This window comes from Kitasatospora arboriphila, assembly GCF_039528095.1.
Lineage (GTDB): Bacteria > Actinomycetota > Actinomycetes > Streptomycetales > Streptomycetaceae > Kitasatospora > Kitasatospora arboriphila.
Window position 1 is genome coordinate 1 of sequence record NZ_BAAALD010000059.1, and the last position, 49,292, is coordinate 49,292.

The following is a 49,292-nucleotide window of genomic DNA, read 5'->3' on the forward strand; positions in this document are numbered from 1 at the left end:
GCGGGCCGTCCAGGCGGCCGCGGTCTCGGCGGCCACCGGGGTGATCAACATCGGCGGGGGGGGGGGGGGGGGGGGCCGGGGCGCGGCCGGGGGAACCCGACGGCGGCGGCGGGCAGGCCGGTGCCGGCGGTCGGCTCGGCGGGGTCGGGCTCCGGCTGGTCGAGCTGGACGAGGGAGGAGGGCAGCAGGCCGGCGGCGGCGGGGTCGAGGACCTGGGCCGCCAGCACCTCCAGCGCGCGGGCGATGCCGGGGACGGGGACGCCCGCGGCGTCGTCCCAGACGGCATCGACGCCGGACGGCATTCCGGTGGCGAACAGGCGACGCGCGGGTGTCGACCCGGCGTCGGTACCGGCGGTGACCTGGGCGTTTCCGGGTGCGGCGGATGAGAGCGCTTTCACGACCCGCGTCAGGAAGACCCGGTCGACGCGACCGCTTCTGAACGCGCGGCCGCCGGCCGCGACGCGCTCGACCCGGAACTCCCCGGTCGCCTCGACCGCGAGGTCGATCCGGCCGCCCGCCGGGCCCTCGGCGGGCGCGGTGAGCCGCAGCAGCTCCGAACCTCCCCCGGGTGCCGTCTCCGTGGACGGCGAAACAGCTCCCCCCGACATCAGGGTCCCCTCCTTCTCGACGGGCCAGCCCGTCCTCGTGCGTGCCATGCGGAACACCCCCGTGTGCCTGACGGTACGTCAGAAAGATGTCAGCACAGGTCCTCGGGTGTGAGCGTCGCGTGTACGGCGTCGTGCAGCGCCTGCGTCCGCGAACTGCGGAACAGTCCGGGCCGGAATCCGGCGCGGCGGAATCCGATGTAGGCACCAACCACCTGAACAGGCATGTTATCTGCCGCAGCGTACGCGTCAATCCGGCCCAGTCCGAGCTGCTCGAAGCCGAACCGGCAGAGCAGGCGCAGCGCTGAGGTGGCCGTCCTGAGGCTCCGTGCCTCGGGCAACAGCCAGACCGCCGCCTCCGCGGCACCCTCTTCGGGGCGCAGATCGACGAGTTCGGCCCACCCCACGGCGCGGCCCTCCGTGACGGATGCCACAGTGAAGTACGCCGCCCGGTCCAGCGCCCAGAGGCGCGCCGGGATGTCGGCGAGCCAGCGCGCGGCCGCGTCGATGTCCTGATGGGGGATCACCCCCTGCATGAACTCGCGGACCAGCGGGTCGCGGGTGCCGGCGAGGACGGTCGCGGCGTCCGCGGCCTCGGGCCGGCGGAGCACCACCGTGCCGTCCGCCAGCTCGGGTACGGGCAAGGAGCTCAGGCGACGCACCGTCAGACCTCCTTGCCGCTCTGCCCGATCATACGATCATTCTGTCGAATCCTCGGGCATCCGCCGATCGGCCGAAACGCCACCCGCCGACCGGCGGGCCGCCCCTCCCGCCGAACGGAGGGGTGACCCCCGCCGAACGGCCTGGGTGGTGCACGACCGGTTCGCAGCCGCACAGAGAGCCCCCGGACCGGCCCCGGACCGGGGCCGCGCGCGACGGGCCGCCGCACACGGGCCGGGGACGGCCGTGGCCGGACCCGCTCCTGCAGGTCCGGCCACGGCAACGCCCGCGCAGCGCCGTCCGGCGGCGCCGTCGACCAGCGATCGATCGGCGAAGCCGGGCGGCGCCGTCGGTCAGCGAAGTCCGGCGAAGAGGTCGTTCTCGGGCACGGCCGCACCCGTGGTGTCCTGCACCCGTACGAAGGTCTCCGTGCCCATGAGCTCGGTGAACCGCTCCTTGCCCATCTTCAGGAAGAAGATGTTCTCGCCCTGACTGGCGTGCGCGGCCAGCGCGTCGAACTTCCGGTCGCCGAACGCGGTGGTGTCCACCCAGGTGGTGATCTCCTCGTCGGGCAGGCCGATCTCGGCCAGGGCGGCGGCCTCCGCCGGGTCCGGCTCCTCCCAGTCGCCGCCGAACTCCCGCATGACCTCGCCGAACCGCTGCATCTGCGAGCGCGGAGCCGTCGTCCAGTACACCTTGGGCGTCATCCCGGTCATCTCCAGCGCCGCCATCGTGATGCGGTTCGCCTGGATGTGGTCGGGGTGGCCGTAGAACCCGTTCTCGTCGTAGGTCACGACCACGTCGGGCTTGTACTGCTTCAGCAGTTCGGCGAGGCGGGCGGCGCCCTCCTCCACCGGCGTCCGCCAGAACGAGCCGGGCGCGTCGTTGGCCGCCCAGCCCATCATCCCGGAGTCCGCGTACTCCAACAGCTCCAGGTGGCCGATCCCCAGGACCTCGCAACTCACCCGGAGCTCCTCGCGGCGCATCGCTGCCACGGCGGCCGGATCGTGCCCGGGATCGCCCGGCTTGACGCCACCCGGCCCGTCACCGCAACCGCCGTCCGTACACGTGACGAGCACCGTGCGGATGCCCTCCGCCGCGTACCGCGCGAGCACACCGCCCGTCCCGGTGGCCTCGTCGTCGGGATGTGCGTGCACCGCCATCAGCGTCAACGGCCGTTCAACCATGATCGTCCTCCAGTTCGGGATCTGCTCCGGCCCCAGTCTGCGGCAGGCGGGCGGGCGACCGCGCACAATATCCGGCGACCGCCCGCGCCGGGGGCCGGCCGCGTCCTCGGGGGAGCGCCGGTGGCGTGAACCCGACAGATCCTCAGGCTGTAGTTCCCCACACGTTCTCAGTCGGCGTCGTGCCGCCGGGCGGTCGATCCGGCAGGCCGACCCACGGCTGCCCGCAGCCTCGTTGCACGGCGCACGGCGCACGGTGCCGCAGGCCGGGTGGGCCCCGCCGCTCCGGCTTCCGCCGTGCCCGTCTTCGTGAGAGGCCCCCATCGGCGGTCGATCGCCGTTCCAGCATCCTGTCCGAGGGCTTCGCCGCAGCTCCCCACCTGTACTTCGGCTGGCTGCGGGACCGCGCGCCGGTGTACCACGAGCCCGCCGTGGACGGCTACTTCCTCTCCCGCCACCAGGACGTCCGACGGGTGCTGAGCGACCACGAGACGTTCAGCACCGAGACGTTCCAGGTGCGCGCCGAGCCCGTGATGCGCGGCCGGGTGCCCGCCCGGACGGCCGGGGCGGAGCACACCGCCAAGTGCGGAATCGTCGTCCGCGCGTTCACGGGGCGCGCCCTGCAGGAGCAGATCCGCGCGGTCCGCCCAACGCGGCCGAGCTGGTCGCACCCTTCCTCCCAGGGGGCGGATCGACCGCGTCGACGACTTCGGCAAGCCGTTCGCCGTCCGCGTGACGCCGGACGTCCTGGGCCTCGATCAGGAGGACCGGCAGCAGGTCGCCCACTGGCCGGGCGGAGTGACCGAGTTCGTCACCGGCCCGGTCCTCACCCCCGAGCGTCGCCGCCACTGCCTCGACTGCGCCGAGCAGTTGGAGGCCCACCTCGCCCCCGTCGTGGAACGCCGCCGCCACCCCGGCGACGACCTGGTGTCGATGCTGCGCACCGCCGTCGACGACCTCGCCCGCGACCCGCGCAGGGCCCGCGCCCGGGAGGCGCTGACCGCCGGGTACTTCTCCGGCGCACCCAGGAGGCCGCCGCCCGCCGCCTCGGCCTCCCGTACGGCACCTACCGGCGCCACCTGCGGCACGGCCCGGACCTGCTCTGCGAGGCGCCGTGGCAGCAGGAGCTGCACGGCCCGGCGGCGGAGCCCTCGTGACCGACGCCGCCGGCGGCAGGGGGCAGTGACCGCGGCCGGGCCGGTGCGGGAAAGCTCCGCCGCGACTGCGTGTCGCACACGGCCGGCTCCGGTCGGTGACGACAGGGTGACGGGAGAGAGTCCCCGTTCGAAGGAGCGAGCATGCCCGACGTCACCACCCCGTACCCGACCGGCACCCCGTGCTGGGTCGACCTGATGGCCAAGGACCAGCAGGCCGCGCTGGACTTCTACCGCGACCTGTTCGGCTGGCAGGGCACGCCCGGACCGGCCGAGTTCGGCGGATACGCGGTCTGCGAGCTGAACGGCCGGGCCGCGGCCGGCATCGGCCCGGCGATGGCACCCGAGGGCATGCCGGAACCGCCGATCGTGTGGACGAGCTACCTGGCCAGCACCGACGCGCAGGCCACCCAGGACGCGATCGTCGCCGCGGGCGGCACCCTGCTCGTCCCGGCGATGGACGTCGGCAACCTCGGCCGGATGCTGGTCGCCGCGGACCCGCAGGGTGCGGTGTTCGGCGTCTGGCAGCCCGGCGAGTTCTCCGGCGCCCAGGTCGCCAACGAGGCCGGTGCGCTGACCTGGAACGAGCTGCACACCACCGACGTCCCGGCGGCCACGGCCTTCTACGGCGAGGCGTTCGGCATCGAGATCGAGCCGCTGGACGGCGCCGACTCCTACTGGGAGCTGCGGGTCGGCGGCCGCACCGTCGGCGGCGTCACCCTGCTCGCCAACGACCCGCCCGGCACCCCCGCGCACTGGCTGACCTACTTCGCGGTCGACGACGTCGACTCCACCGTGGACGCCCTGGTCAAGCGGGGCGGCACCGTGCTGGCCCCGCCGTTCGACATGATGGCCGGCCGGATGGCGGTGGTCGCCGACCCGCAGGGCGCGCCCTTCGCCATGATCAAACCGCAGCCGCTGTAGGCCCCGGCGCGCACCGGCGCGCACCGACGCCACCGCCGGCCCGCCCGCTCCCCGGGCGGCCCGCCCCGCGTGGCCGCCCGCCGGCGCGGGTCAGGCCGGCGGGTTCGGCCGGGTCAGCCCCATGTCGTACGCGAAGATGACGGCCTGGACGCGGTCCCGGGCGCCGATCTTCGCCAGCACCCGGCCGACGTGCGTCTTCACCGTCGACTCCGACAGCACCAGGCGCTGTGCGATCTCCCCGTTCGTCCAGCCCCGCCCGACCGCCACCAGGATCTCCCGCTCCCGGTCCGTCAGCGCCGCCAGCCGCGGCTCCTGCTCGGCCGCGTCCGGCGGCCGGCCCGGCAGCCGGTGGGCGTAGGCGTCGAGCAGACGCCGCGTCACCGCCGGCGCCACGACGGCATCCCCCTCGGCCACCGCCCGGATCCCCGCCAGCAGCTCCTCCGGGCGGGCGTCCTTCAGCAGGAAACCGCTCGCTCCCGCACGCAGCGCCGCGTGCGCGTACTCGTCGAGGTCGAAGGTCGTCAGCACGAGCACCCGTGACCGCCCGCCCGCGGCGACGATCAGCCGCGTCGCCTCGATGCCGTCCATCCCCGGCATCCGGACGTCCATCAGCACCACGTCCGGCCGCAGCTCCGCGGCGAGCCGTACCGCCTCCGCCCCGTGCCCGGCCTCGCCGACCACCGCGGTGTCCGGCCGGCTCTCCAACAGCATCCGGAAGCCGTACCGCTGCAACGGCTGGTCGTCCACGATCAGCACCGTCGTCACGCCGGACCACCCGCACCGCCGGGGAGCCCCGCACCGTTCGAGAGCCCCGCTGCATCCGGGAGCCCCGCAGCGTCCGGGACCGGCGACAGGTCGAGATCGGCCACCACCGACCACCCACCTCCCGCAGGACCCGCCACGACCGTGCCACCGTACAGCGCGGCCCGCTCCCGCATCCCCGCGATCCCGTGGCCCTCGCCACCCGGCCGCGGCCCGGCCGCACGGCCCGGCGGGCCGCTGTCGTCGACCCGCACCCGCAGCCGGTCCCCGTCGACCGCCACCGTCACCCGCGCCCGCGTCTCGCGCCCCGCGTGCTTGAGCGAATTCGTCAGCGCCTCCTGGACGATCCGGTACGCCATCAACTGCACCCCGCGGTCCAGCCCGTCCAGCTCACCCTCGGAACGGTAGGCGATCCGCGGCCCGGCCGCCCGCATCCGCGCACACAACCCGTCGATGTCGGTGATGCCCGGCTGCGGAGCCAGCTCCGGGCCGCCGCCGCCCCGCTCGCGCAGCACCCCGAGCATCCGCCGCAGCTCGCCCAGCGCCTGCCGGCCGGCGTCCCCGATCAGCACCAGGGCCTCCCGGCCGCGCTCCGGCGACGCCTCGGCCGCGTACGCGCCGCCGTCCGCCAGCGTGATGATCACCGACAGGTTGTGGCCGACGATGTCGTGCATCTCCCGCGCCACCCGGGTGCGCTCGGTCGCCGCCGCCAGCCGGCTGCGCTGGTCCCGCTCCACCTCCAACCGGGCCGCCCGCTCCCGCAGACCGGCCAGCTGCGCCCGCCGGACCCGCACCGCGATGCCCAGCGCGACCGCCGCGGTCACCGCGGCGAACAGGAAGAACAGACCGTCCCACACCGACACCGCGGACGACACCCGCACCGCGACCACCGCCATGCCGAGCGCCACCGCGGCGCACGCCCACGCCAGGTCCCGCAGCCGCCCGTGCAGCGCCAGCGAGTACAGCGCCACCAGCAGCGCCACGTCCGCACGCAACGCTGCGCCGATCGACCACTGCAGCACGAACACCGCCATCACCACGGCGAACGCGGCCGTCGGCCGACGCCGGCGCCACAGCAACGGCAGCACCAGCCCCGCCTGCAGCGCGAGCATCGCCGGCACCGGCAGCTCGGTGAAGACGATCCGGTGCTCGCGCGGACCCCGGTCGCCGTCGCCGTGCACCAGGTCCGGGAGGCAGAACACCAGGAACACGACGGCCACCACCGCGGTGTCCAGGATCCACGGGTGGCGGCGGTCCACCTCCCGCAGGCGCTGCCCGGCCCGGGCGAGGCGGACGAAGAACGGGTGCCCGGACAGCGGGTCGCCGCCCACGGCCTCCGGCACGGCCGGGCCGGGAGCGGCGCTCTCCTGGTGGTTCACGGATCTCACCTGTCCATGATGGGCGGGACGGCCGCCGCGGTGCCCGGACACCGCCGGGCACCGCGACGGGCGCAGGGTCTCAGGCGTCGCTGCGCACCAGGCGGACGGCCGCGCCGGCCAGTGCCGCGACCGTCCACACGACGAAGACCACCAGGCCGGCCGTCGGCGACAGCGTCGAAGCATCGTGGTGCAGGGTGAACATCGCCTCGCCGGCGTGGCTCGGCAGGTAGGGCGCGATGTCGTCCTGCCACGAACTCGGCAGCAGCGACACCAGGCCCGGGACGAGCATCAGCGACGCCACCAGCACCGAGATGCCGCCCGCCACCGACCGCAGCAGCACACCCAGGGCGACACCGATCACCCCGACCAGCCCGAGGTAGAGACCCGCACCGAACAGGCCGCGCACCACGCCGGCGTCCGACAGGACCATCGCGGCACGGGTGCCCGAGACGATGCGGCTGTCGACGACGAAGGCGGCGAACACCCCGGCGGTACCGACGAGCAACGCGACCGCACCGAACACCACGGCCTTCGACCACAGGACGGGCAGGCGGCGCGGCACCGCGGCCAGGGTGGAGCGGATCATGCCGGTCGAGTACTCGCCGGCGGCGACCAGGACACCGAGGACGCCGAGGGCCAGCTGTGCGAAGTTCGTGCCGAACAGCGACAGGCTGAGCGCGGAGGCGGAGGCGAAGTCCCGGTCCATCGGCCGGCCCGAGGTGATCCGCGACTTGAACTGGTACGCGGCGATCAGGCCGAACGCCACCAGGAAGAACAGGCCGAGGCCCAGGGTGATCCAGGTCGAGCGCAGCGACCACATCTTCGCCCACTCCGAGCGCAGGACACGCGCTCCGGTCACCCTGTAGCCCGGACGGGCCGGCCGCTCGGCGGTGGCCGCCGGGGCCCGGTTCGGTGCGACGGTGCTCATGCGGCACGCTCCTCGGATTCGATGCCGGTGGTGGAGCCGTGGTACTCCACGGCGTCCCGGGTCAGGTCCATGAAGGCCTCCTCCAGGGAGACGGTCCGGGTGGCCAGCTCGAACAGGGCGATGCCGTGCTCGGCGGCCTTCAGGCCGATGGCGCGCGCCGTCGCCCCGGAGACCAGCAGCTCCTCGGAGCCGGCCTGCCCGGTGATCTCGACACCGGGCCCGGCGAGGACCTCCCGCAGCCGGGCCGGGTCGGCGGTGGCGACCTTCACCACGTCCCCGCCGGCCTGCCGGACGAGCTCCTGCACGGTGGTGTCGGCGAGCAGCCGGCCGCGCCCGACGACGATCAGGTGGTCGGCGACCAGCGCGACCTCGCTCATCAGGTGCGAGGACACGAAGACGGTGCGGCCCTCGGCGGCGAGGCCGGACAGGAGGTTGCGGATCCACAGCACGCCCTCCGGGTCGAGACCGTTCACCGGCTCGTCCAGCATCACGGTCGCCGGATCGCCCAGCAGCGCCGCCGCGATGCCCAGCCGCTGGCCCATGCCGAGGGAGAACGCCCCCGCGCGCCGCTTGGCGACCGACTGCAGACCGGTGAGGCCGATGACCTCGTCGACCCGGCTGCGCGGAATGCCGTGGGTGTGCGCCAGCGCCATCAGGTGGTTGAACGCCGACCGGCCCGGATGGATCGACTTCGCCTCCAGCAGCGCGCCGACCTCCTGCAACGGGGCGGCGTGCTGCGCGTAGTGGCGGCCGTTGACCCGGACCGACCCGCTGGTGGGGGCGTCCAGACCGACGATCATCCGCATCGTGGTGGACTTGCCCGCGCCGTTCGGCCCGAGGAAACCGGTGACCGTACCCGGCCGGACGGTGAAGTCCAGCCCGTCGACCGCCGTCTTCTCCCCGTACCGCTTCGTCAGCCGGTGCGCCTCGATCATCGGTCACCCCTACGTCGTCGCGGGCCGGAACGTCCCGACCGCCTCACCCGCAACGCTAGGTTCGACGGCGCCGCGAACCGTGGTACCCGGGGGTGATCATCGGCCGCGGCGTAGTACCGCGGTACCACGCGGGCCCGGGCCCGCGGCCCGGACGACCGGGTGGCCCGCCGGGTCAGACGACGGTGTGGCCCGCCGCCCGGAGGACGGTCCGGGCCGCGGCCACGGAGCCCGCCGGCACCAGCACGACATCGGCGTGGAAGGTCGACGCCACGAACACCGGGACGCCGGCGGCGGCCAGCGGCGCCAGCAGCGCGGCGAGCATGCCCGGCACGTCGACCGCGTGGGCGGTGTCACCGCCGTACAGCGCGGACCAGCGTTCCGCGCCCGGGCCCTCCCCGGGCCGCGACGGGCGGACGACGGTCAGGCCCTCCGGCGCCCGGACCAGGGAGAGCCACCCACCGTCGGGCGGCGGGGCACCCTCGCCCAGGTGCTCGACGACGAACTCTCCGGGCAGGACACGCAACTGCTGGGACACGGCGGACTCCATCCGAGCAGGATGCCAGAGCTCAGACGCTGCCCGGCGTGCCGTCGGCGGTGGGGGAGTCCTGGATGTCCAGGACGGTGTCGGCCTCGGTGATGCGCAGCAGCCGGCGCAGCTGGTCGGTGACACCGGTCAGACGCAGCACGGTGCCCTGGCGCAGGGCGAGGCGCCGGGCCTTGAGGACGGCGTTCAGGCCGGTCGAGGTGCAGAAGGTGAGTCCGCGGCAGTCGACGAGCAGCACGTGGGGCGCGGGCAGGCTCCCCAGCGCGTGGTCGAAGGCGTGCCGGAGGTCGGCGGCGGTGTCCTGGTCGGCCTCGCCGCGCAGACGCAGCAGGTCGGTACCGGGTGCTGCGCCGGCGATGTGGGTGGTGTGCAGGAGCGCGGTCATGGACCGTCCTTCGGCTCGGGGCCGCCGGAGCGCTTGCGCTGGGACTTCCTCCAGCCTTCTACCCGCCCCCGACCGTGTCAACGAAGGCCGCCGGGCCCCGGCGGCCGGCCACGCACCGCTGCCGCGGAGCCCCGATGCGTAAGCGGCAGGACGGTCCGGGCGGACCTGCCGCTGACGCCCGCCACCGACCTCGGACCGGAGCCCGACCGCGGACCGGTGCCCGACCGCGGGCGGGCACGCCGGGCCGCACTCGCCCGACCGGACCCGCTCTTCGACGGCTGAGCCGGTGCAGGGCCGTGCCGGGGTCGTCAGGGGGGCGTCGGCCGCAGGCCGTGTCTCAGGATCCCGGCCCAGAGGCGGGCGCGACCGGTCCGGTCCAGGGCCTCGTGGGCGGCCAGCAGGCCGCCGGTGACCGCCCCGAGGAAGCCGCCGGCCAGGCAGTCCTGGCCGGAGAGGTACAGGCCCTCGATCCGGGTCCGCGGGCGCAGCCAGTCCGCCAGGCCGGCGCGGTGGCCGTCGCCGAAGCCCGCCACGTCCTTGGCCAGCCCGTAGAGGCTGCCGCCGGGCCAGCCGGCGAAGTGCTCGGCCGTCAGCGGGGTGCCGAGTTCGTGGTGGGCCACCCGCCCCCTGGTGCCGGGCAGCTGACGGTACAGCTGATCGAGCAGCTCCGCGGTGAGCTCGGCCTTCAGGGCCAGGTAGTCCGGGTCCCGGTGCCGCCACCGCGACCCGTGGAAGGGCGCGAACAGCTCCGGCCGTACGTAGGCCAGGATCTCGCCGGTGGACCGCCCGGGGTGCCGGGTGGTCCAGGTCGGGTCCTTGGCGCAGGAGAAGGAGAGGAAGTGGCCGCTGGTCCGCCCGCCCGTGCCGTTGAAGAAGGCGTCGCAGTCCCCGTCGGTGACCATCAGGTTGTGCCGCGGCAGCCCGAGTTCCGCCGGGTCCCCGTCCAGCCCGAGGAAGAGCACCACGAAGGGGAACCCGCGCCGCATGCCGGCCAGCCGGTCGCCGTTGTCGCCGTCACCGCCGCCGTGGCCGGGGTGGTCGCCGGTCCGGTGCGGCAGCAGCGCGCCGAAGGTGTTCTGGGCACCTGCCGCGCTGACCACCGCCGGCGCCCGTACCCGGGTCCCGTCCGCCAGCACCACGCCCGTCGCGCGGGGCCCGTCCAGCTCGATCCGGGAGACCGGTGCCCGCACGAAGACCTCGCCGCCGGCGGCCCGGACCGGTCCGAGCATCGCGCGGGCGATCGCGGCACTGCCGCCCACCGGATACCAGGCGCCCGTCCGGAAGTGCTCGAACAGCACCGCGAGCAGGAAGAACGGCAGCCTGGCCGTGGAGTCGGCCAGCAGCAGGGCGCTCTGGGTGAGCACGGCCTGCCGCAGCCGCTCGTCGCGGACCAGCCCCTCCACCACCTCCCGGGCCGGCCGCATCGCCTCGGGCGGCACGGCCGCCGCCCGCAGCGCCCGGGCCAGCCGCCGCACCACGGGGCCCGACAGCCGTCCCAGCGCGAGCACCGGCAACACCGCCCGGCACCGCCGGACCAGCCCGAACAGCGCCTCGATGCCGGCCCGTTCGGCCGGGAAGCGGGCGATCAGCCCGGCCTGGTAGGCCGCGAAGCCGACCGGGGCCCGGTACACCTCTCCCGCCAGGCGGTACTCGTCGAACGGGTCGCCCAGCGGGGCCCAGCGCAGCGCGCCGCCGGTCAGGTAGTCCGAGAGCACCCGGACGGGCTCGCGCTCCGCCAACTGTCCGACGTAGTGGATCCCGACGTCCCACTCCCAGCCGCGGCGCCGGTAGGCGTGGGTGTAGCCGCCCGCGGTGTAGTGCTGTTCGAACACCGCCACGCGCCGGCCCTGGCGTGCCAGGCAGACGGCCGTGGTCAGCCCGCCGGCCCCGGAGCCGACCACCACCGCGTCGTACGCGTCCGCCACCCCGCCGGCCGTGAGCGGCCGTCCGACCAGCACGCTTCCCGTCACACCGACCGCCTCCGCCGCAGCTCATCCGCCCCGGGAGCAACGAGCCGTCCGCGTTCCGGTCACGCACCGCACCGCACTGCACCACGGCCGGAACGGGCGCGGGCGCCGCGGCCGGGGGTTCCGGCCGCGACGCCCGGCGTCCTGAGCGGGGATCAGGGGAGGTAGTACATCGGGTTCGGGATCTTGTACGTCTTGCCGGAGTGGCCGCCGGACAGGTCGCTGTACTGGTCACCGAAGTTGGCCACGATCTGGTAGCCGAGGCTCTCGATGTGGGCGCGGGTCCCGGACTTGTACTCGACGGTGGTGCAGGTCTTGCCGCACGGCAGGTACGCCGGCGGGTTCTCCTTGTTCTTCAGGTACAGGTGCGAGGCGTCCGCGGTCGGGAAGCCCACCGCGGCCAGGTTGGCCGCGGTGTACGTCCGCTGGGCCTCGGGCCGGCCGGTGACGAAGAAGACGGTGTAGCCCTGCTGCTCGGCCCACTTCGCCAGGGTGTTCATGCCGAAGACGGCCGGCATGGTCTTGGTGGCGATGTACTGGGCGTTGCTCGTGGGGTTGTAGACGAAGGTCGTCTCCAGCTCGTAGTTGTACGTCGACAGCGAGGTGTCGTCGACGTCGAGGACGATCGCCTTCTTCTTGCCCTTGTCGTGGTGGGCGCGGGCCTGCAGGTACTGCTTGGCGTCCCTCTCGATCCCGGCGACCTGCTTGGCGTAGTTGCCGGTCGGCGACGCCCAGTGCTCGCCCTGCGCGTCGACGGTGTCGCCGTAGTACGCCTTGATGTCGTTGACCTCGTCGGTCATGTTGGTGATCTGACGGTCGCTGCGCGGAGCCTTGGTGTCGGCGACCGCGAGGCCGCCGCCCGCGACCGCACCGCCGACGACCACGCCGACGGCGAGGGTGGCGAGGGTCTTCGAGCGGTTCCCGAGGGTCTTCCTGAGCATGTGGTTCTGCCCCTTCTGCCGTCGGGAGGGAAACGCGGGTCGTCCCCCCGACTCCCGACGCGCACGATGCGGGGCTGAACGTACGGGCGAGTAACCAGGCAGGTCAAGCAAACTCTACGCGCAATGTCTACGCGCGGTGCGCACGGACTCCGCACCGGCCTCGCGGGCGCCGCCCCCAGCAGGGCCGGACACCGCGCGGACGCGCCGATGCGCCGTCAGATATGGTGCACGGCCATGGGTGAGCTGATGGTGATCAGGCACGGCCAGACCGAATGGAGCCTGTCGGGCCGGTACGCGGGCCGCACCGACGTCCCGCTGACCGCCGCGGGCGAGGACGCCGCAAGGGCGCTCGCCCCGAGGCTGGCCGCACGCCGTCCGGTGGCCGTGTTCAGCAGCCCGCTGGGCCGCGCCCTGCGCACGGCCGAACTGGCCGGCCTGACCGGCGTCGAGCCCGATCCGGACCTGCTGGAGTGGGACTACGGCGGCTACGAGGGACTGACGGCGGAGCAGATCCAGGAGGAGAGGCCGGGGTGGGACCTGTGGCGGGACGGTGTCGCCCCCGGCGGCGCCGACCGTCCCGGCGAGCAGTTGCAGCAGGTGGCGGCGCGCACGGACGCGGTGCTGGACCGGATCCGGCCGCTGCTGGCCGACGGCGACGTCGCCGTCGTCGCGCACGGTCATCTGGCACGCGTCCTGACCGTGCGCTGGCTCGGCCTCGACCCGTCCTCCGCCCGGCTGCTCGGCCACCCGCATCCGGGCACCCTCGGCTTCCTCGCCACCGAGCACGGGCAGCCGGTCGTCGCAGCCTGGAACGTCCCGTAGCGGCGGGCCGGTCGCGCCACGGTCCGGGCCGGGGGAGCGGTGTGCGTGCCCGTGGCCGCCGACCGGCTGGTCGGCGGCCACGGGGTGGGGCTGACGTGGTGCCGGTGGGTTACTTGTAGATCCGCAGGACGCGTCCGACGCCGCGGACGTGTCCCAGGCCGCGGAGTTCGTCGAGTGCGGCGTTCAGGGCGCGCTCGGTGGCCGGGAAGGTGACGAACACGACCCGGGCCTGCGACTCGGAGCCGTGCTGGTCGACCTTGCGGATGGAGACGCCGTGGCGGCCGAACACGCCGGTGACCTGGGACAGGACGCCGGGTGCCTCGTCGACCTCGGTGCGGATGTAGAAGGAGTACTCGAGGTCCTCGGTGGGCCGGATGGCCGCGGGAGCGCCGACCGGGACACGGCGGTGCGTGCCGCGGCGCAGGTGGTCCGCGGCGGCGGCGACGTCGCCCAGGATCGAGGAGGCCGACGGGCGGGGGCCCGCGCCGCGCCCGTAGAACATGAGCTCGCCGGCGGCGGAGGTGGTGACGAACACGGCGTTGAAGCTGTCCCGGACGGTCGCCAGCGGGTGGTCCCGCTCGACCAGGGCGGGGAACACCTGGGCGCCTATCTGCGCGCCGGCCTCGTCGCCGGTGTCGCCGGGGAAGCGGTCGGCCACCGCGAGCAGCTTGATCACGTACCCGAACTGGGCCGCGAGTTCGAAGTCCTCGCGGTCGAGGCCGACGATGCCCTCGCGGGCGACGTCGTCGGCGGCGACCGACCGGTTGAACGCCAGCGAGGACAGGATGGCGAGCTTGGAGGCCGCGTCGGCGCCGGTGATGTCGGCGGTGGAGTCCGGCTCGGCGTAACCGAGTTCCTGGGCCTTCGCCAGGGCCTCGTCGAAGCCGAGGCCGTCGGCCGTCATCCGGGTGAGGATGTAGTTGGTGGTGCCGTTGACGATGCCCGCGACCCGGGTGACGTCCTCGCCGACCAGCGACTCCCGGATCGGGCGCAGGATCGGCACGGCCGCGACCGCGGCGGCCTCGAAGAAGAAGTCGACGCCCGCGCGGTCGGCGGCGGCGTACAGCTCGGGCCCGGAGCTGGCGACGAGCTCCTTGTTGCCGGTGACGACCGACTTGCCTGCGTTCAGCGCCGCGAGGATCAGCTCGCCGGCCGGTGCGGTGCCGCCGATCAGCTCGACCACGACGTCGACGTCATCGGCCTTGACGACGTCGTAAGGGTCCCCCGTGAACAGTCCCGAGTCGAGTTTCGCGGATCGGGGCTTGCCCGGGTCGCGGACTGCGATTCGTGCGAGTTCCAGGGAAATTCCCGTCACGTCCTCGATGGCGCCGCGACGCTCGACGAGCAGTTCCGCGAATGCCTCCCCAACAGTTCCACACCCGAGCAGACCGACTCTGACACTATTTCCCATGGCGGACAGCGTACACGCCGTCGGCTGACTGTCCATCGGAATAGGTTCGGCTTCTCACAGTACGAGACGAAAGGATTGTCGCCGGGCTGCCGCGTTCGCCGGCGCGGTAATTCCGGCGAACGCGGCAAATCCGTGGCCGAGCGGGCCGGGCGGTCAGCCGGAGCGCGTCGGCGCCGGTGCGAGCAGGGGCGGGACGCGGTCGGGCAGGTGGGTGCCGAAGCTGCGGCGGTGGTAGACCAGCGGCGGCTGGCTGCCGGTCACCTCCGCGGCCCGGACCCGGCCGAGGACGATGACGTGGTCGCCGCCGTCGACCAGGTCCGCCACCGTCGAGGCGATCCAGGCCGGTGCCCGGTCGATCCGCGGCAGCCCCCGGTCGATGCCCCAGGCCGCGCCGTGGAACTTGTCCGCGCCGCCCTTGGCCGCGAACGACAGTGCCACATCGGCCTGTTCGGCGCCGAGGATGTTGAGGCCGAAGGCGCCGCAGGCACGGATCGCGTCGAGCGTCCTCGACCGGTGGTCGAGGGCGACCATCACCATCGGCGGATCGATCGACAGCGAGGTGAAGGCGCTGACCGTCGCGCCGGAGGGCACGTCCGGGCCGGCCATCGCCGTCACGACCGACACGGGTGTGGCCACGCAGGCCATGACCTCCTTGAACTCGCGCTGCAGGGCGCAGTCGACGGTGCTCGCCGTCGGCGCCTTTCCGATAACCATGACGGACCCCCGTAATTCTTAGTCGATCGGATGAATTGCCCCGCCTTTCGGGGCCGGTCGTGCCGAGCGGAGGAAATCGGTTCCCCGGTGCGCGGTCAGCCGCTGGTAACGGGAACCTGGTCCGCGTTCCGGCGGCTCCCGGCCGACACGAACGAATCGTCCTCCGGGTCCATTTCCAGGCCGAATCCAAGACCCGGCAGCTCCGCGCAGAACCACGACCTGACGAGTTCCGGGTAGGCGTCGGAGGCGAACACCTCCTCCAGCGCGGTGTCGACCGCGCGGAGGAATTCCGGTTCGTCCTTGCGCAGCAGGAAGCCGTAGTCCTCGCCGCCGAGGCGCACGTCCAGCAGGTGGACGCCGGCGGCGGCCGCCCCGCCGCGCAGCAGGGAGCGCAGGATCACCTCGTCCGCCACGAGGGCGCCGATCCGGTCGTCGTGGAGGAACGCGTCCCGTGCCGCGCCGATGGACGGCACGCCGACGAAGGTGTACGCGAAGCCGAGGTCCGGGTGGCCCTCCAGGGCGGCCTGGCTCGTCGAGCCCTCGATGCCGACCACGCGCAGGCCGGGCGCGAGTGGTACGCCCGGGCGGCCCTTCAGGGCGATCCGGTGCGAGGTGCGGAAGACGGGCCGGCTGAACGCGTAGCGCTGCGACCGGGCCTCGGTGATCGTGGTCGATCCGCACTCGATGTCGATCCGGCCCGCGGAGAGCAGGCCCTCGCGGGTGGTCGAGGTGACCTCCACCGCCTCGACCGGCGGGACGAGGTGATCGCCGCCGTGGATGCGGGCGAGGACGAGCCGCGCCAGGTCGACGGAGTAGCCGATCGGCCGGAACTCGCCGTCCGCCCGGCCCGCGGCCGGCGATTCGGCCGGCGGTGCGTAGGAGAACGGCGGGGTGTTCCGCTGGAACCCGATCCGGATGCCTGCACCGTGGTGTGTCGTACCGGCCGGACTACTGGTCAACGCAGACCTCCTGGAGCGTTCGGTCTCCGCCCGCGACGGCGCCCGCCAGGGCGAGCAGCGGTGCGGGATCGGTGAGCAGGTACATGTGTCCGCCGTCCACCGTCCGGTGGGTGAACCGCCCGGTGGTCAGCGCGGCCCAGCCCGCCGCCGCGGCCGGGTCCACCAGGTGGTCGCGGTCGGCGAGGACGCAGTGCAGGTCGACGGGCAGGGCGCGCGGTACCAACGCGGGGAACTCCCGGGCCATCCAGGCCAGGTCGGCGGCGAGCGTCTCGGCGTGCAGCCCGTCGGCCGGGCCCGGTGCCGCGGCGCCGGCGGACCCGTCCGCCGGCCCGCCGAGCACCTCGGGAACACCCGGCAGGTCCCGGCCCGCGTACGGGGGCGGTGCCTGGGCCGACACCACCACCCGCACCCGGCGGCGGTAGACCGCCCAGACCGCGTCGGCCACCGCCCAGGCGAGGGCCGCCCCCATGCTGTGCCCGACCAGCACCACGTCCTCGTACGGCAACTCGCAGATCTCCCTGGCGAGTTCCACCGAGAGGTCGTCCAGGCGGTCGGTGAGCGGCTCCGCCACCCGGTCCTCGCGGCCCTTGAGCTGGACCAGGACCACGTCCGCGCGGGCGGCCAGCGCCTGCGCCCAGCCCCGGTACGCGGACATCCCCCCGCCGGCGTGGTGGAAGCACACCACGGCCTGCCGGTGGCCGCCCGCGTACCGGCGCAGCAGCCGGCTGCCTGCCGGCCGGATCGGCGGTGCCATCAGGCGCCGGACCCGGCGTGCGGCCGTTCGCGGCCCGGCAGGATGACGGGCCGCAGCCGGGTGCGGTAGCGGTCGGCCAGCTCGCGGTACTCGGCGGCGGTCTCGTCCAGGACGGCGACGTCGCTGTCGCTGAGGGTCATCAGCACGGAGGCGGGGTTGCCGGCGATCAGGCTGCGCGGCCGGTACTGCGGGCCCGCGCTGAGCACCACACCGGCGGAGATCCGCGAACTCTCGCCCACGGTGACGCCGTTGAGGACGACGGCGCCGATGCCGACGACCGTTCCGGCGCCGATCGTGCAGCCGTGCAGCAGGGCGCCGTGCGCCACCGTGACGTCCGTGCCGAGGACCAGCGGGTGGTCGGGGTCCGAGTGCAGCATCGCGTGGTCCTGCACGTTGGAGCCGCGGCCGATGCGGACGGGTCCCTTGTCGCCGCGGACGGTCACGCCCGGCCAGAGGCTGACGTCCGCCCCGATCTCGACGTCGCCGATGACGACCACGTCGTCGAAGGCGTAGACGCTCGGGTGGATGCGGGGCTGGACGCCCTGGAAGCTGTACGTCTTCACGGCTCAGTTCTCCTGCTGGACGAGGGTGGCGAGGCGGGCGAGGCTCTGCAGGACCTCGTCCTTGGGCAGGCCGAAGTCGACGAGGCAGGCGATCTCGTCGACGCCCAGCGCCCGGAAGCCCTCCAGGGTGGCCCTGGCGCCCGCGACGTCGCCGATGAGCGAGCTGGAGGAGACGTAGCGCTGGAACACCATCTCGACGAAGGCGTCCCGGTCGTCGCCGAGGTTGTGCAGCGTGTCGGCCTTGTCCTTGGAATCGGCCTGCCCCGCGGTGGCGTGCTGGGTGACGAAGGAGCTCAGGTACTCGGTCATCGCGGGCCGCACCCGGTCCACGGCCGAGGCCGCGTCGGCGCCGACGTAGGTGTGCAGCATCAGCGAGACCACGCCCCGCGCGGGGTCGAGGCCGACCCGCTGCCGGGCGTCGCGGTAGATCGCGATCCGCTTCTCCAGCTCGGGCGGGCCGAAGTTGATCAGCGCGGAGAGCACGTTGAGACCGTTCTCACCGGCGAACCGCCATGCGTCCTCGCTCTTGGAGGAGGTCAGCCAGACCGGCAGCTCCGGCTGGACGGGGCGGGGGAAGGTCACGATCTCGTGGGTGTCGCCGAGCGGGTCCTTGCGCTGCACGGCGGTGCCGCGCCACAGGTCCTGGAGCTGTTCCCGTGCCTGGTTGAGCAGGTGGGAACGGTTCTCGTAGCCCTGCGGGTTGAGGACGAAGTCCCGGGCGTGCCACCCGGGTGCCAGCGCGAGGTCGACCCGTCCGCCGGAGAGGTTGTCGACCAGCGCCCACTCCTCGGCGGCGCGCAGCACGTCGTGGAGCGGCAGGTTGACGCTGCCGGCGCGGATCCGCACCTTCTCGGTGATCATCGCCAGTGCGGCGCCGAGGACGGCCGGGTTGGGGTAGGCGCCGCCGACCTCGGTGAAGTGCCGCTCCGGCGTCCAGATCGCGGTGAACCCGGCGCGGTCGACGTACCGGGAGACGTCCAGCAGGAGGTCGTACGGGTCACTGCCGCCGGTCAGCCCGGAGAAGAAGATGACGCCGAGGTCGGGGAGGTCCGACGACCGCCGGGCCTCCTGCGGCGCCGGGGCGGGAGCACCGACGGGGGCAGCGGTGGGGGCGGGGGCCGCCGGGCCGGACTTCAGCCGTGCCTTCAGGCCGGCCAGCCGGTCGGCGTCGAGGAAAGTGCCGTCAGACATGTGCGGGCTCCTCCAGCAGCAGTGCGGTGATCACGTCGGCGGTTCCGGAGACCGAGCTGTTCTCGTAGAAGTCCCGGACGGACAGGTCGAGTTGGAAGGTTTCGCGAAGCTTGTTGATCAGCTGGATGGCCATCAGCGAGTTGCCGCCGAGGTCGAAGAAGCCCAGGTCGGCGGAGGCGGCCGAGCCGCCGAGGAAACTCTCGAAGATCTGGCCGACGATCTGCCGGATCTCCTCCGCGGCGCCGTTCTCCTCATCCGCGGCGGCGGGAGCCGCACCTCCGGGCTGCTGCGCGGGTCCGCTCGGGGCCGGCGTCGGCGCCGCAGGCGTGGCCGGGGCGGCGTCCGCGTCCACCGCGAAGCCCAGCGACGGCTCCACCCAGTGGACGAGCCTGTCGAACGCGTACGTGGGCAGGGCCGTCATCCGCCCGGCGGTGCTGTACTCCTCGACGGACACCTCCGGGTCGGCGGCCCAGCCGAGGGCGAGCGCGTCGGCGAAGGACTCCGCCTCGTGCTCCGGCTCGCCGAGGGTCTGGGCCAGTGCCGGCGCCGCCGCACCCGCCGCGGCGAAGTTCGTCCGCACCAGGTTGCTCATCGACCGGCCCGCGCCGATCTCGACGAACCTGTCGACGCCCAGCTCGCGCAGGGTGTCCACCGACCCGGCGAAGTCCACCCCGCGGACGAGGTGCTCCGCCCAGTAGTGCGGGTTGCGCGCCTCGTACTCGGTGAGCAGCCGGCCGGTGATGTTGGAGACCACCGGGATCCGCGGCGCCCGGAACTCGCAGGTCTTGAGGAAGGCGAGGAACTCGTCGGCGGCGTCCTGCATCAGCGGCGAGTGGAAGGCGTGCGAGGTGGCCAGCTGCTGGTGCTGGACGCCGACCTCGCCGGCCCGGGCGATCGCCTTCTCGATGCCGGCGTGGCTGCCCGAAAGGACCAGCTGGCGCGGCGAGTTGGTGGCCGCGACGACCAGCGTGCCGTCGCCGACGAGCTCGGCGAACGGGTCCAGGTCGGTGACGGCGAGCATCGCGCCGGGGGTGCAGCGGGACATCAACCGGGCGCGGGTGGCGACCAGTTCGGCCGCCGCGGGCAGGTCGAAGACGCCGGCGACGGTCGCGGCGACGATCTCGCCGAGGCTGTGGCCGAACAGGTAGCGCGGCGTGACGCCCGCGTCGAGGAGGGCGGTGGCGAGCGCGTACTCGACGGCGAACAGCAGCGGCTGGGCGACGGCCGTGTCCGTGATGTCGGTGCTCCCGCCCTGCTTCCCGGCGTCCAGCAGGTCGCTCAGGCGGAAGCCGGTGCGGGCGTCGACCGCGGCACTCGCCTCGGCGAGCCGGCGGGCGAAGCCCTCGTCGTGCGCGGCGAGCCCCGCGCCCATGCCCGGGCGCTGGGTGCCCTGGCCGGCGAAGACGAAGGCGAGGTTGTCCGCGTCGGCCGCGGCCCCGGTGTGGTAGCGCTCGGCCTTCAGCCGGGCGACGGCCTCGGCCGGGTTCACCGCGGCCAACGCGGCGCGGTAGGGGTGGCGGGTGCGGCCCTCGCGCAGGGTGTGGGCGTACTCGGCCAGCGAGGCGTCCGGGTCGGCCGCCAGGTGTGCGGCCAGCGCGGCGCCCTGGCCGCGCAGCGCGGTCTCGGACCGGGCCGAGAAGGTCAGGATGCTCGGCCGGGCCCCGCCCGCGTCGGCGGTCCCGCTCGGCGCGGTGGCCTCGCTCGGCCCGGCGGTCCCGGCCGGCTGCGGCTCGTGGCTGCGCAGGACGACGTGGCCGTTGGTGCCGCCCATGCCGAAGGCGCTGACGCCGACCCAGTGGGTGCGGCCCGGGTCCAGCTCCCGGCCCTCGGTGGTCACGTAGTAGCGCGAACCCTCCAGCTCCAGCGCGGGGTTGATCTCGCGGACGTTCACCGTCGGCGGCACGTACCCGCGGTCGAGGACCAGCGCGGCCTTGATCAGGCCGACGATGCCGGCGGCGATGTTGAGGTGGCCGAAGTTGCCCTTGAGCGAGCCGATGCCGCAGGGTGAGCCCTCGGTGCCGAACGCCTGCTTGATCGCCTCGATCTCGATCGGGTCGCCGAGCGCGGTGCCGGTGCCGTGCGCCTCCAGGTAGTCGAGGTCGCCCGGTTCGGCACCCGAGATCTCCAGGGCCTCGCGCAGCACCGCGACCTGCCCGGAGACGCTCGGGGCGGTGAAACTCACCTTCTGCGCACCGTCGTTGTTGACCGCGGAGCCGGCGATCACCGCGTACACCCGGTCGCCGTCGGCGATCGCGTCGTCGAGCCGCTTCAGCAGCACCAGACCCAGCCCGTTGGTGAACAGCGTCCCGTTGGCCCCGGCGTCGAACGGCCGGCAGACGCCGTCGGGCGACAGCACACCGCCGACCTGGTACTGGTAGCCGGACTCCTGGGGGACGCGGATGTACACCGCGCCCGCGACGGCCGCGTCGCACTCGTTCAGCAGCAGGCTCTGCACGGCCGAGTGGACCGCGACCAGGCCGGTCGAGCAGGCGGTCTGCACGTTCAGGCTGGGCCCGCGCAGGTTCAGCTTGTACGAGATCCGGGTGGCCAGGAAGTCCTTGTCGTTGCCGTGCCGGACGAGCATCTCGCCGAGCGACTCCACCAGGTCGGGCCGGCGGAGCGCGCCGAACACGTAGGTGCTCATGCCCGAGCCGGCGAAGACGCCGATCCGCTGGTCGGTGCGCTGCGGATCGATGTTGGCCCGCTCCAGCAGCGCCACGGACTTCTCCAGCATCAGGCGCTGCTGGACGTCGAGGATGTCCGCCTCGCGCTGCGAGTAGCCGAAGTACCCGGAGTCGAACTCGGCGACGCCGTCGAGCACTCCGGCCCGCTTGACGTAGTCGGGACGCGAGCGCTGCGCGGCCGGCACACCGGCCGCGGCGACCTGGCCGTCCGTCAGATCGGTGACCGCGGTGTGGCCGTCGACCAGGAGCTGCCAGAACTCGTCGACGTCCGCGGCCTGCGGCAGCCGGCACTCCATCGCGACGATCGCGACCGCATCGTCATCACTGTGCATGTTCATCCTTGTCCAAGTCCGTTGTGTGTGGCGCTGGTTCGCTGCCTGCGGGCCCGCGGGGCAGCCCGCAGGGGCGCCCGGTCCGGCGGCGCGCCCAGGTCGGGCGGGCGGCACGGGGTGCGCGGGCACCACGGGTGCGCGACGGTGCGGAGGGGAACCGGTGCAGGAGGGAGTCGGCGCAGCATGGGCGGGTACGCGGCCCGGCCGGAGGCGACGCGTGAGGTGCGTGCGCCCCGGGTGGTCGGCGACGGTACGGCCCGGGGCGCGCCCGGGCAGCCCGGGATCGGCTAGCGGCTGCGGGCGCGCCGGGCCGTCAGGACGCGGCGTCGGGCAGCCGCGCCGGCGGTGGCCGCGCCGGTGTTCGGCGTGCTGCGGCCCGGCTCCTCGAGGAGGATTTCGAGGAATTTCCGTTGCGCGTTGAAGGAGGCGTGCTCGAAGAGCCGTACCAGCGGGAAGGCGACGCCGAATTCGGTCTGGATCTCCGCATGGAGGACGACGATGGTGAGCGAGGTGCCGCCGGCGTTGAAGAAGGTCGTTTCGCGGTCGGCCAACCGCCCGACGCCGGCCACCGATTGCCAGATCCGGGCCAGCCGGTCGGCGACCGGAAGGGCGGCCCGGCGGGAATCCGAGCGGGAATCGGCAGATTCGGAAACCGCACGGGAACGCTCCGCCAGGCGCTCGCCGGCGATCTCCTTGAGTGCGGCCCGGTCGGCCTTTCCGTTGGGGAGTTTCGGCAGCGCCGGAAGATAGGCGAAGACCGAGGGGACCATGACGCCCATCAGGTGTTCGCCGAGGTGGGTGCGGAGTTCCGGTTCGGCTGCCGCGTCACCGTCGAGGACGGCCACGATGGCCTTGGTGAAACGGTCCTCCAGTGCGCACACGAAGGCATCGCGGACGCTCGGGTGCGACTGGATCGCCGAGCGGACCTCCTGCAGCTCGATCCGCACGCCCGCGATCTTGATCTGCTCGTCCGCCCGGCCGAGGATCTCCAGCTCGCCGCCGTCGGCCCGGCGCCCGAGGTCGCCCGTCGGGTAGACGGTGATCCGTTCCCCGTCGGCCTCGACCTCGACGAACGGCGCGACGATCCGGCCGTCCGCCAGGTACCCGTGCGAGGGCCGTTCGGCGGCGATGCAGATCTCGCCGACGGTGCCCGGTGCGCACGGCCTGCGCTCCTCGTCCAGCACCAGGCTGCGGGAGTGCGGGAGGTTGCGGCCCACCGGCTGGATCCCGTGCCCGGGGTCGGCCGGGACGCGGTAGAAGTGCTGGGCCAGCGTGGTCTCGGTCGGGCCGTACAGGTTCACCACCTGGCAGCCCGGGAACAGCTCCCGCCAGCGGCGCACCAGTTCGGCGTCGAGCGGCTCGCCGGCGAAGAAGGCGTGCCGCAGCGAGGGCACCGGTTCGGCCCCGGCCGCCACCGACGTCCACACCTTGCCCAGGGAAGGGACCAGGTGCAGGGCGGTGACCTCCCGGCCGCGCAGGAAGTCCAGCACTCCGGCGGCGTCCAGGTGGGCGGCGTCCGGGACGCACAGGGTGGCACCGGAGATCAGCGGCGTCAGCGCGTCCCGGAACCAGACGTCGAAGGACGGGTTGGTCAGGTGCGCGAACCGGTCGTCCGGCCCCACGCCGAACTCCTCGCTCTGCCACTGCAGGAAGAGCGACAGGCCGGTGTGGCTGCCCACGATGGCCTTGGGCCTTCCAGTCGATCCGGAGGTGAAGGCGATGTAGGCGTGGTCCGGGTCGTCGAGGACGTCCGTCCGCGCGGCACCGGCCCGCGGTTCGACCCGCGGGCGGGTGTGCGGACCGTCCGTGCACACCACCGCCCGGACCGGGCCGGTGTCCAGCATGGCCTCGCGGCGCGCCTCGGGCAGCGCCTCGTCGACCAGCATGACCACCGAGCCGGCCAGCCAGACGCCGAACACCGCCGCGATCACCGCCGGGCTGCGGCGGCCGAGGACCGCGACCGCGTCGCCCCGGCCGATGCCGTGCGCACCCAGCTCCCCGGCGAGGTCCCGGGCTCGTAAGAACAGGTCCGAGTAGCTCAGCGACTCGGTCGACGTGGTGACAGCGGTCGCGTCCGCGAACGTCTCGCACGCCCGCTGCAAAAGATCATCTACCGCCTGCACAGCAAACATCTCCATGTGAGGACAGGTGAAGGCAGCCCCCGGGCCGACGGGCCGTGCCCGTGCCCTGAGCGCGGTCCGGCCCGAGGCCGGCCTGAAGGGGCCGCTGCGTGGAGGAAAGAGAAGATGGAAGAGAGGGGAACGGTGCACGGTGTCCGGCGGAACGGGACACGGGACTCCCAGAGGCGAGGGCCGGGCACCACGGGCCCACTCGCCCGGGCGGCGCCCCCGGTGGAACGGTCCTCCGACGGACCGCTCCCCACCGGGGCACTGCCGCGCAGGCCGTGGACTAGCCGGCCTGCTGGAACGTCGCCAGCACGACGGCGGCGAGCATGAAGAGCGATCCGAACACCTTGTTGAGGACGCCGACCTGCTTCTCGGTCTTCAGCCGGAGCGCGACCCGGGACGCGAGCCCGGTGTAGCCGGCCATCACCACGAGGTCGGTGAACGCGAAGGTCAGGGCGACCGCGACGTACTGCGGGGCCAGCGAGTGCCCGGCCACGATGAACTGCGGAATGACCGCCAGCATGAAGATGTAGCCCTTGGGATTGATCAGGTTGAGCGAAATGCCCTTTCCGATGATCTCGAAAATGCCGATCTTCGGCTTGTCGCCTTCCCGGAGCGTGATCGGCGAACCCTTCGACAGCCACTGCGCCAGGCCGAGGTAGAAGAGGTAGGCGACACCGGCCCACTTCAGCACGTTGAAGGCGATCGGCGAGGCCTGGATGATGACCCCGAGGCCCACCACGACGACCAGGAAGACGGCCCAGAGGCCGAGCACCAGCCCGACCGCGCCCAGATATCCGCGCTTGAATCCGTAGTTCAGGCCGTTCGACATCGAGAAAACAGAGCCGGAACCCGGTGACAACGAGAAGATCCACGAAGCCGCGAAACAAGTGATCCACGCATCAAGTGGCATGGCTAATTCCTCCCCCGGAAATGCCGCTGATGTGACCCGCCGGCAGAACTCCGCCCAGCGATCGTCGCGCAGCCTATACATACCCCTCACGGACTCCATACCCATGTCCACGATGTGGATGAGCAAATGCCCCATAACCGCCCCCCCGGCCGGGCGTCCTGCCCGGGGTCCGGTGGAAGCGGCTGTCTTGAGGAGCCGTCAGTCAGGATCTTGCATATCGCCAAGTGGCCTGTACGGCAGTGCAGTTCGGCACTTCTGCCGGTTCGCCGGTCGCTCCGGTCTGCGGCGTGATCGGCATCACGGTCGGTACTTTGACTCACAGTCAGTCAGGCTGTGCTGTGAGGAAGTTGTGGTGCCGGGCGTCACATCGGCGCGGCAGCCGGAACGCCGTCGTCGACACCTCGGGCCGGCAGCCCTGCGACGTGGCGCGGATCCGCACTGTGTGCCTCGGCCCGGGTCAGTGCGGCCGGTTCTGTTGCTCGATGCACTGCTTCGCGATGCTGAGCGGCGCACCGCCGACTGATCCGGCGAGTGCGAGCCGGACCACAGGCACTGTGCCCGCCAGTAGTGGCGGACGAGGTCGGTGAACTCCTGGCGGAGCGTGCGCGAGGACACGCCCTTGAGGGAGTTCACCAGCCTGGACACGGCGACCTTCGGCGGGAAGTCCGCGAGCAGGTGGACGTGGTTGGCCTGGCCGTTGAACTCGATCGGCTCGGCCTCGAAGTCCTCGCACACGGCGCGCATGATCTTCTCGCACCGCGTCAGGTGCCGGTCGGCGAGGACGGAGTGCCGGTGCTTCGTCACGAAGACCAAATGGACGTGCATGCGGAAGACGCGGTGCCGATCCGTGTGAACGTTCTCGTCGATACCCGTGAACCAACTGCGTAGCATGATCTGTGTGCAGCTTCGGTACAGCTTTCGCCTGTACCCGAGCGCCGGTCAGCGCACCGCGTTGGCGCGGGCGTTCGGGTGCGCGCGGGTGGTCTACAACGACGCGCTTCGCGCCCGGGAGACCGCCCACAGCGAAGGCATGCCGTTTCCGAAGACCGGCGACCTGTCGAAGCAGCTCATCACCGAGGCGAAGAACACCCCGGAACGGGCCTGGCTCGCCGAGGTCTCGGCGGTGATCCTCCAGCAGTCCCTGCGCGGCCTGGACGCGGCGTACCGCAACTTCTTCGACGGGCTCATGGGCAAGCGGCCGCGCATGGGCGTACCCCGGTACAAGTCCCGCAAGGACACCCGGCAGGCCGCCCGCTTCACCGCGAACGCCCGCTGGTCGATCACTCCGGGGCAGAAGCTGCGTCTGCCGAAGATCGGCGATGTGCGGGTGAAGTGGTCGCGCACGCTGCCCTCCAGCCCGTCCACGGTGACCGTGGTCAAGGACAGCGCGGGGCGGTACTTCGTGAGCTTCGTCGTCGAGACCGGCCCGGAAGAAGTCCTGCCCGAGGTGTCGCCCGAGCTGGGCATCGATCTCGGGCTCGGGCACTTCGCGGTCCTCTCCGACGGCACGAAGATCGACAGCCCGCGCTTCCTGCGCCGGGCCGAGAAGCGTTTGAAGAAGGCGCAGCGCGCCCTCTCCCGCAAGGAGAAGGGCAGCAAGAACAGGGACAAGGCCAGGGTTCGCGTCGCACGGGCCCACGCCCGTGTCGCGGACGCGCGCCGCGAGTTCCATCACCAGCTCTCCACCAAGCTGATCCGCGAGAACCAAGCGGTCGCCGTGGAAGACCTGGCGGTGAAGGGACTCGCCCGCACGCGCCTGGCCAAGTCCGTGCACGACGCCGGATGGTCGGCGTTCGTGAGCATGCTGGAGTACAAGGCCGCCCGGTACGGGCGCACCTTCCTCCGGATCGGCCGCTTCGGGCCCACCTCCCAGGTGTGCTCGCGGTGTGGCGTCAAGGACGGCCCCAAGCCGCTGCACGTCCGCGTGTGGACATGCGGGGCATGCGAGGCCGTCCTCGACCGGGACGTGAACGCGGCGGTCAACGTCGCCAAGGCCGCCGGACTGGCGGTGTCAGCCTGTGGAGCGCAGGTAAGCCGGGCACCCGTGCCCGCACCGCGCGGCGAAGCAGGAACCCATCCGAAGCCCTCCACCATCCGGTGGGAGCAGGCGGGAATCCCCGGCTTTTAGGCCGGGGAGGATGTCAATTCAAGAACAAGTACGACCACGTCTTCACGGTGGAGCCGGCCGGCGAGGCCGCCGAGGTCGTCGAGTGGGTGCACCGGATCCTGCGGGAGGAGCGCGAGATCGTCATCTCCTCCCGGCCCCTCGAAGCCACGGCCTTCCAGGTCGAGAACATCCGAATGGCCTACGTCTTCTACGAGAGCGGCCTGTCGATCAACGTGATGTACACCGTCGACGACCCCAAGAAGCGTGCGGTCGGCTTCAAGCTCTCCGACGGGATGGAGGTCCCGGAGGAGCTCGCCTCCAGCTTCAGGTTCGCGCGGCAGAAGTCGAAGCTCGCCGGGACGATCCGCGGTTCGTACTTCGTCATCAAGAACGAGTACTGATCCCGGCGCCGGCCCGGCCGTGTGACCGGCCGGGCCCCGGGTCCCGCGTGCCGGGTGCCGGGTGCCGCTACGAGGGCCCGCCGGACGCCTCGGGGCCGGCCGGCCGGGTGAGGAAGTGCTGCCGCACCTCGTCGGTGACCACCCGCCGCAGCGTCGGCTGCAGAACCTCGGAGGTCGGGATCACGTCCCACCTCATGTACGGCCACCACCGCGCGTGCGCGGCCAGCAGCATCCGCTCGCCGCCGGCGACGTCCCCCTCGACGGCGTACCAGCCGGCGAGCCACAGGCAGAGGTAGTACTGATCGGGGAGTTCGCCGAGCGACTCGACCAGCTCCCGGCCGCGCGCGAAGTCGTTGGTCTTGGCGACCGCCTCCCAGGCGACCCGCTTCTCGCGCGGCTCCAGCGCCGCGAAGTCGCGGTCCAGCAGCCACTCGCCGATCACGCCCTCCCGGGGCGCGCGCGGCCCGCCCCAGTCGTAGTGGCACGGCAGCAGCCACTCCACCGGCCGGACGTCGAGCTGCTCGGCCGGCCAGAGCAGCCCGTCCCGCAGGACCCGGCCCTCCGGGACGTGGTCGGCCGCGGCGCGCATCCGGGGCTGCGCGGGCACCCCCGCGTACAGCTGGGCGGCCAGGAACGCCTCGATGAAGGGCATGTCCTGGTCGCACAGGTCCCCGCCGTCGGGCCCCTGACGTTCGATCAGCAGCTCGGCCAGCTCGCCCGCCTCCGCGAAGCGGTCCTCCCAGCAGAGGATCTGGACGGCCGCCGCTGCGGCCTCCCATGCCGGGTCGGGTGGTGCGGCGGGATCGGTGGCCAGGCCGAGCAGCTCGGGAAGCACCTCTCGGTGTCGGCCGTGCCGGGCGCGGGAGGTCAGGTGCTCGACGAACGTCACCCCGCCACCCGCCGGCAGAGGCGCCGAGCGCCGTGGCGGAGGGCGTTCAGCGACCACAGCGCCAGCCAGTAGACCGAGAAGCTCACGAGGAGCAGCACGGCGATGTCGAGCGCATTGCCGACGGCGGCCGACGGCTGGAACTCGAACAGTGAGGCCAAGATGAGCGCTGCCGTGATCGGAGCGGCCACCGGGGCACACGCCGCCAGCGCCTTCCACGCGGTGCCGCCGCGCATGACACGCCGCTCGAACCCGAAGGCGACGGGGAAGACGAGCACGCTCGCGGCGAACCCCACGCCGAGGGCGATCAGAACGGCTTCGGCGAAGTCGCGGACGACGAACACGTCGTCAAGGAGGAAGACCGCCGCCAGGGGGAGGGTGAGGACCGTGAAGGCCGTGACGATGACCGCTGTCGTCACGGCGATGGACAGCGCGTGCCGCAGGATCGTCCACCACCGGGCAGGTGGATCGTAGCCGGGTGCCGGGCCGTCCGGGGTGGTGGCGGCGTGCGGATTCGCCGGGGGCCTGCCGGGCACGATTCACTCCCTCGGGTCGGGTTCTACCGTCCCTGACGCACCGGCCCGCCTCCGTGGTTGCTGCGTCCGGCTGCCCGCCGTCGCCACCGCCGTCCGCGGCGAGGCCCGCCACCGTCCCCGCCGTGGTCGCGCCGTCCCGCCGCGCCCGGGCCCTGGTGGTGCAGAACCTCGGCATCGCCTCGGTGATCATCGCGACGCCGGTGGTCCGGGACCTGGTCGCCACCCTCCCGCTTCCGCTCGGCGTCCTCGGTCACGAGAGCTCCACCGTCCTCGTCGGACTCAACGGCCTGCGCCTGCTGCGCGACGCGGCCTGGAACCGCGCCCGGGCCGGAGCCCGCCGATGAGCGGCCGCACCCGCCGGCGGGCATCCGCCCCCGCGCGCGGGGCGTAGGGCGGCCGGGCCCGGGGCCACCGGGCGGGGCGGATCGCGTTGCGGGCGGTCGGCGCCGGCCCTCACCCGCGGTGACGCCACGGAGCCGGATGAGCGGAGGGAGGGCGGCGTGTGATTACCATCCGTATACGTTCTGTCTGCCTCGGTCACGATCCGACAAGGAACCGCCGTGGAACTCTGGCTGCTCAACCACTTCTCCGCCCTGACGCTGACCCTGGTGATCGTCGGCGGGTTCGTCCTGCTCGCGGTGGCCGGCAGCATCCTGACGTGCCACCGGTACCCGGCGCTGGCGCGCGGGGACCACAACGAGATGGTGGGCGTGGTGCTCGGCATGTTCGGCGCGATCTACGGCATCATCCTCGCCTTCGTGATCGTCAACCTGTGGACCCAGCTGGAGACCGCCTCGACGGTGGTGGCGACCGAAGCGACCTCGGCGTCCAAGATCGTCCGGGACGTCGGGGCGTTCCCCGCCGAACCCCGGGACGCGGTCAACGCGGCGGTCCGCGACTACGTGCACGCCGTCGTCGAGGAGACCTGGCCCCGGATGAAGGCCGGGACGGCGGACTACCTCGTGGCAGGGGCCCGGGTGGAGGCCGTCTACACGGCGCTGCGCGCGTACGAGCCGCAGAGCGCGGTGGAGCAGGCGTACTACGAGCAGGCCGTCGCGAGCCTGGACGACGTGGTCACGCAGCGCCGGGCCCGGATCGACCAGAGCAACCAGGAACTCCCGATCCTGCTGAAGGTCCTGGTGCTGGGCGGTGCCCTGGTGATGCTCCCGCTCACCTTCCTCTACGGCAGCCGCAGCAGGCGCATCCGGCTCGTGTTCGTCGGGGCGGTCGCCGCCCTGATCGGCTTCAGCCTGCTGCTGGTCGTCGTCCTCGACCGCCCCTTCGCCGGTGACCTGTCGGTCAGCCCGGCACCGTTCAAGGAGAGCGCCCTCGCGCAGTTCTGGTAGCCGGATCAACGGCGCGTCAGGACCGCGACGTCCGGGCCGAAGACGACCGCCAGCCGCCCGTCCTGCGCCAGCGCGAGTCCGCCGACCGCGGCAGGGAACGCGTACGCGCCGATCTGCCGCCCCGCGGTGGCGTCCCACACCCGCACGGTGCCGTCGCCGCACCCGGTGACGACGGCGGGACGACCGTCCAGCATTCCCACCGCGCCGGCCGACACCGTGCCGGTGTGTCCCGTCAGGGGCGGCCCCGTCCGGTCACCCGTGGCCAGGTCCCACAGCTGGGCCGTTTCCGTCCGGTGCCCGGTCAGGAGGAGGTGGCGGCCGCCGAGCGCCGCCAGGGCCAGGGCGCCGTCCTGCTCCGGCTGCACCCCGATCCATGCGCGCGCCGCGAGGTCCCACACGCGTCCCTCGGAGGTCGCCGCGACGAAGCGGCCCTCCACCACTGCGAAGGAGCGGATGGACGGGCTCGCGTACTCGCTCGTCGACCGTCCGTGCAGTTCCTCCCGGGTGGTCAGGTCCCGGATCCGGACCGACTCGCGCCGGTCGCGGCTGAGGAGGGTGAGCCGTCCCTCCACCGTGCCCACGGTCAGGAGCTCCACGGCGGCGGTGTGGCCGGTCAGGGGCCCACCGAGCTGTCCGCCGTCGTCGAGGTCGCGGATCCGCACCTCGGTGTCCGCGCCACCGGTGACGAGGACGGGGCGGCCGTCCACGACGGCCGTGGCGACCGCCCGCACCGGCGCCGCACGGCCGGCCGGCCGGCTGCCCGTGGCCCCGCCGCCGAGCTCGCCGTCGGGCGCACCGTCGAGGTCCCAGATGCGAACCGACCGGTCGTCGCCGCCGGTGACGGCGAAGTGCCGCCCCTGCACCGCCACCGCCGCCGTACCCCGGACGGTCCCCTCGTGGCCGGTCAGCGGCCGGTACGGACGCCTGCGGGCGGACAGGTCGCAGACCGCGACCTGCCCGCGGTCGAACCCGACGAGGGCGATGGGGCGGCCGTCGAGCACCGCCAGCGCCGCCGTCTCCGCGAACCCCGGAACGTGCCCGCCCCGCTGCTCGCCCGTGGCCAGGTCCCAGACGTACGTCTCGTAGACGTTGGCGCTGATCGCCACCGGGCACTCGACCACCGGGTCCGTCGCCAGGAGGTGCGTCATGGCGTTGACCTCCAGGGTGATGCAGCGGCGGAACCCGTCGTCACCGTCGTCGTCACCGGCGTCGTCACCGCCGCCCTCCGCGGCCGCCGGCAGGTCGGACGGCGGATCGGCGAGGGGCCCGGAATCCTCCGCGCCGTCGCCCCCGGCGCGGAACTCCCGTCCCGTGACCAGGTCCCACCTGCGGACGACACCTTCGGCGTGGCCGGTGACGGCGACGGGCCGGCCGTCCACCACCGCCGTCGCCAGCGCCGGCACATGGCCGGTGCGGATGGTCAGGAGCGCGTCCGTGCGGGCGAGGGCGGCCAGGTCCCACACCCTCACCACGCCGTCGGTGCTGCCGGCCACCAGGACGGGCCGGCCCTCGACCCGTGCGGTGGCCAGCGTGAAGATCCGGTCGTCACCGCCGGCGCGGTACTCGCCGACCGGCTCCCCCTCGTCGAGGTCCCACACCAGGACCGTCCCGTCGGAACCGACGGTGACGGCCACGGGCCGCCCGTCCACCACCGTCGTCGCCAGACGGCACACCCCGCCGGGGCGACCGGTTGCGGCCCGGCCGAGCTGCCCGCCCGTGACCGGATCCCACCAGAGCAGCGTGCCGTCCGCGCAGCCCGCGACGGCGAGTCCACGCCCCTCCACGACCACGGTCGCCACCGCGGTCACCCCGGCCGGCGCGGGCAGTGCGTGCCGCAGCCGGGAGTCCAGGCCGGTGCCGGTCGCCCACTGCACCGTCCAGGGACCGTCCGCCTCCTGACGGACCGGCACCTCGGTGAGACCGGTCAGCAGCTCCCGCTCGCCGTACCGTGCCGCGTCCAGCGCCAGCACCTGCCGCCGCACCACCGGACCGGCGTCACGGTGCACATGCCCCGACGCCCGGTACACGGCAGCCGCCGCCACCTCCCGCGGCCCGACGGCGCCGTCCAGCGCCGCCGCGACCTGCTCCGGCGCGGCCGTCACCAGCCACCCCGGATCGGTCAACCGCCCGTCCACCGGCGCGACTCCGTCGACCGGACCACCGCTGCTGAACTCACCGGACATGACCGGGCTCCTCCTTCGTCGGGTCGGCCGACCGCCAGGCGTCGGCGAACAGGACGGGCAGCGGGCGGGACGGCACCACCGCCGTGTGCGCGCCGCTCGCCCGGGTGGGGTCGGCGGGCAGCAGGGCACGCTTCCCGGCCTCGACCGGCAGCCGCGGCACCTTCAACTCCAGCCACGGGCCGGGGAGGAACAGGCTGCGCCCGGCACGGGAACGGCGGGCCTCCACGACGAGCCCGGTGCCGCGGACCTGCTGCTGTGCGGCCTTCAGCGCGGCCGGCGACCAGCCCGTCCACTGCCGCACCCGGCGGTCGGTGGGATCGGGCAGGGCCAGCAGCATCAGATGGAGCGCCGCCGCGTCCGCCGTGACGCCGAGGGCGGCGGCGCACGCGGCGACGACCTCCGGCGCGCTGCGCCGCGGGTCCTGGTCCCAGCCGGGGGTGCGGTCGGCGTCGGCCGCCAGGTGCCGGCCGAGCGTGTCGAGGTCACCGGAGAGCAGGATGCGCAGGTCGGTGAGGGCGGGCAGCCCGGAGCCCGAGGGCAGGGCCTGCGACGGCTGGAGACGGTCGTAGTAGTCGTCGAGCGCGTCGAGCGCCGGGTCGTCCGCACCGTCGAGCAGCTCCGGGCGCACCAGGACGTGCCACTGCCGCCGGGCCGGATCGTCCACCACCTCGACGCCGGTCAGATCGGCCAGCGCGAGCGGGGACGGCGGCTCGCCCACGGCCGCCCGCCAGGCGGCGGAGAACACCCGCCATCCCGCCGCACCGCCACCGGCCGACGCCTCGGCGGCCGTGCGGAGGGCCGCCTCGGCGAGAGCGGGCCGCAGCGGGTGGCCGACGGGCGTGCGGTAGGCCAGCCACGCCATCGCGCAGGGCGAGGCGTACGGTGCGGGCGCGCGGTCGGGGCCCGACGCCGGGGCGAGGGCGGCGGCCAGGAGAGCGTCCAGCTGCCGGCGGCGTCTGCGGAGCCCGGCCGGCCCCGGGTCCACCTCGGGGCCGGGACCGGCGGGGGCCCAGTCGCCCTTGGGGAAGCGGAGCTCGCGTCCGGCGTCGGCCATCAGCTCGGCGTCGACCGGGGGCGTGCCGAAGCGCTCGTACCACCCGGCCACGGCCCGGTCGAGGTCAGGACCGTGCGTCCACAGCCGTTCCGGGTCGTCCGGGAGCAGCCGGCTCCTGACCTCCCGGAGGGCGTCGTACCCGATCCGGCCGGCGATCTCCTTCTCGGCGGCGGTCGGGTAGTCCCGGTGGTGCTTGCGGACGGCGAGCAGCGCGCCCGCCTCGTCGGCCGTCAGCGTGAGCCGCTGCGCGAGTTCCCGGACGGCCTCGGGGCGGGCGGGCAGCGGCCCCCGCTCGGCGAGCAGTTCGAGGTAGGCGCGCAGCCAGCGGGCGTCGGCCACCGCGACCAGGTCGTGCCGGGTCTCCACCCGGCAGTCGGCGGCGGCCAGCGCGCTGTCCTCCGGGAAGGTGCCCGAGGGCGCGTACTCCAGCAGCTGGGAGCGGTTGAAGGTGCTGTGGAGCACCACGGCGGTCGAGAGCGCGGTGCGGTAGACGTGGCCGACCGGGGGAGCGGGCGTCCTGCCCGGCTGCGTGACCGAGACGGTGCGCCAGCGGCCCGTCCCCCGTTCGGCGACGAACGGGAGGTCGGCGTACTCGCGCAGGCGGGTGCCGGTCACGGTGTCGCCGCGCAGCAGCTCGGTCTGCGGGTCGACGACCAGGTAGGGGAAGGCGGCGGTCACGCCCGGGACGATCGCGCTCGGGTGGTCGAGGTCGCCGTTCCACGGTGCGCCCTCGGCGGCCGCGTGCAGCAGTCGGCCCAGCCGGACGCGGGCCGGCGCGAGGGCCGGCCGGTCGGGGGCCAGCCGGTCGGGGGCCGCCGCCGGGGACCCGACAGCGCCGGTGCCTGTGCGGGTGCCGGTGGCCGTACCGGCGTCGACGTCCGTAGCGGTGCCGGTGTCCGTGTCGTCGGCCGGGCCGGGCGTCGCGGCGGCCTCGGGGGTCAGCAGCGGCAGGAGGTGGGCGACCCCGTTGCGGCAGTTCGCGGCGATCTGCACCAGGCGGGCGAACTCGGTGCCGACCTCGTCCTCCTCGATCTCCAGGAGCCGGGCGATCCGCCGGCGGACCAGGAGCGCGACGCCGTCCCGGAAGACGGAGGACGCCTCGACCCCCTGCAGCAGTCGTTCGGCGCCCGCCCGGTCGAGGCCGTGCCCGGGTGCCGTTGCGGCCACGGCGGCCAGCAGCAGTCCGGCGACGTCCACGGCGGCGAGCCGTTCGGCCCGGCCGGGGTCGGCGAGGAGTGCGGCGGCGGCGCCGACGTGCATGAAGCGGGCGAGCATCAGCGCAAGCCCGTCCAAATCGAGGACGGGCAGCTCGGCGAGTTCCTCGTCGCACCACTCCGCGAGGGTGGACCGGCCGAGGTCGGTGTCCACCAGACCGGGCACGTTCGCCCAGCCCTTGGGGTCGTGCGGCTGGTACCAGAGGTTGTTCGAGTCGCCGCCGTTGGTCAGTTCGAACTCGGCCCGCAGCAGTGCCCGGATCTCGCGGGCGAACCGCGGGTCGGCGGTCAGGGCGTGCAGCCCGGGGCGCGGCGCGACGGCGAGGTGGTGCAGGTACGGGTCGCCGAGCTGCGGCGGCGGGTCGGCGACGGGCGCGCCCGCGGCCAGCAGCACGTCGAGGACGTCCAGCCGGACGGTTCCGAGGGTCCGCCGGTTCCGGTCCCGCCGGCTGGAGTAGGGCAGGTCCACCGGCACGCCGTCGGCCGCGATCCGCGGCGCCAGCACCTCGGCGAGCCGGAGCAGCCCCGGTCCGGACACCCGGTGGTACGACCGGTCGGCCAGGCCGGCCAGGCGGCGCAACCAGTCGGCGGCCGTGCCGGGCGCCGCCCCGTCGGCGGCGGCCGGGCCGGTGAGCAGGGCCAGCGCGCCGGTCCGTTCCAGGTAGCGCCGGGCGAGGTCCGGGCCCAGCATCCCGGGCTGCGGCCCGGCGGCGACCACCTCGTGGGCGAGGCGGGGGAGTTCGGCGAGGACGAGGTCCCAGGCGGGCGCGGCGAGCAGGGCCGTCCAGAACTCGCGGGCGGCGTCGCTCCGCAGGTCGCGGGCGGGCAGCAGCCGTGCGGCCAGCCGGGCGAGTTCACGGTCGGGGTCGCACCCGGCGGCCCGGGCGGCGCGGGCGACGTCCGCGACCAGCCGGGGGCGCTCGCCCTCGCGGACCGTCCGGTCGCCGAGCAGGGCGAGGACGCGGCGGGCCGCCTCCGGGTCGGCGCCGCGCGCGGTGACCTGCTTGATGCGCTCGCGGAAGGCGGTGTCGGTGAGTGCACCGGCGGCGTCCACCGCGGTGTAGCGGGCGTCCAGCCACTGCTGGTCGACGTGCTCGCCGGCGGCGCGCTCGGCGGCCCTCGCCCGGCCGAACCAGGCTGCCGCGTCGCCCGGTTCGCCGCCGTGGCGCAGGCACTGGTCGGCGACGCCGTCCAGGAAGCAGCGCAGCAGGGCGGGCCGGGTGCCGGCGATCTCCTTCAGTACGGCGTCCACGTCGCGCTTGATGAACACCTGCCAGGCCGAGGTGACCTGCTCCAGGCGCTCCACGTAGTGCAGCACCTCGGCCGTCCGCGCGGGATGCTCGACCAGCGCGGACTCGGGGAAGGGCACGGCCCCGGGGCCCGGCAGCCCGGTCGGCCGGGTGTCGACCGGCTCCCAGCCCCGGTGGACCATCAGCTCGTCGCGGTGCCGGACCGCGTCGGCGGTGGTGAGCAGGATCCGCTCCTCGTCCGGCATCGCGGGATGGCGGTAGCGGCGGGCCAGCAGCAGGTCGTCGCCCTCCCGCCCCGGGCTCCCGGAGGCAGCGGGAACGAGCCCGGCCTGCGCCACCGCCTCCTTCCAGACGGCGTCCGCGGCGAGCAGCTCCACCACGTGGGCCGGCACGGCGACGGCCTCCTGCACCAGGCGCTCGGCCGTCTGACGGCACGTCCGGCGGTGGGCCGCGACACCGTCGACGAGGGCGAGCAGCCGGGGCAGGCCCGGGTGACCGACCAGCGGGGGCGGCACCTTCTTCAGCGCCCGCCCGCGCTCGTTGCGGTGGACCACCCGCCCGTTCTCCAGTCGCGCGGAGTACCCCTGCGCAGTGATCTCCCAACCCATGGCACGCCCCCGTGACGATCGTTCAACCGGCCCGTGCAGCCTAACGACCCCCACCGACGTCCCTGCCCCGCCCGTGTCGCGTCCGCCGGGGGAGGGTGTGCCTGTGGAACGCTTGCACCAGGGTCGCGCCGAGACCGAGGAGACCCGGAGCCCGCCTCGAAAGGGTGTCGCCATGGCTGAGGTCCGCGCCGGTGATGTGCTGCTGCACTACGAGGAGACCGGCGAGGGCGAGCCGCTGGTGCTGGTGCACGGCTCGTGGAACGACCACCGCTCGTGGAGGCCCGCCGTCGACGCCGACCTGAAGGCGGCGTTCCGCGTGGTGGCGTACGACCGGCGGGGCCACGGCCGCAGTGAGCGGGTACCCGGCGCCGGCACCCGGCGGCAGGACGAGGACGACCTGGCAGCACTGATCGAGGCCCTCGGCCCGGCACCCGCCAACGTGGCGGCGAACTCCTTCGGAGCATCGATCACGGCGGGTCTGGCCGCCCGCCGCCCCGAGCTGTTCCGGCGGATCGTCCTGCACGAACCCCCGCTGGCCGGACTCGTCCTCGACGACCCCGCCGCGGTGGCGGACATGAGGACGGTGACGGCAGCCGTCGAGGAAGCCAAACGGCTGGTGCGCGAGGGCGAGGACGCTGCCGGCGCGAAGGTGTTCGTCGAGCGGATCGCGCTCGGCCCCGGCGCCTGGGAGACGATGCCCGAGCCGCTCCGGGACACCTTCGTCACCCACGCGCAGACCTGGCTCGACGAACAGGACGACCCGGACTGGGCCGCCCTGGACGTCCACGGACTCGCTGCCTGCACGGCGCCGGTGCTGCTCAGCAGCGGCACCGAGAGCCCGGCGTGGTTCGGCGCCGTGCTGGACCGCCTGGCCGCGGCCCTGCCTCGGGCACAGCGCAACACCTTCCGGGGCGCGGGCCACATCCCCCATGTGACGCACCCCCAGGACTACGCGGCGACCGTGACGGCGTTCCTGCTCGGAACCTGACGCCGAAGGCGCCCTCGGCCGCGCCGACGGGGCACGCCTTCCGGTATCGCGTGGCCCCCTGCCCATCACGCTGTCGCGGTGTCACGCAGGGCAGTTGACGCTCCATCCGGTCGCAAAGCTGTACGTCAACCAGAGCACCGGCCACAACGACCCGGGCAACCTCTGGCGCTACAAGTGGAGCAACGGTCAGCTGGTGTCCAACGGCAGCCCGATCAAGACCGCCACGGGTGCCGAGGACCTCTACTACGAGCGCGGCGCGCAGCGTCTGTGGTCGGTCTCCGAGCACTACGGTCCGGCGGTGAACGCCGACGCCCTCGAAGCCGGTGAGTCCGTCAAGTGCCTGGGCCTCGTGTGCGAGCGCGTCCTCTACGCCCACAGCAAGGCCCAGCTGGACGCCCCGTAGCCCGGTCCGACGTGCCGCCCCCGTCGGCTCCCGCCGCGCAGACCACGCGCGGCGGGAGCCGATGCCGTTCCGCGACGGGGGAGCCGGGCTCAGGAGGCGGGGCGCTCCTGCTCCGCCTCGACCTGGGCGTTCCACTCGCGCTTGGAGGCCTGCCAACCGTCCTCGTTGTGGCCGAGCCGCCAGTAGCCGGAGACGGAGAGGTCCTCGCGGGGGATCCCGAGGTCCACGCGCAGGAGTGCCCGGAGTTCCTTGACGAAGCCGGCCTCGCCGTGGACGAAGGCGTGCACCCGGCCCGCGGGGAACTCCAGCGCGCGGACGGCCTCGACGAGCCGTTCGCCGACGGGGCGGTCGCCGCGGTGCAGCCAGACGACCTCCGCGGCGGAGTCGAACTTCTGCTCCTCCTCGGGGCCGGCCACCTCGACGAACGCGCGGACCTCGGCGTCGGCCGGCAGGGCCTCCAGGGCCGCGGCGATGGCGGGCAGGGCGCTCTCGTCGCCGGCCAGCAGGTGCCAGTCGGCGGTGGTGTCGGGCGCGTAGCCGCCGCCGGGGCCCATGAACCGGACGGTCTCGCCCGGTCGGGCGCGCACCGCCCAGGGACCGGCGAGGCCCTCGTCGCCGTGGACGACGAAGTCGAGGGTGAGCTCGCGCAGTTCGGCGTTCCAGGCGCGGACGGTGTACGTCCGGGTCACCGGCCACTGCTCGCGCGGGAACTCCTCGCGGATCCGCTCCAGGTCGAACGGCTCGGGATAGGTCACACCCTCGGCACCGAACAGCACCTTCACGTAGTGGTCGGTGAAGGCGCCGGCCGGGAACGCGGCGAGGCCGTCGCCGCCGAGCACGACGCGCTGCATGTGGGGGGTGATCCGCTCGGTGCGGACGACGTGCGCGGTGTGCGGCTTCCGGGGCCTGCGGGCCGGACGCTCTGCCATGGACGCTCTCCTCATGTCTTTTACTTAGGCTCGCTAACGTAACACTCGCCGAGCGGCACAGCCGGGCGCTTCGGAACAGGGGAACCCGCCGAGTGCAGGTGGCTGCGGCCGGGCCGGCGGAGCGTCGCCGGCGGCGGAGGACCTCAAGGGGCCGAGGGGCGCGACGGGTGTTCGTCCTCCGGCTACGGCCCGCTCCAGGCAGGCCCTTCGAACGGAACGCCGTGGACCCTCTCCGCGCTGGCGCCGACGGCTTCGTTCCTGCCGGCAGGCCAGGCAGGGGCCGCTGCGCCGGCGCCGCACCCCGGCATCCACTGCCTCGCCAACGCCTGGCAGACCCCGAACGTCTCGACGAGGCCGTGCGACGCCGGTGACCCCGGTCAGCACTGGGTGATCTTCAACGAGCAGATCAGCCTCGCACTCGTCTGACACCCGCACCCCGTCACTCACGGTGTGTGGGGGGAAAGGCAGTTCTTGAACGGGTCGTCCGCTCGCCGTTCCCATGGGCCGGACGCAACCCTAGGCTGGCCGGGTGGCGGACGAGGTGTGGGGCGAGACGGTGCAGGCCTGCGAGGCCCCGGGATCGGGGTGTTCGCGGTGCGAGGAGACGGCGGACTTCACGGTGGTGCGCGAGCGGTACCGGACCGTGGCCCGCAGCCGGGGTCTCGGGCGGCTCCTGGCGGCCGGGGTGCTCGTCGTCCTGGCCGTCGAGCTGCTGCTGACGGGCCGTGCGACGGGTGCGGCGGTCGCGTTCGTCCTCGGGGCGCTGTCCGCGGTCTCGTTCGGGTGGGTCGTCCTGCAGTCCCGTTCCGGTGAGCCGGTGGCCGTGTTCCACTGTCATCACTGCGAGGCCCGGTACCGGCTCTGACCGTCGTTGCAGGGCGGCACTCCGCAGAGGACCGCGCAACGCAGAGGGAGACCGTCATGCCGCTCCAGCGGATGGACAACGTCGGCATCGTCGTCGACGACCTGGACGCCGCCGTCGCCTTCTTCACGGAACTCGGCATGGAGGTCGAGGGCAGGGCGCAGATCGAGGGCCTCTTCGCGGATCAGGCCGTCGGGCTCGACGGGGTCCGCAGCGAGATCGCGATGATGCGGACCCCGGACGGCCACGGCAAGCTGGAGCTCGCGCAGTACCACGCCCCCGCGGCGATCCGCGACGGGTCGCACAACCCGCCGCCGAACACGCTGGGCCTGCACCGGGTGATGTTCGCCCTCGACGACATCGACGACACCGTCGCCCGCCTCCGCCGCCACGGTGCCGAACTCATCGGTGAGGTGGCGCAGTACGAGGACGTCTACCGCCTCTGCTACCTCCGCGGCCCCTCGGGCATCCTGCTCGCCCTGGCCGAACGGATCGGCTGACGGCCCTTCGCCACCTTGCTGCTTGCCGTACGGACGACCGTCGTACGGCGTCGGGCGGGGCCGTGTCGGTCATGGGCCGGGTCAGCCGGCGGGCCCGGCCGGGGTGACGGGGCCGGGGTCGCCCCGTGGGGAGTGCGTCGGCGAGTTCCCGGGTTTCCGGGGCGGCCGAGGTCCTGGGCATCTGGGACTGCAACGGCCTCACCAACCAGCAGTGGACCCTGCCCGTCGGCTGACCGGTGCCGCTGCGCCCGAGTCCGGGTGCAGGACCCCGCGGCGCCGGCGGCGGGCGCGATCGCGTCCACCGCCGGCGCCGCGGGGATCCCCGGCTCCGCACCGGTTCGGCCGCCGGGGTTGCGGCGGCCCCTACCGGGCGACGGGCGGGCTCATCCGGACCTCGTCGCCGCAGATGGTGACCTGCGTCGGCCTGCCGGCGCGGTCCACCACCGGGGCCCGGACTTCGGTGCTGTCACCCGGCGCGACCACGTCGGCGGCCCCGGCCGTGACGAGCACGCAATTGCCGGTGTCCGGCCCCTTGCCGTTGAACTCGGAGTAGCGCAGGGCGATCACCGCCTTCTTGCCCACGCCCAGCGTCACCGGCGCAGGACTGCCCTTGCCCACCCCCGTGGCCTCCGGCCCCTTGCCCAGGTGGAACTCGAGCGTCGGGTACCCGGCCAGGACGCAGTCGCGGGAGCCGGAGTCGACGGCGACGAGTTCGGCGTTCGCCGGATCCTTCTCGTCGGCGGCTGCCTCGGTGAGGCGGACGACCGTCCACCGCAGATCCTGCGCGGAGCACCTGGGCAGCGTCTGCGAGCCGCTGGAACCCGCCGCCGCCGCGGTCCCGGCAGGGGGCGAGACGGAGGCCCGAGGCTCGGACCGGCCCACGATCGGCGCGGCGGACACCGGCGCGACGGACGCCGGCGCGGCCCCGGCGGGCTTCGGCGGAGCAGCCGCCGAGCCGGAACCGCATGCCGTCAGGCCGAGCCCCGCCAGCAGCACGGAAACGGAAATCGTCGACAGAGAACGCGAACGCATGGATCCCCCCGGATCGTCAGAACAGCCGACGGGCCGTCAGAGCCGGCCCGGCTGTGCGCTGCCGTGAGTGAATACGCCATGACAATTCAGCCGGTTGCCTGAGGAGGAGAACTTCCCGCGGCCCGAGGACATGGAGTGCTCCGGAGCCGACCCGACGTTCTTGCGGACGTCCTCGGCCTGCCGTGTGCCCGAATCGGACCGTCAGGGGAGTCGGAGGGTCTGGCCGGCCAGGATGAGGTCGGGGTCGTCGCCGATGCTGTCGTGGTTGGCCTCGTAGAGCGCGGGCCAGCCGCCGTCCACCTGCTGTGCCTGGGCGATGGCGTCGAGGGTGTCGCCGTCCTGGACCACGACGGTGGCGGTGTCCGCCGGGGCGGGTTCGGCGGCGGGCTGCTGGGTGGCGGGTTGCTGGGTGGCGGGCCGGGGCGCGGGCACCGCGTGGTGGGCGCTGGTGCTGTGGCCGGCGCGGGTGCCGCAGGTGGGCCAGGGGGTGAGGCCGCGGTGGGCGGCGAGGTGTTCGGCGACGGCGATCTGCTGCTCGCGGGTGGCGAGGTCGGGGCGGGCCGCGTAGGCGGTGCCGCCGTTGGCGCGCCAGGTGGCCCGGTCGAACTGCAGGCCGCCGTAGTAGCCGTTGCCGGTGTTGGCCTGCCAGCGGCCGCCGCTCTCGCAGGCCGCGATGCGGTCCCAGTCGACGCCCTGGACGGCGGTGCTGCCTGCGGCGGGTGCGGCGGGTGCGGCGGGTGCGGCGGGTGCGGCGGGTGCGGCGTGGCCGGGGGCGGTGGTCGCGGTCCACAGCCCGGTGGCGCAGACGAGGGCGAGGAGTAACTGCAGGATCCGGTGGGCGACGGACATGGCGGAGCACTCCCCGAGAGGATCGGCGATCGGACGGCCGGCACCCCGGGGCGCCGCCCTCCCAGCGTTTGCACAAGCTGCGGCGGCAGCCCGGCCGACACCCCGGGAACATCACCCGCCCGGCCCCGGGGCGCCACCCGTGCACCGCACAGGCCGTGCGGCCTCGGCCCGCTGCCCGCCGACCCGTGTCCACGCGGGGACGGCTCGGCGAGGTGACCGACGATCGAGATCACCCCGGTCCTCCAGCGGCAGGCTTCATGGTCGGCCTCTGCGCACTGCGTCGGCGCCCTCGCGGCGGAGCATCGTGATCAGCCTGTGGAGGTCGCGCGGGCTCAGCCCGGCGAACGGGGTTGTCCAGGACGGTTCCGACGCCGTGATGACACCACCCATTGGCGAGATCATCCCAACCGTGATCAAGCACCGGACGGTCTCTGACGGTCCGCCGACGGCAGGGTTGCTCCGCCGCACGGTGGGCGCCGCTCCGGACTCACCCGCTCCCGACTCACCCGTGGCGGACGGCCTCCCGGTGCGCCTCGGTCGCGACGGCGACCCGGACGGCGGCGTCCGCCCAGCCGCGGACGGCGGCTTCCGGGTTGCCGCTGCGCAGCGCGTGGCCGAGGGCGCGCAGCAGTTCGGCGGTGGTGGCCAGGCCGCCGCGGCCCAGCCGGTCGGCGGTGCGCTCCAGGCGGGAGAGGGCGGGCCCGTCCGGGTGGCGCAGTCCGCGGTGGGCGGTGTCGGCGAGCGCGGCGAGGGCCTCGGCGAGGCCGGCGGCGGGGGGGGGGGGGGCCCGGGGGGGGGGCGGGGGGGGGGGGGGGGGGCGCCGCCGCCGGGCGCCAGGTCGGGGACGACCACGGCGGTGCCCGCGAGCAGCGCCACGGGCTCCAGCACGGTACGGCCGGCGACGCGTCCGACGGTGGCGCTGACGTGGGTGACGGTGCCGGAGGCGAGGGCCGCGGCGAGCGTGTCGAGGGCGCCGGGACAGGCCGGGTCGTAGGTGGCGGCGAGGGTGGCCGGGTTGCCGGCGGCGTCCCGGACGGCGTCCTCCAGGCGCTGCTCGGCCGCGTCGTAGCGGACGTCCTCGACGGCGGAGAGCTCCACCACGTGCACGGACTCGGCGGCGATCCGGGCCCGGATCAGCCGCGGCGGTCGGCCCTCCAGGCTGCGCAGCCGGGCGTCCAGGTCGGTGAGCAGCAGCGGGGCGGGCAGGTCGGTCCACGCGGTGCCGACCGGGGAGACGGTGGTGGCGGCGATCCGCCCGCGGCCGAGGCCCAGTTCGCGGGCGGCGCTGCGGACCGCGCTCTCGCTGACCACGTTCCCGGTGGCGAGGGCGGCCAGGCGGTGGCCGGCGATCCGGCGGGCGCCCAGCGCGTGCCCTGTCGGCGGGGTGCCGTCCGCGGGCAGGTCCCAGCTGCGGCGCAGCACCAGGACCGTCCCGGCGGCCGGGTGGGCGAGGTAGACCTCGGCGGAGCGGGCCGTCGCGGTGCCGCGCACCCGGCAGCCCAGTGCGGTGAGGCGGACCCGGCGCAGCGGCGTCTCGGCGGTCTCCCGGACGCCCAGCACCTCGGACGGCGACGCCCCGGAATGTGCGGTGGCGCGGTGGCGGGCGTGCAGTTCGGCCAGGAGCAGGGCCGTCTCCTCGGGCCGGTGGTCGGCGGCCCGGGCCGCGTACGCGTCGAGCTGGCCGATCAGGTCGGCGAGCACGCCGGCCAGCCAGTGCAGGGACCGGGCGGCGAGCTCGTCACGGACCCGGTGGAAGGCGGCGGTGAGGACCGGCCCGGCGTGCACGGCGCCGTCGAGCAGCAGCTCGCGGGTGAGGTCGAGCGCGGTGTCCAGGGCGGATCGCTGCGCGGCGTCCAGGACCGGCGGGGTGCCCGGGTCGGGCTCGGAGCGGCCGCCGAGGGCGACGGTCGGTCGGCCGTCGGCGGCGCGGAAGGCCCAGACCGCGAGGGCGATCATCTCGCCGCGGCGGTCCTGTGCGGCGTCGGTGACCGCGAAGCCCAGCTCGCCGGGGACGGGGAAGCGGACCGTGCAGGCGGCGAGTTCGGCGACCGGCTGCGAGGCGTCCGGGCGCGCGTGGTGCAGCCGGGCGGTGTAGCCGCGCTCCAGGGTGCGGCGGGCGGCGGCCACGGCGCGGGCACCGACGGCGGCGGTCAGCGCCTCGTCGTCGAGCGCGCCGGGGGACCATGCGGGGGTTCCGGGCTCCTGGGAACTCTCGGGGGCGCCGGGCCCGGGGGAGCTGTCGGAGGTTCCGGGCCCCGGGGAGCTGCCGGGGGCGCCGGTGGCGGTGCGTTGGTGGGCGAGGACCAGGGCGATCCGGTGGCGGCACACGCCGGGTGCGCCGCAACTGCAAGTGCCGCCGTCCAGCCCGGTGCCGGGCGGCAGGGCGACGGTGCTGCCGTCGGGGCAGGTGCCGCGCAGCGTGCCGTCGGGGTCGAGCGCGGGCACCGGCCCGTCCCCGGCGTCGACCTCCCGGGCGGCGCGCTTGACCAGGCCGCGGTTGGCGAGGGCGGCCAGCGTCTCCGCGTCCAGGGCCAGCAGGTCGGCGCGGGTCCCGGCGCTCACCGGCCGAGCCTCTCGGCGACGAACTCGGCCAGCATCCCCGGTGTCATCGCCCCGACGTGCGCGCCGGCGTCGGCGAGCAGCCCGGCGAGCTCGCGGTCGTACGCCGGGGCCGCCTCCTCGTCCAGCGCGGCCAGGCCCAGCACCGTGGCGCCCTGCCCGGTCAGCGAGCGGACGGTGCGCAGCAGCCGGTACCGGTCGCCGCCCTCGTAGAAGTCGCTGATCACCGCGAGGATCGTGCGCCGCGGGTTCTCCACCAGGCCGGCCGCGTAGTCGACCGCGCGGGCGATGTCGGTGCCGCCGCCGAGCTGGACCCGCATCAGCAGTTCCACCGGGTCGGTCACGTCGGAGGTGAGGTCCACGACCTGGGTGTCGAAGGCGACCAGATGGGTCTTCAGTCCCGGCAGGCTCCACAGGCAGGCCGCGGTCACCGCGGAGTGGATCACCGAACCCACCATCGATCCCGACTGGTCGACCAGCAGGATCAACTGCCACTGCTCCAGGTGCCGGCGGGTGCGGGAGTGGAAGTGCGGGCGCTCGATCAGGATCCGCCGCTCGGTGGGACGGTAACGCCCGAGGTTGGCCCGGACGGTCCGGCGGAAGTCGAAGTCGCGGGCCAGCGGGCGCCGGCTGGGGCGCGCCGACCGGGCACCGGTGAACGCCTGGCGCAGCTCCGGGGTGAGCCGCTCCATCAGCTGCCGCACCACCGCGGCCACGATCCGGCGGGCCTGGCCGAGCAGTTGATCGTTCATCAGGTGCTTGGTGCGGAGCACCGCGCGCAGCAGGGCGGGGCTCGGCTCGACCCGCTCCAGCACCGTCGGGTCGGTGACGATCTCGTCGATGCCGTACTGCTCGACCGCGTCGCGCTCCAGCCGCTCGATCGTCTCGCGGGGGAAGAGGCGGTGGATGTCGTCCAGCCAGTCGACCGCGGTCACCCGGGACGGCTCCAGCCCGGCGCTGCGGACACCGCGGCGGTCGAGGTCCTGGTCGCGGCCGTACAGCCACTCCAGGGCGGCGTCGCGGGCGGCGCCGTCGGCGCTCGGGCCGCCGGTCCAGGGTTCGGCGGGGGAACCGAGGACCAGACGCCAGCGCTCCAGCGCCGGGTCCGGGGCAAGCTCGGCCATCGGCTCGGCGGTCGGCTCGGCGGACGGGGCGGGGGTCGGGTCCGGCGGGGTCACCGGGTGCTCCGCAGGCCGTGGCGGTCGAGCAGGGCGGTCACGTTCTCCTCCAGGGCGCGGGCGGCGGCCAGGTGCAGGGGGTCGGCGGTGGTGCGGAGCAGGCCGCGCCCGGAGCCGCGCAGACCGCGGCGCTCGATCAGCCGACGGGCGATCCGCTCCCGCTCGCGCGGCGGGAACCAGGCGAACGCCTGGCGCAGGGCCGGCAGGGCGATCAGGAACTCGGCGTCGGTGAGCTCGGCGAGGACGGAGTCCAGGACGGCCAGCAGCGAGCCGTCGCCGGAGTCGGCGGTGACCTCCTCGCGGGCGAGGGCGAACAGGCCGCCCAGCCAGTCGCCGAGCGAGCGCGGGTCGCCTGCGGCGTTCAGGGCGGCGGTGGGGAGGTCGAGAGGGCTCGGGGCGCCGGCGGCCCGGGGGCCGGCCGGGGTGCGCGGGTCGCCTGCGGCGTTCAGTGCGGCGGCCGTCGGTGTGGCCGTGGTGGCGAGGGTGAGATGGAGGCCGTGGGCGGCGCCGCGGAGGTCGGCGGGGGCGTGGGGGTCCCGGGTGATGCGGAGCGCGAGCGCGGCGGTGTCGGCCGGGGTGGCGGTGAGCTGCTCGGGGGCGTGGCGGAGCGCTTCGCGGACGGCGGCGAGGGCGGCGAGCCGGGCCGGGTCGGCGCCGGAGCGGCCGTGGGCGCCCTCGACCAGCCACAGGATGCGGCTGACGGCGCCCTCCAGGACTGCCGCGAGCAGCGGGCTGCGGGCGGTGCCGTACACGCGGTCGTGCCGCCACAGGCCGAGCGCGGTGGCGAGCACGGCGCCGAGCGCGCCCGGGTCCGGGTGGCGGGCGACGGTGGCGGTGAGCGTGGTCAGCAGGCGGTCCGTGAGGGCGGTGGCGCCGCACAGGACGGTGTCGAACAGCAGGGCGGCGAGTCCGGCGTCGGCGGATCCGGTGGTGCGGGCGCGTTCGGCGAGGACGGTCGCGGCGGCCTCGTCGAGGGTGGCGCCGTACGCGCCGGCCTCGATCAGGGCGGCGTCCCGGCCGGCCTCCGGTCCGGCCTCCCAGCGTTCGGTGGTGACCGGGTCCGCACCGTGGGCCGGTCCGGCGGTGCGGTGGCGGCCGGGCACGCCGAGGACGCGCAGCCGGTGCAGCGTCCGGCTCGCCGTCAGGCCGTCCTCGGTGGTGAGGTCGCAGGTCAGCGGGCGGGTGCCGGTGGCGCCGATCGCGGCGAGCCGGGCGGCGGCGTCGTGGACCAGTGGTGGGGCGGGCGTGTCGGGGTGCAGCCGTCCGGTGCGGGTGCCGCTGCCGGCCGCGACCATCTCCACCACCACGGGGTGGCTGCCCGGCGCGAGCGGGGCGCGTTCCGACCAGGGCAGCGGCTGGGTCAGGTCGTCCTTGACCAGTGCGCCGACCAGTCCGTCGAGCACGTCGGTGCGGGACGGCACGGGGTGGCCGCGCAGCGCGGCGAGGCCGCCGGTGAGCGCGGCGGCGGCGACCAGGTCGGCCGTGGAGACCGGGTGGCGGCGCCGGCGCAGCCGGGCGACGACGGACCGCCGCAGGTGGTCGGCGGCGGCCTCCGGTCCGTCCTCCCACAGCCACTGGTAGTAGGCCGGCGAGGGCATGCCGGACTGGTACCCGGCGAACGCGTCGAGCTGCCGGAACGAGTACGGCACCAGGAAGCTGCCGCAGACGGCGCCGGGCGGCGGCGCGGGCAGCGCGGGCCGGCCGGGCGCCTCGGCGGGCCGTGCGGCGAGGGTGCGCAGGGCGGGTGTGTGGAAGCCGCCGGTGACGACCAGCACGGTCGCCGTCCCCGCCTCGGCGAGGACGGCGCGGACCCAGTCGGCCATGTACGCCTCGCGGGCCCGGTCGCCCTCGTCCGCCTCGGCGTCGCCGCGGACCAGGTCGAAGTAGGCGTCCAGGCGCTCGGCCAGCCCCTCCGGCGGGGCCACCTCGAACAGGCCGTCCCACAGGGCGTCCACCGACCCGGTGCCGAAGCGCTCGCACAGCCGGGCGGTGGCCTCGGCGTACCGGGCCTCCGCGTCGGCGTACCGGTTGGCGCGCAGCGCGAACGCCGGGTGCCAGGACGGCAGGTCGACGAACAGCACCTCCGCGCCTGCCGCCCGGCCCTCCTGCAGCGCCACCCACTCGGGCGAGTGGTCGCACAGCGGCGCCCAGGTGGTGGCGGTGCGTTCGGCGTCGCGGTAGTGGCCGAACACGGCGATCGGCAGGTCGTGGCCGAGGGCCAGCTCGTCCAGCCGGCCGTTGAGGTCGGCCGGGCCCTCGACCAGCACGTACGCGGGCCGCAGCCGCCGGACGGTGTCCGCCACCAGGCGCGCGCAGGCGGGCGAGTGGTGGCGGACGCCGAGGAAGACCGCGGGCATCAGCCGGCCAGCAGGTGGCGGGCGTCGTGCACGGCCTGCCAGTGCGGGCCGCGCCGCCGCGGCACCCGCTGCTCCAGGTAGCGGCGCAGCCGGGCCAGGTCCTCCGGGCTGTCCTTGGCGGCGGTGCCGGCCAGGCTGGAGACCAGGTCGGCCGCGTTGCCGGGCTCGCCGCGCAGGTACCAGCCGCGCAGCCCGACCGCGTGGGCGACCGACACCGCCTCGGCGGTGCTCATCACCGCGGACGGGCGGTCGCCGCCCTCGGCGGCGCGCAGCTCTCGGAAGGCGGTGACCAGGACCTCCAGCAGGTCCCGGTCGGGTGCCGCGGCCACCCCCGAGCGGCGCAGCAGGTGCCCGGACTCGGCCTCGACCAGGGCGAGTTCGGTGTCCAGGTCGGGGATCGGGAAGACCGTCTCGAAGTTGAACCGGCGCTTGAGCGCCGAACTCATCTCGTTCACGCCGCGGTCGCGGGTGTTGGCGGTGGCGATCACGTTGAAGCCCTGCCTGGCGAAGACCATGCCCTCCGGCCCGTCCAGCTCCGGGACGGCGACCACCCGCTCGGAGAGCAGGGACAGCAGCGAGTCCTGCACCTCCAGCGGGCAGCGGGTGATCTCCTCGAACCGGACGATCCGGCCCTCGGCCATGCCGCGCAGCATCGGCGCGGGCACCAGCGAGCGGGTGGACGGCCCTTCGGAGACCAGCAGGGCGTAGTTCCACGAGTACTTGATCTGGTCCTCGGTGGTCGCCGCGCCGCCCTGCACGGTCAGCCGGGAGGTGCCGCTGACCGCCGCCGCGATCAGCTCCGACAGCAGCGACTTGGCGGTGCCCGGCTCGCCGACCAGCAGCAGGCCGCGGTTGGTGGCCAGCGTCACCAGGGCGCGCTCGACCAGCGCCGGATCGCCGACGAACTTGCGGGCGATGCCCGCCGCCGCGTCGCCGACGACGAACCGCAGGGCCGCGCGCAGGCTCAGCTCCCAGCCCGGCGGGCGGTGGTCGCGGTCCTCGGCGCGCAGCGCTGCCAGCTCCTCGGCGTACCGGACCTCGGCGGGCGGCCGCTGGAGCTGCTCCTCGGCGGTGGTGGTCATGGCGGCCTTCCCGGGGTGGTCCGTGCGGCTGTCAGTGCAGGTGTCGGTGGGGGTACAGCTATTGGTGGCGGCGGGCGGGTTCACGGCGTGGTCAGCTCGGTCAGGTCGGCGATCACCTCGGAGGCGGTCAC

39 protein-coding genes and 3 pseudogenes are annotated in these 49,292 nt (G+C 74.3%); 10 read left to right on the forward strand and 32 right to left on the reverse strand.

The genetic code is table 11. The features are described from left to right. Nucleotides 1-44: 44 nt before the first annotated feature. The 3 genes from ABD353_RS26030 to ABD353_RS26040 form a co-directional block, all read right to left on the reverse strand. Complete coding sequence (locus ABD353_RS26030) at nt 45-656, reverse strand: hypothetical protein (RefSeq protein WP_344626104.1); 612 nt, start codon at nt 654-656, stop codon at nt 45-47. 41 nt (nt 657-697) lie between these two features. Then, nucleotides 698-1,267 (reverse strand): GNAT family N-acetyltransferase, encoded by a 570-nt coding sequence (locus ABD353_RS26035; protein WP_344626105.1) that lies wholly within the window; start codon nt 1,265-1,267, stop codon nt 698-700. 351 nt (nt 1,268-1,618) lie between these two features. After that, on the reverse strand, nt 1,619-2,452 hold the full coding sequence (locus tag ABD353_RS26040) for a PIG-L family deacetylase (RefSeq protein WP_344626106.1): 834 nt from the start codon (nt 2,450-2,452) through the stop codon (nt 1,619-1,621). A 1,295-nt stretch (nt 2,453-3,747) separates the two neighbouring features. On the opposite strand from ABD353_RS26040, the gene ABD353_RS26045 reads away from it, so the two are divergent. Then, nucleotides 3,748-4,527, forward strand: a complete 780-nt coding sequence (locus ABD353_RS26045) for a VOC family protein (protein ID WP_344626107.1) — start codon at nt 3,748-3,750, stop codon at nt 4,525-4,527. Nucleotides 4,528-4,617: 90 nt separating this feature from the next. Here the strand turns inward: ABD353_RS26045 and ABD353_RS26050 are convergent, their stop codons facing one another. The 8 genes from ABD353_RS26050 to ABD353_RS26085 all read right to left on the reverse strand — a co-directional run bounded on the left by ABD353_RS26050 (nt 4,618) and on the right by ABD353_RS26085 (nt 12,368). Then, nucleotides 4,618-5,292, reverse strand: coding sequence for a response regulator (locus ABD353_RS26050; RefSeq protein WP_344626108.1), 675 nt, complete (start codon nt 5,290-5,292; stop codon nt 4,618-4,620). Next, a complete protein-coding gene (locus ABD353_RS26055) occupies nt 5,289-6,620 on the reverse strand; it encodes a sensor histidine kinase (protein WP_425555250.1) in 1,332 nt (443 codons plus the stop codon). Before ABD353_RS26055 ends, ABD353_RS26050 begins: the two co-directional genes overlap by 4 nt. Before the next feature lie 127 nt (nt 6,621-6,747). Next, nucleotides 6,748-7,596 (reverse strand): ABC transporter permease, encoded by an 849-nt coding sequence (locus ABD353_RS26060; RefSeq protein ID WP_344626109.1) that lies wholly within the window; start codon nt 7,594-7,596, stop codon nt 6,748-6,750. Continuing rightward, nucleotides 7,593-8,531, reverse strand: a complete 939-nt coding sequence (locus tag ABD353_RS26065) for an ABC transporter ATP-binding protein (RefSeq protein WP_344626110.1) — start codon at nt 8,529-8,531, stop codon at nt 7,593-7,595. Before ABD353_RS26065 ends, ABD353_RS26060 begins: the two co-directional genes overlap by 4 nt. Before the next feature lie 172 nt (nt 8,532-8,703). Then, nucleotides 8,704-9,078 carry an ACT domain-containing protein gene (locus ABD353_RS26070; RefSeq protein ID WP_344626111.1) on the reverse strand — a complete coding sequence of 125 codons (375 nt, stop codon included), beginning with the start codon at nt 9,076-9,078 and terminating at the stop codon, nt 8,704-8,706. A gap of 19 nt (nt 9,079-9,097) precedes the next feature. After that, nucleotides 9,098-9,460, reverse strand: a complete 363-nt coding sequence (locus ABD353_RS26075; protein ID WP_344626112.1) for an STAS domain-containing protein — start codon at nt 9,458-9,460, stop codon at nt 9,098-9,100. Nucleotides 9,461-9,768: 308 nt separating this feature from the next. Further along, entirely contained in the window at nt 9,769-11,430 is a 1,662-nt protein-coding gene (locus ABD353_RS26080) for a phytoene desaturase family protein (RefSeq protein WP_344626113.1), read from the reverse strand. Between the two features lie 152 nt (nt 11,431-11,582). Then, nucleotides 11,583-12,368: an HAD family acid phosphatase gene (locus tag ABD353_RS26085; RefSeq protein WP_344626114.1), complete on the reverse strand. Its 786-nt coding sequence runs from the start codon at nt 12,366-12,368 to the stop codon at nt 11,583-11,585. Between the two features lie 234 nt (nt 12,369-12,602). Between ABD353_RS26085 and ABD353_RS26090 the strand changes: the two genes are divergently transcribed. Further along, entirely contained in the window at nt 12,603-13,190 is a 588-nt protein-coding gene (locus ABD353_RS26090; RefSeq protein ID WP_344626115.1) for a histidine phosphatase family protein, read from the forward strand. Nucleotides 13,191-13,299: 109 nt separating this feature from the next. Here the strand turns inward: ABD353_RS26090 and ABD353_RS26095 are convergent, their stop codons facing one another. The 10 genes and pseudogenes from ABD353_RS26095 to tnpA form a co-directional block, all read right to left on the reverse strand. Beyond that, complete coding sequence (locus tag ABD353_RS26095) at nt 13,300-14,637, reverse strand: homoserine dehydrogenase (protein ID WP_344626116.1); 1,338 nt, start codon at nt 14,635-14,637, stop codon at nt 13,300-13,302. A gap of 117 nt (nt 14,638-14,754) precedes the next feature. Then, nucleotides 14,755-15,315 (reverse strand): flavin reductase family protein, encoded by a 561-nt coding sequence (locus tag ABD353_RS26100; protein ID WP_344626117.1) that lies wholly within the window; start codon nt 15,313-15,315, stop codon nt 14,755-14,757. A 95-nt stretch (nt 15,316-15,410) separates the two neighbouring features. Beyond that, nucleotides 15,411-16,274, reverse strand: a complete 864-nt coding sequence (locus tag ABD353_RS26105) for a transporter substrate-binding domain-containing protein (RefSeq protein WP_344626118.1) — start codon at nt 16,272-16,274, stop codon at nt 15,411-15,413. Beyond that, nucleotides 16,264-17,028 carry a thioesterase II family protein gene (locus tag ABD353_RS26110; RefSeq protein ID WP_344626119.1) on the reverse strand — a complete coding sequence of 255 codons (765 nt, stop codon included), beginning with the start codon at nt 17,026-17,028 and terminating at the stop codon, nt 16,264-16,266. Before ABD353_RS26110 ends, ABD353_RS26105 begins: the two co-directional genes overlap by 11 nt. Continuing rightward, on the reverse strand, nt 17,028-17,591 hold the full coding sequence (locus ABD353_RS26115) for a gamma carbonic anhydrase family protein (protein ID WP_344626120.1): 564 nt from the start codon (nt 17,589-17,591) through the stop codon (nt 17,028-17,030). Before ABD353_RS26115 ends, ABD353_RS26110 begins: the two co-directional genes overlap by 1 nt. A 3-nt stretch (nt 17,592-17,594) precedes the next feature. Then, entirely contained in the window at nt 17,595-18,782 is a 1,188-nt protein-coding gene (locus ABD353_RS26120) for a MupA/Atu3671 family FMN-dependent luciferase-like monooxygenase (RefSeq protein ID WP_344626121.1), read from the reverse strand. Then, on the reverse strand, nt 18,775-21,798 hold the full coding sequence (locus ABD353_RS26125) for a beta-ketoacyl synthase N-terminal-like domain-containing protein (protein WP_344626122.1): 3,024 nt from the start codon (nt 21,796-21,798) through the stop codon (nt 18,775-18,777). The genes ABD353_RS26120 and ABD353_RS26125 overlap by 8 nt, the downstream gene beginning before the upstream one ends. A 287-nt stretch (nt 21,799-22,085) precedes the next feature. Next, complete coding sequence (locus ABD353_RS26130) at nt 22,086-23,936, reverse strand: non-ribosomal peptide synthetase (RefSeq protein WP_344626123.1); 1,851 nt, start codon at nt 23,934-23,936, stop codon at nt 22,086-22,088. A 271-nt stretch (nt 23,937-24,207) separates the two neighbouring features. Further along, nucleotides 24,208-24,972: a LysE family transporter gene (locus tag ABD353_RS26135; protein ID WP_344626124.1), complete on the reverse strand. Its 765-nt coding sequence runs from the start codon at nt 24,970-24,972 to the stop codon at nt 24,208-24,210. A 322-nt stretch (nt 24,973-25,294) separates the two neighbouring features. Next, a pseudogene (gene tnpA / locus ABD353_RS26140) lies at nt 25,295-25,728 on the reverse strand (IS200/IS605 family transposase). Nucleotides 25,729-25,735: 7 nt separating this feature from the next. Between tnpA and ABD353_RS26145 the strand changes: the two are divergent. Both ABD353_RS26145 and ABD353_RS26150 read left to right on the forward strand, forming a co-directional pair. Further along, nucleotides 25,736-26,965 carry an RNA-guided endonuclease InsQ/TnpB family protein gene (locus ABD353_RS26145; protein WP_344626125.1) on the forward strand — a complete coding sequence of 410 codons (1,230 nt, stop codon included), beginning with the start codon at nt 25,736-25,738 and terminating at the stop codon, nt 26,963-26,965. Nucleotides 26,966-27,012: 47 nt separating this feature from the next. Next, nucleotides 27,013-27,345 carry a phage tail protein gene (locus ABD353_RS26150; RefSeq protein ID WP_344626126.1) on the forward strand — a complete coding sequence of 111 codons (333 nt, stop codon included), beginning with the start codon at nt 27,013-27,015 and terminating at the stop codon, nt 27,343-27,345. A 67-nt stretch (nt 27,346-27,412) separates the two neighbouring features. Here the strand turns inward: ABD353_RS26150 and ABD353_RS26155 are convergent, their stop codons facing one another. Together ABD353_RS26155 and ABD353_RS26160 are read right to left on the reverse strand one after the other, a co-directional pair. Continuing rightward, complete coding sequence (locus tag ABD353_RS26155; RefSeq protein WP_344626127.1) at nt 27,413-28,234, reverse strand: hypothetical protein; 822 nt, start codon at nt 28,232-28,234, stop codon at nt 27,413-27,415. Beyond that, nucleotides 28,231-28,767 carry a hypothetical protein gene (locus ABD353_RS26160; RefSeq protein ID WP_344626128.1) on the reverse strand — a complete coding sequence of 179 codons (537 nt, stop codon included), beginning with the start codon at nt 28,765-28,767 and terminating at the stop codon, nt 28,231-28,233. Before ABD353_RS26160 ends, ABD353_RS26155 begins: the two co-directional genes overlap by 4 nt. A 107-nt stretch (nt 28,768-28,874) precedes the next feature. Here ABD353_RS26160 and ABD353_RS26165 point away from each other — a divergent pair. Both ABD353_RS26165 and ABD353_RS26170 read left to right on the forward strand, forming a co-directional pair. Next, nucleotides 28,875-29,111: pseudogene (locus ABD353_RS26165) on the forward strand (heavy metal translocating P-type ATPase); the annotation flags it as partial. Between the two features lie 216 nt (nt 29,112-29,327). After that, nucleotides 29,328-30,113, forward strand: coding sequence for a bestrophin-like domain (locus tag ABD353_RS26170; RefSeq protein ID WP_344626129.1), 786 nt, complete (start codon nt 29,328-29,330; stop codon nt 30,111-30,113). 5 nt (nt 30,114-30,118) lie between these two features. On the opposite strand, the gene ABD353_RS26175 is transcribed toward ABD353_RS26170, so the two are convergent. Together ABD353_RS26175 and ABD353_RS26180 are read right to left on the reverse strand one after the other, a co-directional pair. After that, on the reverse strand, nt 30,119-32,296 hold the full coding sequence (locus tag ABD353_RS26175) for a WD40 repeat domain-containing protein (protein ID WP_344626130.1): 2,178 nt from the start codon (nt 32,294-32,296) through the stop codon (nt 30,119-30,121). After that, nucleotides 32,286-36,422: a hypothetical protein gene (locus ABD353_RS26180; protein ID WP_344626131.1), complete on the reverse strand. Its 4,137-nt coding sequence runs from the start codon at nt 36,420-36,422 to the stop codon at nt 32,286-32,288. The genes ABD353_RS26175 and ABD353_RS26180 overlap by 11 nt, the downstream gene beginning before the upstream one ends. A gap of 172 nt (nt 36,423-36,594) precedes the next feature. Between ABD353_RS26180 and ABD353_RS26185 the strand changes: the two genes are divergently transcribed. After that, nucleotides 36,595-37,410, forward strand: a complete 816-nt coding sequence (locus tag ABD353_RS26185; RefSeq protein WP_344626132.1) for an alpha/beta fold hydrolase — start codon at nt 36,595-36,597, stop codon at nt 37,408-37,410. A gap of 94 nt (nt 37,411-37,504) precedes the next feature. Continuing rightward, nucleotides 37,505-37,813 (forward strand): hypothetical protein, encoded by a 309-nt coding sequence (locus ABD353_RS26190; protein WP_344626133.1) that lies wholly within the window; start codon nt 37,505-37,507, stop codon nt 37,811-37,813. 89 nt (nt 37,814-37,902) lie between these two features. Here the strand turns inward: ABD353_RS26190 and ABD353_RS26195 are convergent, their stop codons facing one another. After that, entirely contained in the window at nt 37,903-38,742 is an 840-nt protein-coding gene (locus tag ABD353_RS26195) for a siderophore-interacting protein (RefSeq protein ID WP_344626134.1), read from the reverse strand. 529 nt (nt 38,743-39,271) lie between these two features. Between ABD353_RS26195 and ABD353_RS26200 the strand changes: the two genes are divergently transcribed. Both ABD353_RS26200 and ABD353_RS26205 read left to right on the forward strand, forming a co-directional pair. Next, complete coding sequence (locus ABD353_RS26200) at nt 39,272-39,607, forward strand: hypothetical protein (RefSeq protein WP_344626135.1); 336 nt, start codon at nt 39,272-39,274, stop codon at nt 39,605-39,607. A gap of 56 nt (nt 39,608-39,663) precedes the next feature. Further along, nucleotides 39,664-40,104, forward strand: a complete 441-nt coding sequence (locus tag ABD353_RS26205) for a VOC family protein (RefSeq protein WP_344626136.1) — start codon at nt 39,664-39,666, stop codon at nt 40,102-40,104. A 363-nt stretch (nt 40,105-40,467) separates the two neighbouring features. Here the strand turns inward: ABD353_RS26205 and ABD353_RS26210 are convergent, their stop codons facing one another. The 6 genes and pseudogenes from ABD353_RS26210 to ABD353_RS26235 form a co-directional block, all read right to left on the reverse strand. Then, nucleotides 40,468-41,136, reverse strand: a complete 669-nt coding sequence (locus tag ABD353_RS26210) for a DUF4232 domain-containing protein (protein WP_344626137.1) — start codon at nt 41,134-41,136, stop codon at nt 40,468-40,470. Between the two features lie 201 nt (nt 41,137-41,337). Beyond that, nucleotides 41,338-41,985, reverse strand: a complete 648-nt coding sequence (locus ABD353_RS26215) for a transglycosylase family protein (protein WP_344626138.1) — start codon at nt 41,983-41,985, stop codon at nt 41,338-41,340. Nucleotides 41,986-42,243: 258 nt separating this feature from the next. Next, nucleotides 42,244-42,375 (reverse strand): annotated as a pseudogene (locus tag ABD353_RS26220) (IS5/IS1182 family transposase); the annotation flags it as partial. 2,168 nt (nt 42,376-44,543) lie between these two features. Beyond that, nucleotides 44,544-45,722 (reverse strand): VWA domain-containing protein, encoded by a 1,179-nt coding sequence (locus ABD353_RS26225; protein WP_344626139.1) that lies wholly within the window; start codon nt 45,720-45,722, stop codon nt 44,544-44,546. Further along, nucleotides 45,719-48,079 carry a DUF5682 family protein gene (locus ABD353_RS26230; RefSeq protein WP_344626140.1) on the reverse strand — a complete coding sequence of 787 codons (2,361 nt, stop codon included), beginning with the start codon at nt 48,077-48,079 and terminating at the stop codon, nt 45,719-45,721. Before ABD353_RS26230 ends, ABD353_RS26225 begins: the two co-directional genes overlap by 4 nt. After that, the gene (locus ABD353_RS26235; RefSeq protein WP_344626141.1) at nt 48,079-49,161 is read right to left on the reverse strand and encodes an ATP-binding protein; all 1,083 of its coding nucleotides are present in this window, start codon (nt 49,159-49,161) and stop codon (nt 48,079-48,081) included. Before ABD353_RS26235 ends, ABD353_RS26230 begins: the two co-directional genes overlap by 1 nt. Nucleotides 49,162-49,292: the final 131 nt, after the last annotated feature.

Coding starts and splice junctions, on each gene's coding strand:
- ABD353_RS26210 (WP_344626137.1), bottom strand. CDS start 41,136: ATGCGTTCGCGTTCTCTGTCGACGATTTCCGTTTCCGTGCTGCTGGCG.
- ABD353_RS26110 (WP_344626119.1), bottom strand. CDS start 17,028: ATGGCACCGCCGATCCGGCCGGCAGGCAGCCGGCTGCTGCGCCGGTAC.
- ABD353_RS26030 (WP_344626104.1), bottom strand. CDS start 656: ATGGCACGCACGAGGACGGGCTGGCCCGTCGAGAAGGAGGGGACCCTG.
- ABD353_RS26215 (WP_344626138.1), bottom strand. CDS start 41,985: ATGTCCGTCGCCCACCGGATCCTGCAGTTACTCCTCGCCCTCGTCTGC.
- ABD353_RS26040 (WP_344626106.1), bottom strand. CDS start 2,452: ATGGTTGAACGGCCGTTGACGCTGATGGCGGTGCACGCACATCCCGAC.
- ABD353_RS26090 (WP_344626115.1), top strand. CDS start 12,603: ATGGGTGAGCTGATGGTGATCAGGCACGGCCAGACCGAATGGAGCCTG.
- ABD353_RS26065 (WP_344626110.1), bottom strand. CDS start 8,531: ATGATCGAGGCGCACCGGCTGACGAAGCGGTACGGGGAGAAGACGGCG.
- ABD353_RS26205 (WP_344626136.1), top strand. CDS start 39,664: ATGCCGCTCCAGCGGATGGACAACGTCGGCATCGTCGTCGACGACCTG.
- ABD353_RS26095 (WP_344626116.1), bottom strand. CDS start 14,637: ATGGACAGTCAGCCGACGGCGTGTACGCTGTCCGCCATGGGAAATAGT.
- ABD353_RS26100 (WP_344626117.1), bottom strand. CDS start 15,315: ATGGTTATCGGAAAGGCGCCGACGGCGAGCACCGTCGACTGCGCCCTG.
- ABD353_RS26230 (WP_344626140.1), bottom strand. CDS start 48,079: ATGCCCGCGGTCTTCCTCGGCGTCCGCCACCACTCGCCCGCCTGCGCG.
- ABD353_RS26235 (WP_344626141.1), bottom strand. CDS start 49,161: ATGACCACCACCGCCGAGGAGCAGCTCCAGCGGCCGCCCGCCGAGGTC.
- ABD353_RS26075 (WP_344626112.1), bottom strand. CDS start 9,460: ATGACCGCGCTCCTGCACACCACCCACATCGCCGGCGCAGCACCCGGT.
- ABD353_RS26060 (WP_344626109.1), bottom strand. CDS start 7,596: ATGAGCACCGTCGCACCGAACCGGGCCCCGGCGGCCACCGCCGAGCGG.
- ABD353_RS26070 (WP_344626111.1), bottom strand. CDS start 9,078: ATGGAGTCCGCCGTGTCCCAGCAGTTGCGTGTCCTGCCCGGAGAGTTC.
- ABD353_RS26135 (WP_344626124.1), bottom strand. CDS start 24,972: ATGGGGCATTTGCTCATCCACATCGTGGACATGGGTATGGAGTCCGTG.
- ABD353_RS26185 (WP_344626132.1), top strand. CDS start 36,595: ATGGCTGAGGTCCGCGCCGGTGATGTGCTGCTGCACTACGAGGAGACC.
- ABD353_RS26175 (WP_344626130.1), bottom strand. CDS start 32,296: ATGTCCGGTGAGTTCAGCAGCGGTGGTCCGGTCGACGGAGTCGCGCCG.
- ABD353_RS26125 (WP_344626122.1), bottom strand. CDS start 21,798: ATGCACAGTGATGACGATGCGGTCGCGATCGTCGCGATGGAGTGCCGG.
- ABD353_RS26120 (WP_344626121.1), bottom strand. CDS start 18,782: ATGTCTGACGGCACTTTCCTCGACGCCGACCGGCTGGCCGGCCTGAAG.
- ABD353_RS26085 (WP_344626114.1), bottom strand. CDS start 12,368: ATGCTCAGGAAGACCCTCGGGAACCGCTCGAAGACCCTCGCCACCCTC.
- ABD353_RS26195 (WP_344626134.1), bottom strand. CDS start 38,742: ATGGCAGAGCGTCCGGCCCGCAGGCCCCGGAAGCCGCACACCGCGCAC.
- ABD353_RS26130 (WP_344626123.1), bottom strand. CDS start 23,936: ATGGAGATGTTTGCTGTGCAGGCGGTAGATGATCTTTTGCAGCGGGCG.
- ABD353_RS26045 (WP_344626107.1), top strand. CDS start 3,748: ATGCCCGACGTCACCACCCCGTACCCGACCGGCACCCCGTGCTGGGTC.
- ABD353_RS26180 (WP_344626131.1), bottom strand. CDS start 36,422: ATGGGTTGGGAGATCACTGCGCAGGGGTACTCCGCGCGACTGGAGAAC.